We start from the raw sequence: 55,328 nt of genomic DNA, 5'->3' as shown, positions 1-55,328 counted from the left end.
ACCGGTTTCGTCGTCGCCCACGGAATTGAGCTCTCCGCGCGCGGCAAGGCCGGATCGCGCGATGTCCAGCACTTCGGCGGCAATGTCCTGCAGCGTCCCGCCGCCCGGAATCGGCGCCTTCAGCCCCAGTTCCGGCACGGTGTCGCGCAGCAGTTCGCGGCCCGCCATGTCCCAGCCTTTCACCAGATCCCATGCCGCGTCCAGCGCGGACTGATCGTACAGCAGGCCGACCCAAAGCGCGGGAAGTGCGCAGATGCGGTTCCACGGGCCGCCATCGGCACCGCGCATTTCAAGGAAGCTCTTCAGCCGCACTTCGGGGAAGGCGGTCGACAGATGGTCGATCCAGTCGCTTTCCAGTGGAAGCTCGCCGGGAAGCGCGGGCAGTTCGCCCTTCATGAAGTCGCGGAACGACTGGCCCGCTGCATCGATGTACTTCCCGTCGCGGAACACGAAATACATCGGCACGTCGAGCATATAGTCGACATAGCGTTCGTATCCGAAACCATCCTCGAACACGAAAGGCAGCATGCCGGTGCGATCGGGATCGGTGTCGGACCAGATGTGGCTGCGGAAGGAAAGGAACCCGTTGGGCTTGCCCTCGGTAAACGGTGAATTGGCGAACAGTGCGGTCGCCAGCGGCTGCAGCGCAAGGCCGACACGGAACTTCTGCGCCATGTCCGCCTCTGACTGATAGTCGAGGTTTACCTGGATCGTGCAGGTGCGCAGCATCATGTCGAGGCCGAGATTGCCGACCTTGGGCATGTAGCGGCTCATGATGCCGTAGCGCCCCTTGGGCATCATCGGCAGTTCTTCGCGGGTCTTGTCCGGCCACATTCCCGCGCCGATGAAACCGACGCCGAATTTCTCGCCGATCGCCTTCACTTGCGTAAGATGCCGGCCTGTTTCCGCGCAAGTCTGGTGAATGTTGACCAGCGGCGCGCCCGACAGTTCCAGCTGTCCGGCAGGTTCAAGGCTGACGGTGCCGTCCGGCCCCGACATGGCGATGACCTTGCCGTTCTCCTCTACCGGCTGCCAGCCATATTCGGTCAGCGCCATCAGGATGTCGTGGATGCCGCCGGGCTCGTCATAGCTGGGGGCGTGGAAATCGCTTTTGGCGTAAACGAACTTCTCGTGCTCTGTGCCGATGCGCCATTGGCTGACGGGCTTTTCGCCCTTTTGCATCGGCCGGATCAGCTGATCGCGGCTCTCGATCACGGGATCGCTCTTTGACGATTGGGTGCGCGTGCTCATGTCCGGCCCGTTAAGCCGCAACATCGATCGATGCCAGCTATTTCTAATGGCTGTCGCGTCAGGTCCAGTCGCCCATCGCGCCCATCCAGATCGCCATGGCCGCAATTGTCGCAGTCTCCGCGCGCAGGATGCGGGGGCCCAATGAAACCGGGCGCGCCTGCAGGAAGCCGCGCACTTCCTCGCGCTCCGCATCGTCGAAACCGCCTTCGGGGCCGATCAGGATACCGGCGGGCGGCAAGCGTTCGGCAAAGGCGCGGGCAGCGGGCGGAATCGCTTCGTCATCCGCGCCCTGTTCGTCGGCAAACCACATCACGGCATCTTCGGGCCATTGGCGCAATAGCTGTGACAGGCTGACCGGTTCGAAAATTTCCGGCAGCGCAGTTCGCGCGCATTGTTCGGCCGCTTCGGTGACGACCGTTCTTGCCCGTTCCATGTTGAGCGCATCGGCCACGCAGCGCCGCGTGACCACAGGGCGTATTTTCGCAACGCCAAGTTCGGTCGCCTTTTCCAGCACCTGGTCAAAACGCGGTTTCTTAAGAAGCGCGGGGCACAGCGTGAGATCGGGCACGTCCTCGCGCGGGCGCAAGCGTTCGACCAGTTCGACGGTCACGTCGCGCTTTCCGGCAGAAAGGACGCGCGCCGCCCACTCGCCTGTCGCATCGTCGCACAGGATTACCGCATCGCCCTCGCCAATGCGCATCACGCGTGACAGGTAATGCGCTTGCGGCCCGTCCAGCACGCGATGTTCGCCTGCCTCCAGCGCGGGTGTTACGAACAGCCGCGGGGCACTGCGCGGCGGCCATGCGGGGGTTGCACCCATCACGCGGCCTTTATCGCGCGGGTGGCGATGAAGGGGGCGAACAGGCGCGACGCGGCAGTGCCCTCATCGTCCCAGTTATCCTCGAACATGGCCGTCAGGTGCAGCCCTACAGCCATCTGGCCGCCGATCTGTTCGGTCAGCGTGTGGCTGAATTCAACCGTGCGGTTCTGGCGGATCAGTTCGTCCAGCTGCTCTGGCGGCAGGTCGATGTCGCGATAGGGAAGCGGGTTTGTGGCGACCAGTTCGCCGCGGTCCAGCGCCTGCCAGTCGAAGATATATCCCACCGGATTGTTGAAGCCAGCCAGCAATGCGCCGCCGGGGCGAAGCACCCGCGCGCATTCGCGCCAGACAGGCAGAATCTCGGGCGCGAAGCAATTGGACACCGGATGGAAGATCAGATCGAAACTCGCATCCCCGAATGCCGACAGGTCGTGCATGAACCCTTGTACGCAGGTGATCGATAGGCCTTCCCGTTCCGCGACAAGGCAATCCTGCGCCAGTTGCGCGTCGGAAGCATCGAAGCTGGTAACGTTCGCACCGGCAGCGGCCAGCACCGGCATTTGCTGCCCTCCGCCCGAGGCGAGACCGAGAACGTCGCGCCCGTTGATGTCGCCGAACCAGTCGCGCGGCACGGCCTTGGTGGGAGTAAGCACGACGCTCCAGTCCCCCTTGCGCGCACGGGCAATGGTGTCGGTGTCAACCGGCAGCGTCCAGCGGTCGCCATCTGCGACATGCCCGTTCCAGCCACGGCGATTGTGTTCGAGTACATCCATGAAACCGCCCATAGCATGAGTGCTCGCGCCTGCCAGCGGCTGGCGCGATGGGCCTGCGCGGGCTAAGGCAAAGCGATGGACCAGACGATCGTTCCCGATACAGAGCATCGCGGCCTTGTCGCGCGACTTCCGGCGGGCCTGCGCAATTATGCCCTGCTTGCCCGGTTCGACAGGCCGATCGGCTGGTGGCTGTTGTTCTGGCCAGGTGCCTGGGGCGTGTGGCTGGCCGGCGGGATCGAACGGATCGGGCTGGTGTTCTGGCTGCTGCTCGGCTCTGTCGTCATGCGCGGTGCGGGCTGTGTCTACAACGACATTCTCGACCGCGATCTGGATCGGCAGGTTGCGCGCACTGCCGCGCGCCCGCTGGCCAGCGGGGCGGTTTCGCTGAAGGCGGCATGGATCTGGCTACTGCTGCTGTGCCTGATCGGCCTTGTCGTCCTTTTGCAGTTGCGCTGGCAGGCGCAACTGGTCGCGCTGGGCAGCCTGCTTCCTGTTGCCTGCTATCCCTTGATGAAACGCATCACATGGTGGCCGCAGGCATGGCTGGGCTTGGTGTTCAGTTGGTGTGCAATGGTCGGATGGGTGGAGATCGGCGGGCCGAATCTGGCAATTCTGGCTGCGCTGTACGCCGGGTCGATTTGCTGGGTCATCGGCTACGACACGATCTACGCACTGCAGGACATGGAGGACGATGCCCTTGTCGGCGTGCGTTCGAGCGCGCGGGCATTGGGCAACCACGTCCGTTTTGGGGTCAGCGTGTTCTACGTTCTCGCCGTCTCATGCTGGGTGCTGGCATTCTGGCTCCTGCGCGAAGACTGGGTAGCGCTGATTGCCCTTGTTCCAGCGGCACTCCACCTCGCGTGGCAAGTGGCGACGCTGAGAGTGGAGGACGGTGCCAACGCACTCGCCCTGTTCCGCTCCAACCGCACTACGGGCCTGTTGGTGGCTCTGGCCTGCCTCGTCGCCGGAAACGCAGGCGTTTAGCGCCACGCGCGAACTCTACCGGCGAACGAGGATGCCGGTGATTCTCACGCAAGAGGATGCGAAACGCTGGGCGGAAACCAGTGATCGTGGTGAGGCGCTGCCGCCGTGTCGGTAGCGGTCGCACGGACTTTGCGTACCACATACCGACGAAGCCTGGACCAGATATCGTGCACCGGGCCAAGGTGCGGCGCGACGAAGGGCGGACGTTCGCGTATCTCAAGCATAGCTGACGACCTCCCATTCAATTCCGTCCCAGTCGAAGAAATAGAAGCGCCGGCCCGGATCGTAATCGCCGTGGTTGAACGGCTCCAATCCGGCGGCGATGACCGTCTCTTCGGCTTTGCCGATATCATCGACCTCGATCCCGATGTGATTGAGCGGCACCCCTTTCCCGAACCGACCGCCAATTCCCTCCTTCGGAGTGTAGAGCGCAACATACTGGTTCTTCGCGCCGAAATGGATCGTGTGCCCGTCATTCAGCGCCGGCCCCTCCCAGCGGCGATGCCAACCGCACAGCTTTTCGAGCAGGTCGGCCATGCGCGGCGCGTCCGACGTTGTGATATTGACGTGTTCTATGCGGGCGATGCCGGTCATCGGTTGGGTCCTTTCATTCGTTTCGATGCGGTGGGGATCCGCTCGCCGAGGGGGCACTGCGCGAATCACCACTTGCCTTATCCTGCAACCTCAAGTTAACTTGAGGTCAAGCTGTGAATTGCGGTTTGCGAAAGGGCATCGGGGTGGATGGTAACCAGCTGATTTCCATCGGAACATTGTCCGAACGAACCGGTGTTTCCGTGTCTGCGATTCGCTTTTACGAGGATAAGGGACTGCTTCAGTCACTGCGGACAAGCGGCAACCAGCGTCGTTTCATGCGTTCGGACATTCGCCGGATCAGCTTTATCCTGATTGCCCAGAAACTGGGTCTCGGCCTTGCCGAGATCGAGCGCGAGCTGGCCCGCCTGCCGCAGGGGCGCACACCCACGAAGGCGGACTGGGAAAAAGTCAGTCGCTCGATCAGAGAGGAACTGAACGAGCGTATCTCCCTGCTTGAACGCACGCGTGACAAGCTGGACGGGTGTATCGGCTGTGGCTGTTTGTCGCTCAAGAAATGCCGGCTCTACAATCCCGAAGACGAGGCCGGTGCATCCGGGCCCGGTCCGCGCTTCGTGCTCGGCTGACTATTCGGCGGCCAGCAGTTCCTCGGCATCGCCGAGATCGACACTGACAAGGCGGGAGACGCCCTGCTCGACCATGGTGACACCGAACAGGCGGTGCATCCGGCTCATCGTCACGGCGTTGTGCGTCACTATAAGGTAGCGGGTGTCGGTCTGCTTGCTCATGGCGTCCAGCAAGTCGCAGAAACGCTCGATATTGGCATCGTCCAATGGTGCGTCGACTTCGTCCAGCACGCAGATCGGGGCCGGATTGGTCAGGAACAGCGCGAAGATCAGCGCCACTGCCGTCAGCGCCTGCTCGCCGCCTGACAGCAGGGTTAGCGACTGCAGCTTCTTGCCGGGCGGCTGGGCGTAGATTTCCAGCCCCGCCTCCAGCGGATCGTCGCTGTCGATCAGGGCGAGATGCGCCTGACCGCCGCCGAAAAGCGTGGTGAACAGGCTGCGGAAATGGGTGTCGACCGCCTCGAACGCGGCGCGCAGCCTCTCGCGCCCTTCGCGGTTCAGGCTGCCGATCGATCCGCGCAGACGATTGACCGCCTCGGCCAGTTCCTGCTGCTCAGCCATCGATGTGCCATGTTCGGCCTCGGCCTCGGCCAGTTCGTCAGCCGCGACAAGGTTTACCGGTCCCAGCCGCTCGCGCTGGGCGGTGACTTGGTCCAGTTGCTCACCTTCGGCATCGGCATGGCGAACCGAATCCGATGCGAAATCGAGCCGTTCGGGCAGTAGCGGCGGCGGACACTGGAACCGTTCGCCCGACGTACGCGCAAATTCGGTGCGGCGGGCTTCCTCGTTCTCGGCGCGCGCAGTGGCACCGGCGCGCGTCTCGCGCGCATTGGCAAGTGCCTCGTTGGCGGCACTGAAGGCGGCGTCGGCCTGCTTGCCCGCGGTTTCGGCGGCGGCATGGGCGGCTTCGGCCTCGCCCAGTTCACCGGCCAGCCGGTCACGCGCCTTTTCGGCCAGTTCGATCTCGCGCAGCAGCGCTTCGGGGCGGGCGGCAGTGACGGCGCGTTCTTGCTCGATCTCCTCGCGCCGGCGGGTCATGTCGGCAAGCCGCCGTGCCGCATCGCCGGCGCGCGCTTCCCAACCCTTCATGTCGCCCTGCAAGGCTTTCGTCCGCTCCCGCCCGACGGCGAGGCCTTGATCGAGCGAGGCAAGGTCGGCCATGGCCGATTGCAGCGCGGTGCGGGCGCTGTCGTTGCGGGTGCGCGCGGTTTCAAGCGCGGCTCGCTGGGCGGAAGGGTCAGGCAGGGCCTTGCGCTGCTCCTCGGCCTGCATCACCTCGTGCTGGGCTGCGGAAAGGCGGTTGTGCAGGTCCTCCAGCCGTTCGGCCAGTTCCTCTCGCGCTTGGGCCAGCCGGTCGACCGCCGCTTCCGCCTGATCGCGGGCGCGCAGGGCGGCGCGTTCTTCCTCTGACGAGGTGTTGACCGCGCGTTCGGCGGCTATGCGCGCGTCGGTGGCCTCGGACAGTTCGGCATTGACGGCGGCGACATCGCTCTCTGCCCCTGCGACCGCGTCGCGCAAGGCGGGAAGCTGGCCCGCAAGCGCCTCCAGCCGGTTCGCCGCTTCCAGTCGTGCCGCTTCCGCCGCCCCTTCGCCGCGCGCGACGAAGCCGTCCCACCGCCGCAGCGCGCCGGTTTTCGTCACCAGCCACTCACCCGGGGCAAGCGCCTGCCCGTCGTCGCTTTCGCATACCCGGACCATGGCAAGACGCGCCTGCAACTGTTCCGGCGCGGACCGGACATGCTCGGCAAGGCTGCCGGTAATCGCGTCCGGCGCATCGGCCCCCGCCCAGAACCGGCCTTCCTCACCCTGAGCCGGAGTGCCGAGCGGCGCGGCGGCATCGCGGCCCAGTACTGCGGCAAGCGCGCGTTCGTAACCCGGTTCGGCCTTTAGCGCGTCTATCGCGCGGGTGCGGCCCTTGCTGCCTTTATCCGCCTTCTCGCGCGCCTTGCGGTCGCGTTCGAGCGCATCGTACTCACGTTCGATACCTGCCAGTTCGGCCTTTGCCGATGACAGTGCGCTGGATGTTTCGTCCCGCCGAACCGACACGGCCTCGCGGTGGGTGCGGGCAGTTTCCAGTGCCTCCCTTGCCGCCGCGACACCTTTTTCGGCCTTGCCGCAGCGGGCCTGCGCGCTGGTCAGCGCCAGGTCCAGTTCGCGCGGATCACCCAGTGCCTCGCCCTGCGCCTCACGCGTGGCCAGTTCCTGTTCCAGCCGCGCCAGCGCGCCGCGTGCCTGCCCGACAGCGGCTTCGGCCACGCGCCAATCGGCCTCTACCCGTGCCAGTTCCGCCGTGGCCTGCGCCAGCGCCAGTTCGCCCGCGCGCTGGGCGCGTTCGGCATCGTCCTGCCGCGCGATCAGCGACGGGCGGCGCGCCTCGTCATCGGCAAGGCGCTTTTCCGCGTCCTTCACATCGCGTTCCAGCCGGGCCATCGCCTCTGCCGCATCTCGGGTGGTGCGGTTGGCATCGCCTTCGTCAGCGTCCAGCCGTGCGCGCTGCCGGTCCAGATCGGCGAGTTTCTCCTCGGCCGCTTCCAGCTTGCCGGTCAGCACCGCCAGCATGTTCGCCTGCGCGCCCAGATCGTCGCGCCGGTCGGCCATCTCTTCTCGCGCCTTGGCCAGCGCTTCGGCGGCGGCGCGCTGTTCGCCCATCGCAGCATCGGTGCGTGCCTGCATCTGCGCGACGGCATCTTCGGCCTGCTTCGCTTGCGCCCGCGCGGCATTGGCGGCAGCGGCGGCATCGCGCCAGCGGGCATAGAGCACGCGCGCTTCCGCCGTGCGGATCTGTGCCGACAGTTCCTTGTACTTCTCCGCCGCGCGGGCCTGCCGCCGCAGCGAGCCGATCCTGCTGTCGAGCTGCGAGAGCAGGTCTTCCAGCCGCGCCAGGTTCGTTTCCGTCGCGCGCAGCTTCTGTTCGGCATCCCTGCGCCGCACGTGGAGGCCGGCGATTCCTGCCGCTTCTTCCAGCATGGCGCGGCGTTCCGTCGGCTTGGCGGCGATGACGGCGGCGATGCGCCCTTGCGATACGAGCGCGGGGCTGTGTGCGCCGGTCGCCGCATCGGCAAAGACGAGCGCCACGTCCTTTGCCCGCACGTCGCGTCCGTTCAGGCGATAGGCGGAACCGGCGCCGCGTTCGATGCGGCGGGTAACTTCCATTTCCTGTCCGGCGGCGGTTTCGGCGGACAGGACGACTTCGGCAAAGCTGCGTGGCGGGCGGCTGGCGGTACCGGCGAAGATCACGTCTTCCATGCCCGAACCCCGCATGGATTTCGCGCTGGATTCGCCCATGACCCAGCGGATCGCTTCCAGCAGGTTGGACTTGCCGCAACCGTTGGGGCCGACAACGCCGGTCAGCCCCGGTTCGATCAGCAGATCGGCCGGTTCGACAAAGGACTTGAAGCCCGAAAGGCGCAGCCGCCGGAACCGCATCAGGCTTTACCCAAGCCTGCCGTGCCGAGGCGCGCGGACATTACCTGGCGCCGGCCCGCTGCAACCGGGCCTTCATGTCGTTCCAGTCCATCGCTTCCAGCTTTTCGCCGTTGAGCAGGAACGTCGGGGTGCCGGTGATTTCGTACTCGGTCGCTTCGGTGCGCGTCTGTTCGGCCAGTTCCTCCGCCTTCTTGCCATCGGCAAGGCAGGCGTTGGCCTGATCCAGCGCAATCCCGCGCGCGGTGACGAAATCGGTAAGGCCCATCAACTGCGACAGCGCCACGAACCGCTGGTCCAGCGGCATCTTCTCGATCGCGGCCCGCTGGGCATCGGTCGACTGCTGCAACGCCTCGAAGAACTGGTGCTGGTTGCCCCAGATCTGTTCAGCCAAAGCGATAGAGGCCTCCGGCGTGGAGCAAGTCGCGAGCAGAGTGAGCGGCATGTCGAGCGAATTGAGCATGAAATAGCGCAGTTCGTAGCTTACCCGCCCCGAATTGACGTACTCGCCGCGCAGTTCGTCAAAACTGGCGGTGGCAAAGTCGGCGCAGTGCGAACAGGACAGCGCGCCGAATTCGACCAGCTTGATCGGCGCATCGGGGTTGCCCATCAGGTAACCGCCCTTTTCGGTCTTCACGACCGTGTCCGACCACTCGGTTCCAGCCGGCGGCGCGATGTTTTCGATCGGCGCGGCCTGTTCGTTCGTCGCAGCCTCTTCCGTCTTGTCGCAGGCGGCCAGAGCCAGCGGCGCGACGAGGAGCGTGAGTGCGGTGCGGAAATGGGAACGGGTCATGGGAACGGTATTAACTCCTGATTGCGGCAGGCTAACCCAGCCGCAGCGGCGTCGGGGAGGGTATCGGGTACTTTTTACACAGTCGCGACGTTAATGGCCGCAAGCGGATGCGATCACAAACGCAGATCGAGTTGAAATTTCAGGCTTTCCCAGTTGCTGGTGCCGGCCAGCAGGATACCGTCGATGGCGAATGACGGGGTGCCGGAAACGCCCTTGTCCCGCACGTAGCCAGCCGTTTTGTCCGAAAGGGCCTTGGCCATCGATTCGTCGGCAAGGCACCGGTCGATCTGTGCACGGTCGTATCCGCGGCGCTGCATCATGGGGTAGAAACCCGCGTCCTGGGCGATTGCCTGCCTGCGCACGGTGTAGGAACCGGTCGAATAACGGTTCTTCTGCGCCTGCGTGGCCTTGATCAGCTTGCCCAGCCATGTCGCCTGTTCGCCCATGAACATCGCGTGGTTGCGATCGAACCGCGCGGCAGGGCCGCAATTGGCCAGCATTGCCGCCGTCAGGTCGAAGGGGTCACGGACAAGGTGGCGCACTTCCAGCCGGACCTTGCCCGATCTGATATAGAGCAGGCGCAACGGATCGCCCGCCTCCTGCTCGAAATGGGAACAATGCGGGCAGGTGTAGCTGACATATTCGGTTAGCTGGATCTTCGCATCCGTCTTGCCGAACTGGTGGACGCCTGCCTCCGGATTGGCAGCGGCCAGCACGCCTTTCGCGCTGGCGGGGCTCAGGGCCAGCAATCCGCTTGCCAGCAGGACAATCGCGCTCAGGCGGCGCAAGGCGGTCATCAGTCTCGTTCCCCGTTCGCTTTTCCCAGTGACCGCGCCAGCGATTCCAGCACGGTGCGCAGTTCCGGATCGCCGATATCGCGCAGCGAATCGCCCAGTTCCATGGGGATCGGCTTTAGCGAAGGCGGCGCCTTGGGCCTGTCTTCAGCATGAACGGGCTTAACCTGTCCTTGCCGGATCTTCACTTTCGCCACGGCGCTGTACCCGAAAAAGCGGTTCACCCGCTCTATGATTTCGGGAACCACATGCTGGATCAGCGGGGCATGGGCGGGCAGAACGACAAGCTGCATCGTGCCATCGGATTTCTCGCCCGGCGGAAAGCGGATCGATTCGGGGGCGGAGACCTTGGCGTGGTGCGGCCCCACGATTTCCGGCCAGCGGGTCACGACGCTGGATTGCACGAAGCCGAAACGGCGAAACGCGGTGCGCCCGACTTGCGGCATGATATCGGCGATGGCCTTTGCCTCTCCGCCGCGCGGACGCTCGTAAGGCTTGGGCGCGGGGGCCTTACTCTTGCCCTGCGCCGGCTTCTTCCCCGGTATCTTCCCGTCTTCGCTTTTCATGATGTGCGCGGCCATGCCATAGGCACCGGCGTGGTGGCCAGTGGCAAGATCGAACCCGTGGGGAAAAGGCTGCTGGCTTGGTACGATGCCAACGCGCGCCGTTTGCCGTGGCGCATGATGCCGGGCAGCAACGAACGGGCCGATCCCTACCGCGTCTGGCTATCCGAAATCATGCTGCAGCAAACGACGGTGGCCGCTGTCGGCCCCTATTTCGCGGCGTTTACCGAGCGTTGGCCGACGGTCGGCGATCTGGCTGCGGCCGAGGATGCGGACGTCCTCTCGGCATGGGCGGGGCTTGGATACTATGCCCGTGCGCGCAACCTGATCGCCTGTGCCCGCGAAGTGGCACGGCGCGGCAGCGAGTTTCCCGATACGGAGGAGGGCTTGCGCGAGCTGCCCGGCGTGGGTGCCTATACCGCGGCGGCAATCGCGGCGATCGCGTTCGGCCGCCACGCCGTCGTGGTCGACGCCAATGTCGAGCGGGTGGTCGCGCGGCTGTTCGCGATAGAGGAGCCGTTGCCGGCTGCGAAACCGGCGATCAGGGCAGCCATGGCCGAGATTACGCCCGAATACCGTGCCGGCGATTTCGCGCAGGCGATGATGGATCTGGGCGCGACTATCTGCACCCCGCGCCAACCTGGCTGCCTGCTTTGCCCGCTGAGCGCGGATTGCACGGCGCGCGAACGCGGCATCGCAGCCGAACTGCCGAAGAAAACGCCCAGGAAACCGCGCCCCGTTCGCACCGGCACGGCGTTCTGGGCCGAACGGGACGGGCATGTCCTGCTGGTCAAACGACCGGGCAAGGGGATGCTTGCCGGTATGCGCGCACTGCCCGACGATGGCTGGGCCGCGCGCCGCGACGGGGATGGTGAACCGCCCTTCGGCGCTGGCTGGCAGCCGGTCGACGGAGCGGTCAGCCACGGGTTCACGCATTTCCAGCTTGAACTGTCGGTGCGCGAAGCCGAAGTCGGGCATGGTGTCGATGGTGTCGATGGTGTCGATGGTGTCGATGGTGTCGATGGTGTCGGTGGCGGCGAGTGGTGGCCGGTTGACCGGCTTGACGATGCCGGCCTGCCCACGCTGTTCGCCCGCGCCGCGCAATTGGTGCTGAAGAGCCGATAGCGGCGATTGCCTTGGCGCCAAGCGCTCCCTAAGCCTCTGGCAGGAGGACCTGCATTGCCCGAACACACCATGCCCATGATCACCGAACTGGATCGCGCCGATCATATCAGGGCCGATCCCGATGCATTGTCCAGCCTGATGGGGATGCGCGCGCGCGTTCTTCGGCTGACCGGGTTGCTTCCCGTTCAGGGCGACGATGGTGCGCTGACGTGGGGCTCTCTGGCCGAAGTGGACGAGGATGCCGAACTGGTATTCCTGGGGCTGGATGGTGACAGGGGATGTTTCGCAGCCGTCCCGCGCCGCCCGGTATTCGGTGACCGCGCAGGCTTCATCAATGCCATGGGTTCGTTGCACGACCGGCAGTTCGGGATTTATGCCGGTGCGCGCAGTATCGTCGACTGGCACGCGCGGCACAGGTTCTGCGCGCAATGCGGTTCGCATACTGCCATCGCCAAGGGCGGCTGGCAGCGTTCGTGCCTGAACGAGGATTGCGGCGCCCAGCATTTCCCGCGCGTCGATCCGGTGACGATCATGACCATCGAACATCGCGCGGACGACGGTAACCGCAGGGTGCTGCTGGGGCGGGGCCTTGGCTGGGGCGAGGGGCGCTATTCCGCGTTGGCGGGTTTTGTGGAGCCGGGCGAAACGGTGGAGGAAGCCGTTCGCCGTGAAGTGATGGAGGAGGCGGGGCTGCCCGTCGCGCAGGTCCGCTATGTCGCCAGCCAGGCATGGCCGATGCCCTCGCAACTGATGATCGGTTGCACCGGCGTCACGTTCCACGAACGGATCGTGGTGGACAGGACCGAGCTGGCCGACGCGCGCTGGTTTACCGAAGCCGAAGTGCGAGAGGCTATGTCGGGCCGGACCGGTGCGTTCATCCCGCCGCCGCGCTATGCCATTGCGCACCGCTTGCTGCGAATCTGGCTTGAACAGCCTTAAACGAATGGCGGTCTAGACAAGGCCCAGTTTGGAAAGCTTGCCCAGCAGCTTGCCGGGCAGGACATCGCCGGCATCGTCCCCTTCGGCCAGATCGGGCGGGGCGTCTTCGTCCTTCAGGTAACGCCAGCCCTGATGCGCGCGCTTGGGGCGCGAATGGACGCGGATCAGGCGCGGTTCGAGATCGATCGACCAGCGCCCGTTTTCCAGCTGCGCAAACCCGATGATCGGGCTGCGCGCGACGATGGCGTGTTCGTGAATCCAGTAGAGCGATCCGCCTTCCAGCTCCTCGACCCGCTTCGGGCAATAGCGCGTCGTCAGCGATACGCGCGGGCGATTGGCGAACCAGTTCTCGATGTCGGCGTAACTTTTCGCGCCGAAGGCGATCTTGGTCAGGTGAAGCGGCATCGACCCGATATGGGATGTGTGCGCTAACCTACCAGTCCCGATGCCACCGCAAGGCCGAGGAAAGCGAAGAAACCCATCGAATCGGTGATCATCGTGACGAAGACGGAGGATGCGACCGCAGGGTCCTGATCCAGCCGATCGAACAGCACGGGCACGGCAACGCCTGCGAGTCCGGCAGTGATGATGTTGATCACGACCGCCACCGCGATGACCACGCCAAGCAACGGCTGGAAGATAAAGGCCGTCGCGCCGCCGATCAGGGCGGCGACCGTCACGCCGTTCAGCAGGGCGACCCGCATTTCGCGCCACAGCACGCGCACGGTGTTCGACTGGGTCAGCTGGTTCATGGCCAGCGCGCGGACCGAAACGGCCATCGTCTGCGTGCCCGCATTGCCGCCAATGGATGCCACGATGGGCATCAGAACCGCCAGCGCGACCAGTTTCTCGATCGCCGCACCGAACATCGCGATGATGAGCGAGGCGATGAGCGCAGTGCCAAGGTTCGCGATCAGCCAGCGCACGCGTTCGGAATAGGACTGGCGGATCGGCTGGTTGATGTCGCCTTCGCCCGCACCGCTCATCAACAGGGCGTCTTCGCTCGCCTCTTCCTGGATGATGTGCACGATATCGTCGGCCGTGATCTGGCCGATCAACCGGCCCGAACTGTCGACTACGGCGGCGGAGATCAGGGCATATTTCTGGAAGCGAAGGGCAACCTCTTCCTGGTCCATCGTCGCCTGGATCAGGGTCTGGTCGCGCTTCATCACGTCGCCGATGGCGATGTGGCGCGGCGTGCGCAGGATCCACGAAAGCTGGCACGTGCCGACCGGACGGTGGGCAGGGTCGACGACAAAGACTTCCCAGAACTCGGTGGTGAGGTCGCCGTTGTCGCGCAGGTAGTCGATGAGGTCGCCGACGGTGATGTGTTCGGGCACCGCGACCAGGTCGCGCTGCATCAGGCGGCCTGCCGATTCCTCCGGAAACGACAGCGCATCCTCGATCGCGGCGCGGTCTTCGGGGTCGAGTTCGGCAAGGACGGCGCGTTGCTCGTCCTCCTCCAGATCCTCGATCAGCGCGACCGCGTCGTCGGTCTCCATCTGCTCTGCGATCTGGGCAACCGCGTCGGCAGACAGGTCCTCGAACAGTTCGTCGCGAACGTGTTCGTTCAGTTCGGAGATGACCTCGCCGGTCATCAGTTCGGCAATGGCCTTGCCGAGGGCGGGGCGTTCCTCTGCCGGGATCAGCTCGACAAGGTCGGCGATGTCGGCGGGGTGCAGCGGTTCGACCAGATCGAAGACACGGTCGTCGTCACCTTCGTCGACGGCGTCGCGAACCGCCTCGACATATTCGCGGGTCAGGCGATCGTCTTCGTCGAGATGCTCGATCTCGCCCGCCTTCTCATCCTCCGCGCGCGCGGCATCACGCTCTTTCACGCGCAGCACCTCTTCCTCGCCAGCGCGCTCTTTTTCCAGCAGGGAGGGATCGTCGCGGTCCATCTTGCCCTTCGCTTGCGTTGGTGGAGAGGTCGCCGGCGCGGCATGACCTTGCGACTGTAACTAGAATGCTGCGCCGCAAAAGCAACCGCCTAACAAGCCGGTGTTCACCGGAACCATTCATGGTACGGCTGGGGACAGCTTGTGGATAATCCTGTGGGCAGGTCTGGGGAGCGATCGGGGATAGAGCGGGGATGACTTTGCCGGACCAATCCCTATATCCGCGTTCCATAGGGGTGCCCGGACGTGCGATGCGACCGTGTGCCCGTAACCACCTATTCTGGAGCTGACATGGCCGAAACTCTCACCTTTTCCATCGACACCGGCGACGGCGCACCCAAGGACGTTGTCATCAAGCTGCTTCCCGAGATTGCTCCGGGCCATGTCGCGCGCATCAAGGAACTGGCCGGCGAAGGGTTCTATGACGGCGTGAAGTTCCACCGCGTCATCCCCGGCTTCATGGCGCAGGGCGGCTGCCCCAACGGGACCGGCATGGGCGGTTCGGACAAGCCCGACCTGCAGGCCGAGTTCAACGACCACCCGCACGTTCGCGGTGTCTGCTCGATGGCGCGCACCAGCGCACCGCACAGCGCGAACTCGCAGTTCTTCATCTGCTTCGACGACGCCCGTTTCCTCGACCGCCAGTACACCGTCTGGGGCGAAGTGGAGAGTGGCATGGACGTGATCGACGCCCTGCCCAAGGGTGAGCCGCCGGCAAACCCCGGCAAGATCGTCAAGGCGACGGTTGCCTGAACGAAAACGTGACCGGCGCGGGGCGGCAAGCATGAAGCTGCCGGCTCGCGCCATTGCGATAACGCTCCTGCCCGCAGTCTTGCTGCTGGGCGGGTGCACGCACCGGATCACCCGCCTGCCGCACGACTGCGCGGGCGAGGGTGGATGGTGCCCCCGATCGCGCGAAGTCGCTCGCCAGACATGGGGCTATGCGCAGCTCGCCCAGAATGCCTATTGGCAGGAGGCGGAGGAGAGCGACGATTATCTCGACCGCGAATATCTCCTGCCGCCCGATCTGAAAGAGCGGTACGCGACCGTCGATGACCATTACGGCTATGCCTATTCCCTGTTCGACCGGTTTGACGAGAAGGGCGGATTGTCCGAGGTCGTGCTCGTCTATCGCGGAACAGAGGGGCCGAAGGACTGGTGGCACGGCACCTTGCTGGGGCGGCAGGGACCGCGGGGTCTGACGACTTACCGGCAAGTGAGGGCCGGGCTTGACGAGGGCGGGTATGCCTCTGTTCCCGTTGCCCTTGCCGGGCACTCGCTGGGCGGGCGGATCGCCGATCACGTCCTGAAAAAACTGGTCGCCGAAGACGGCGCGTTACCCGCCACGTTGTCCAGCTACCTGTTCAATCCCAATGCCAGCGGCACTGCGTTGGCCCCGGCAGGGGACTGGAAAGCCCCGGTGCACGTCTCCGTTTCGGAATCCGGTGAAGTTGCCGCCTGGGTCAGAGTGCTGACGAATGACAAGGAGTGGGACGGTTATGTCATCGACTGCCAGACGACGATCAATCCTGTCGCCAAGCACTACATGCGCCGCCTGGCGGACTGCCTGACCTGGGTCGCGGCAATCGACGATGCAGGAGCGGCGCTGTCTGTGGAAAGGAATGCCATCGGTCCCCCGCCGGTGAACCGCATTCATCCGGCGGAGTGAGGACGATTAGAGCCCGGCGCTGACCAGCCAGTCGTGGAATATGCGCACCGGGCGGCTTTCCAGCGCGCGCGGCTTGCACACGAACCAGTAGCTGTAGGGGCTTTCGACATTCAGGTCGTATAGTGTGGCCAGACGATTGTCGTTCGATCGTGCGATGTGGTCGCCATGCATGATTGCAATGCCCAGTCCCTGTGCCGCAGCCTCCAGCAGGAGCGGCCCGCTGTCGAAATGGTCCACGGTGGGCAAATACTTGTCGCCCATGCCCGTCGCCTCGCGCCAGACATCGAAGCTTTTCACCATTTCGGAATGGAGCAGGAAGCTTTGTTTCGAAAGCTTTACCGGATCGGGGACGTCGCCCAGTTCCTTTACCAGCTGGCGCGATGCGATGGCATGGACCCGGTTGTGATCGAGACGCACGCAATGCAGCTTCGCATCCGGCTCGTCGGCCAGCGTGATCGCCGCATCCAGCGTATCGCCCAGCTTCGGCACCGGATGGGCCGAGGAATCGAGATCGATGTGCAGCGTGGGATAGAGCCTGCGCAGTTCGGGCAGGCGCGGCATCAGGCGCTGGCCGCCGAAAAGGGGCATGACGCCAAGGCGCAGGCGCATGATCTTGCTGTCGGCCATCTGACGGCCGATCTGTTCGGCAAGCTCGTCAAGGATGGGGGCCACCGCTTCGAACAGCGCTTGGCCATCCTCGGTCAGCGTCATGGCCTGGTGCTTGCGGTTGAACAGCTTCTTGCCGGTAAACTCTTCCAGCGCCGAAAGCCGGCGCGACAGTGCAGAGGGGCTGATGGCAAGCTCGTCCGCCGCCGCCTTGGCCGAACCGAGGCGGGATATGCGCACGAAAGCTTCCAGCGAGCGCAAGGGCGGCAGGCGACGGGACAGCATCACGCCGCCTGGTCTTCCGTGGTTTCGTGTTCGACGACTGGCGGATGCAGGCGAAGCCGTTCGACATGGCGTTCGTTGCCGGCGATCACTTCAAGTTTCCAGCCGCTTTCGTGATCCATGATCTCGCCCACGACCGGCACCTTTTCAGCCAGTACGAAGGCAAGCCCGCCCAGCGTATCGACGGCCTCTTCCACTTCGGCAAGGCGCGGATCGACGCGGCGGGCGACTTCTTCCAGTTCGGTGCGGGCGTCGGCATCCCACATGCCCTCGTCCAGCGGGACCAGCAGATCGACCGGCGCGTCGTCATGCTCGTCCTCGATATCGCCGACGATCTCTTCGACCAGATCCTCGATCGTGATGATCCCGTCCGTTCCCGAATATTCATCGACCACGATGGCAAGGTGGACGCGGCGTGCACGCATGTCGGCAAGCACGTCGAGAGCACCGCGCGCCTGCGGCACGTAAAGTGGCTGGCGCATCAGCTTCGTCCAGTCCGCCGGCGGCGTCTTGTCGCAGGCGAGGTAGGGGAAGACATCCTTGATGTGCATCATGCCGATGACATGGTCGAGTGTTTCGGAATAGACCGGCATGCGCGAATGGCCGTGCTCGGCAAAGGTCGCGACAAGCTCTTCCCAGCTCGATGCCCGGTCGATGGCGATGATTTCTCCGCGCGGGATCGCCACGTCGTCGGCATCGTGTTCGCTGAAATGCAGGAGATTGCGGAGCATCTGGCGCTCGATCGGGGAAAGATCACCCTTTTCCGGCGGAAGCCCGTCGCGCTGCTCTTCCTCTTCATGCTCGTCGATCGCTTCCTCGATCTGGGCACGCAGGGACTGGTCGCCCTCGTTCCCGTCGAAGAAATCGCGGATCCGGTTCCACAGGAATCGCTTCTCGCCCCGTCGCTCAGGCTCCGGGTTGCGCGAATCACCACTGAAGTCGCCGTCCGTCATGGCGGCTGTCTCACTCCTTTACGGGTCAGGCCCTGTCCCCGTAGGGGTCGGGAATGCCCAGTCCGGCGAGGATTCGCGTCTCAAGCGTCTCCATCGCCACGGCTTCTTCAACACTCTCCTCGTGGTCGTAACCGACGAGATGGAGCAGGCCGTGGACAAGCAAATGGGTCGCGTGGTTCGCAAGTGCAACAGATTTTTCGTCCGCCTCTCGCGAACAGACCCCGAACGCCATGATGATATCGCCCAGCATGGCCGGCGCGCCGGGGCATTCGGCGACGCGTAAAAGTTCTTCTCGCGACAGCATGGGAAAGCTCAATACATTGGTAGGCTTGTCTTTTCCGCGCCATTGGCGGTTCAGGCCGTGCACTTCCTCGTCATCGGCCAGCACGACGCTGACAAGGATGTCCTCACTCGCGATTTCAGGGACTTCGGCGGCCACGGCAGCGGCAGTTTCTGCTGCCCAGCCGTCCCAGTCGATCGAATCCCCCCAGATCGGATCGACATCCAGTTCCAGTACAGGGGAAGTCATGGGATCGCGTCGGGGCCCTCGTAAGCGTCGACGATGCGGCCCACGATCGGGTGGCGCACCACGTCTGCCGCAGTAAAGCGCGAAACCGCGATCCCCTCGATCCCTTCCAGCCGCTTTACCGCGTCGGCAAGGCCGGAATAGGAATCGCCGCCGGGGATATCGACCTGCCGCGGGTCTCCGCACACCACCATCCGGCTGTTCTGGCCGAAACGGGTGAGGAACATCTTCATCTGGGCGGGCGTGGTGTTCTGCGCCTCGTCGAGGATGACGAAGGCATCACCCAGCGTGCGGCCGCGCATGAAGGCGATCGGTGCGATCTCGATCTCTCCGCTGGCGATCCGGCGTTCGACCTGTTCGGCCGGCAGGCAATCGTAAAGTGCATCGTAGAGCGGGCGCAGGTAGGGATCGACCTTTTCCTTCATGTCGCCGGGCAGGAAGCCCAGACGCTCGCCCGCTTCCACCGCAGGGCGCGACAAGATCAGGCGCTGGACCGATCCGGTGATGAGCTGCGCAACCGCCTGCGCGACGGCGAGGTAGGTCTTGCCCGTACCTGCCGGGCCGAGCGCGAAGATCACTTCGTTGCTGGTGAGCGCCTGCATGTAGTCGATCTGTGCGGCCGAACGGGGCACGATCGTCTTCTTGCGGGTGCGGATCATGACCGGCGGGCGTTTGTCGTTGCCGGTGATGATCCCTTCCAGCGTCGGCTCGTTCGACATCGCGATCAGCGATTCCACCGCGCCCTGATCCAGTTCGAACCCCTGTTTCAGGCGGGTGTGCATGCCCGACAGGACATCGCGGGCGCGGGCGACGGCTTCTTCCGGTCCCTCGATCTGGATGCGGTTGCCGCGGGCCGAGATATAGACGCCCAGCCGGTTCTCTATATGGACCAGATTGGCATCGAACTGCCCGAACAGCATGCCGAGAACTTCGGGGTTCTCGAACTCCATTTCGGTGCGGGCGCGGCTGTGCGTCGCGGCCATGGGTACAGCGGGGGTGCTTGCAGCGGCTTCGTGGCCGTTGCCGTTGACGGATGCTGGAACGCGCGCTTGCTTGCGGCTCACTCGATATCCTTGTTCGGCGCCGGGCGGGTTGCCGGTTCCCGTCAGGTTCGGGCCCCGCGCGACTCGGTTACCTGTTGAAGATAGGACACCCGCGCGCCGTGACAAGCCGCCACAACCGCCTATGCCCGGTCCTGATCGCCCGTTTCCACATACTCGCAAGGGGACGGATCGGGATGGCACTGGCGCCCGAAGATGACGGTCTCGCCGTCGCTGAGCATCAGTTCGCCATTGGCTCCACGTGCGATGGAGGGGCCGCGAGCCAGAAAATCGCCCAGCGTGCGCATTGCCGTCTGCCGGTGGCTGTCGCACGTTGTCTGCACGGCAACGTCACTGGTCGCCATCCGGCCCTTGCGCACGTTGGCCTGTCCGCGGATCGCGTCGGGGCAGTCCATCCAGACCGCGAAGTCCCCGCCCTTGAATGATAGCACCGGCGGGCGCGCGCCGCCGTCAGCTATCATCAGGCGGAACGGCCCTGCCTCCAGCGGCGGGGCGGGCGTATCGCGATAGGCGCTTTCCATCTGGGAGAGGGTCAGGCTGCCCTTGTCGGATGTCAGCATGATCTTCCCCTCGGCATTGCGGGAGATGAGCGGGCGATTGCCGAGCACTTGCGCCATCGCGCCGTCAGGGCTTCCCTGCGGGCAGGCCACCAGCGTCGCCATGGCGGGGCCGGCGGCGAAGCTGGCCCGCGTTTTCACGTAAAGACCCTCGTGGTGGTTGCAGGCCTGCCAGTAAAGCATCGAATCGGTGAAATGGACGGTGGCGAGATCGGAATAGCGCTCGGCGAGAGGTTCGCCGTCGATGGCGATGACCAGCCAGCTCGATCCGGCAAGATCGAAGGCGATAGGGGCGAACCCGGCGGCGAGTTTGTTGTCTGCCCCGGATGCGACCGGCGAAGGCGCGACCGGATCCGGCGAGGCAGGCACGATGGGTTCATCCTCGGTTTCCACGACAGGCGTGCTGCCGCAGGCGGAAAGTGCGAGCAGCCCGCACGAAAGAAGCCATTTCAGGGAGTTGCCGCGCTCTACCATGTCGGTTGCGCTTTTTCGCCAAACTGTCCTGCCGCGCAAGCGAAATGACAGTGCGGGACCAAGTAATGCTTCCGTCAGACAGTAACGGCGGACAAGGAATTCGGCCCCGCTTCCACCAGTTGGACCGTGACGAGATCACCGACCTTGCATTCGCCGGTGAAGTGCGCGGACTGCAGCCACGGCGTCTTGCCCAGCCACTGCCCATCGCGCCGGCCGGTGCGTTCGACCAGCACGTCGCAAGTGCGCCCGACGCTGGCAGTGTTGAATGCCAGCTGGTCGCGTGTGATGGCGGACTGCAGGCGCTGCAGGCGCTCGTCCATCACTTCGGCCGCGATCTGGTCTTCCATGGTCGCGGCGGGCGTGCCGGGGCGGGGCGAATACTTGAAGCTGAAGGCAGCGGCGTAGCGGACCTGTTCGACAAGGCGCAGCGTCGCTTCGAAGTCTGCGTCGCTCTCGCCGGGGAAGCCGACGATGAAATCGCCGCTGATGGCGATGTCGGGCCGCGCATCGCGCACGCGTTCGATGATGCGGAGGTAGCTGTCTACACTATGGCTGCGGTTCATCGCGGCAAGGATCGGGTCGCTGCCCGCCTGCACCGGCAGGTGGAGGTAGGGCATCAGCTTGCCCACTTCGCCATGCGCGGCGATCAGCGCGTCGGTCATGTCGTTGGGGTGGCTGGTGGTATAGCGGATGCGGGCAAGGTCCGGCATCGCGGCCAGTTCGCGGATCAGCCCGTCCAGGCCAATGGCGCGGCCCTTTGCGTCTTCGCCGGTCCACGCATTCACGTTCTGGCCCAGCAGGGTTATTTCCCGCGCGCCCTGATCGACCAGCAGTTTCGCCTCTTCGACAAGATCGGCAAACGGGCGGGAGATTTCGGCGCCGCGGGTATAGGGCACGACGCAATAAGTGCAGAACTTGTCGCAGCCTTCCTGCACCGTCAGGAAAGCGGATGGCGCACGCTTGCGGCGGGCGGGAAGGGCGCCGAACTTGGCCTCTGCCGGCATGTCGGTATCGGTGACGCGCTCGCCCGCGCTGGCCTTGCCGATCATTTCCGGCAGGCGGTGGTAGGCTTGCGGGCCGACGACCATGCTTACGCCCTTGGCGCGTTTCATGATCTCCTCGCCCTCTGCCTGCGCGACGCATCCGGCAACGGCGATCATCGGGCTGGAGCCATCGTCGCGGCGCCAATCCTTCACGATCCGGCCAATGTCGGAATAGACCTTCTCCGCCGCCTTTTCGCGGATATGGCAGGTGTTCAGCACGACGAGATCGGCGTCCTCGCCCTCGCCTGCCGCTTCCATGCCTTGGGCGCCGAGAAGCTCGGCCATGCGTTCGCCGTCATAGACGTTCATCTGGCAGCCGAAGCTCTTCACGCGAAAACTTTTGGGGGCGGTAACCTTGTTCATGGCCGCGCCCTTACGCGCTTTCGCGCAGGATTTGAAGATCGCGCCGGTGTCGAATGTCAGGCCGGTTCGGCAAATCCGTGTTTGCGCATCCAGCCGGCCTCGTCCTCGAAACGCTCACGGTTCTTTTTCGGTTCGCCGCGCTGCACGACAAAGCTGTCGAAGGGACTGTATCCGAGGAAATCCTCGCAACAGATCTGCATCACGCCGGGCATGCCATCGGCCCAGTTGCCGGTCAGCATTTCCCGCCGGATGCGGATAGCGCGCGCGGGATCGAAACGGACGAGATCGCCCGGAACGGTTGTCAGCGAAGTGAACGCGGTGAATTTCGCCGCAGTCACGTCGATCGCCCAATCGACGTCGCGGTAATAACGGACCATCTCTCCCTGCCACATGTCCGAGAACCGGGGGCCTATCGCAGGTATCTCATAGGGATCGGTACCGAAGCGGAACAGCGTTGTGGTCAGCTTGCCGCGCAAGATGACGTGCCGGAACACGCAGCCGTCCAGCGTGAAATAGCCCGGTCCTGCCTGTCCCATCGTGTCGATCAGGCAATCTTCGACCGCCGTGCCGCTGAGCGCGCAATTGTAGTGTCGGCAGCCGATTGCCTCGCAATCGCGGATGGTGCGCCATTCGCCGGGATGGCGGCTGGCCAGCATCGTGCCCATCACCTCACAATTTTCGAGGCGGTAACCCGAAACGTGGGCCGGATGATCGCGCCCGCTCAGCGTGCGCAGATCCAGCTCCTGTCCGACAATCACTTTCATCGCGCCGCTCCAGCCCTGGTTAGTGCCGACTGCACCGCCGACGCGATGGTCTTGCGCCCGTCGAGTTCGTGGCCGGTCAGAGGCGGCAGGAAATGGAGCGTGACCGGCAATTCGGCAACGCGGCCAAGGATCCTGAAGAAATTGTCGAGCCCGGGTTCATCGCCCGCCCATGCGATTTCTTCGGCCAGATCGCCGAAATCGACAAGCACCGGCTGAACCGCAACGTCGCGGGGCGGGGGATCGATGGCGGACAGCAGCGCACTCTTGAACGGAAGCAGGTCCCTTCCGTTGCCCGTGGTTCCTTCGGGAAACAGGGTGAGGACCGGCGAGCGTTCGAGCGCGCTTCGCACCTGGTCGACCTGTCTGGCCACGGTGGCGCGGCGGGTGCGGGCGATGAACACGGTGTCGTTCATCTCGCACAGCCATTTGAGGAAAACACTGTCGGCAAGCCCGTCATGAGCGACGAATGCCGTGCCGGTGGACGCGGCAAGGATAGGAATGTCCAGCCAGCTTACATGATTGGCCAGCAGGATCGTGCGATCGCCGGCACGTTCGCCGCTGCGAGTGATATTCACGCCTGCGATAAGGCATATCCCACCCAAGAAGATGCGGGGCAGGCGACTTTTGCGGTATATGAGCTGTGACGCGAAATGGGCAGGGATGCAGGCCAGAAGCCAGCCGATCATCGCGGTGATACGGATGCCGATCAGCATGCCGCGCATGCGATCAGTCCCGGTCCAGCCTCACGCCATAAAGCTCCATCCTGTGGTCGACGAGGCGAAAGCCGAGGCGTTCGGCGATCTGCCGTTGCAGCGCCTCAAGCTCTGGATCGACGAATTCGACGACCTTGCCCGTTTCCACATCGATCAGGTGATCGTGATGCGATTCCGGCGATGCTTCGTAACGGGCCCGTCCGTCACCGAAATCGTGACGATCCAGAATGCCCGCTTCCTCGAACAGGCGGACCGTGCGGTAAACCGTGGCGATAGAAATGCGCGGATCGATGGCGACCGCACGTTCGTGCAACCGTTCGACATCGGGATGGTCTTCGCTGTCGGAAAGGACGCGGGCGATCACGCGCCGCTGTTCGGTAATGCGAAGGCCGCGTTCCGCGCACACCGCTTCAATGTCGATACGATTGGTCAAACTTCAGGAACCTTCGAAACGCAGCAGGTTGCCGGGCAGGGCGATAATAGAAGCCCAGCGCCAATCCGCAACCTGCTGCGTATTCGATTTCGACAGTCGCAATAAGGTGCGGTGTCAGGCTTTCTTCGCAGCGGCCTTGCGGCGGCCCGGCTTGCGCCCAAGACCGATCTTCTTAGCCAGTTCGCGGCGCTTATCCGCATAGTTGGGGGCAACCATCGGATAATCTGCCGGCAGGTTCCAGCGCGCGCGGTATTCTTCCGGCGTCATGTTGTAATGGGTCATGAGATGACGCTTGAGCATTTTCAGCTTCTTGCCGTCTTCAAGGCAGACGATGTAGTCGGGCTTGACCGAGGCGCGGATCGATACCGCCGGTTCGGGCGGTGTTTCCGGCTCGCTCGCCTCGCTGCCGAGACCTGCAAGCGCGCTGTAGATGTTGCTGATCAGCGTAGGCACTTCTTCAACCGCGACCGAATTGTTGCTCACATGAGCCGCAACGATGTCCGAAGTTAGCGTAATCAGCGTTTCCTTCATGTCCATGGCGGACTGTTCCATCTCGAAATTACCTTTCTTCTCCGGCCAATTCGATAACGCGCGGGGGTGCGTTGTAGGGGGAGAACATGTTCGATTGGCCGTGGCTGGCTATACGTGGTCATATCGCTCTCAACAAGCGGTTCTTTTGGAGAATAATACATGATGAGTTAGCGATTTTTTGTAATTACGATGTATTTAAATTCATGAATTAATCGTACTTTCTACATAGTTTTCCCAACTGATGCAGAAAGCGTCAGTGCGTTTCGTAAGTTGCCATCGGCGCCGCGATAGTATGCTTTGCGCAATCCGACTTGGTGAAAGCCGAAACTGTCATAGAAATGACGGGCCGGATTATCGTCTCTCATTTCAAGAAACAGCCGAGTAGTTCCGCGATCTGTAGCGGCCGAAAACAAGTGGCGCAGCAGTCGCGAGGCGAGACCAATGCGGCGATATTCCGGTGCCACGGCGATGAGCAACAGCTCTTCTTCGTCGCAAATCTGGCGGGTCAGGTAGAACCCTGCCGTTTCCACTGCCGCGGTGGGCGGCCCGATCACGCCGCTCGCATCGATGATTGCGTAGCGCGTGCCGGGGATCATGAGCGCCGACAGCAATTGCTGTTCGTTCCAAGCCTCTCCGTAGATCGGATCGAACGCAGCCAGCATCACGTCCATCATGCCGGAGAGTTCGGCGCGCGTTGCTGTCACGCCATCCCCCCGCCAGCTGGCTTCGCATCCGGCGCGCGGCCATAGATCGGGCGGATATCGTCCAGCAGCGCAGTTCGGGGAAGCGCGGCAAATGCGCGCGCATCGGGGGAAAGCGGCATCGCTTCACCGTGTTTGCGAAGTTCGATCAAGGCTTCGGCGCGGCTGCCGACAGCTAGAGCAGGCAGCCCGGCTTCGGCCGCCGCCTCAGGTTTCAGCGACCGGACCGGAGCCGTGCTCCGACCTTCGGCGTCGAAGCTTTCCACGAACCATTCGCCATGCCCGCCGGCATTGACGACGGCCAATTCCTGCTCTCCGGCTTCGATCCGGGCCTGCGCGGCAAGCAGGGCGAGTGTAGAATAGCCCACCAGCGGGGCGTGCCACGCAACGCCAAGCGCTTTCGCAGCGGCAAGCCCGACGCGGATGCCGGTAAAGCTGCCGGGGCCGAGTGCCACGGCGATGCGATCCGCGCGGCCCTTGTCCGGAAGTGCAGCGATCATCGGCACCAGCCGTTCGGCATGGCCGCGACCCAGTGCCAGCCATTCGCCGGCAACAAGTCCGGAGCCTTCGAACAGGGCGACGGAACAGGCGTCCGTCGCGCTGTCGATGACAAGCGTTCGGGTCATGTCGGGCTGACGCGGCGGCGGATCAGGCCGCGCGCACCTCGCTCACTTCGGGAACGTAGTGCTTCAACAGCCCTTCGATCCCCTGCTTCAGCGTTGCGGTAGAGGACGGGCAGCCCGCGCACGCGCCCTGCATGGTCAGGTACACGACACCTTCGCGAAAACCGCGATAGATGATGTCCCCGCCGTCGCCTGCCACTGCCGGGCGAACGCGGGTTTCGATCAGTTCCTGGATCTGCGCGACGATATCGGCATCCGCCGGATCATCCTCGAACTCGTCATCCGCCGGAACAGCGATCGCGGCGGCATCGCCGCCGGTGAAGAGCGGGGCTTCCGTTACGAAATGGTCGAGCAGGACCGCCACCACCTGCGGCTTCAACTGTGCCCAATCCGTACCGGGCGCGGCGCTGACCGAAATGAAACTGCTGCCGTAGAACACGTTGGTAACATCGCCGAGCGAGAACAGCGCGGAGGCGAGCGGCGAGATTTCCGCCGCTTCGGGATCGGCGAATTCGCGGGTGCCGTCCGCCATCACCTGCCTGCCGGGCAGGAACTTGAGAGTGCTGGGGTTCGGGGTCGTTTCGGTCTCGATAAACATGGTGCCGATTTAGGCCCCTTCGCGCCGCGTTCAAGCGCTGATTTCAGCCGGTCGGGCGCAATCGCCGCAAAGGAATGACGGTCATGTTCACTGGCGCTTCACGCTTGGCGACCATATATCTCGAATTATGACCTTCCTGCATCGTGTTGCGCCAGCCGGCGTCCTGCTCGCCTCCGTCCTTTCTGCTCCCGCATTTGCCCAGCCGGCTCCGGCTGCGGAAGCGGTGCGCGAATGGCCGCAGGTGGAGATGGAGCGGCCATGGATCTATCGCGGCAGCGACGTGCCGCCCGATCCGGAATGGACGTTCGGTGAATTGTCGAACGGCGTGCGTTACGCGGTGCGTTTCAACGAAGTGCCGCAGGACCAGCTTTCGATCCGCGTGCGCATCGATGCCGGATCGCTGCACGAAACGGAAAGCGAGCGCGGTTTCGCCCACCTGATCGAACATCTGACCTTTCGCGAATCGAAATATCTGAAGCAGGGGCAGACGATCCCCCGCTGGCAGGAACTGGGCGCGACGTTCGGTTCCGACACCAATGCCGAAACAACGCCGACGCACACCGTCTACAAGCTCGATGTGCCGGACATGAACCCGACGAAGCTGGACGAGACGTTCCGCCTGCTTTCCGGCATGGTCGAGGCGCCCACTCTGACCGAGGCGGGTGTGCGTACCGAAGTGCCGATCGTGCTGGCCGAAATGCGGGAGAATGGCGGCGCGGGCAAACGCGTTGGCGATGCTACCCGCGAAACCTTCTTCGCCGGAATGCGTCTTGCCGACCGGTCGCCCATCGGCACGGTAGCAACGCTGGAAGCGGCAAACCAGAAAAGCGTGCGCGCGTTCCATCACCGTTGGTACCGGCCCGAAAACACCGTGATCTCCGTGGCCGGTGATGTCGATCCGGCGGTCATGGTCCAGATGCTGGAGAAGTATTTCGGCGGCTGGAAAGTTTCCGGCAGTGTCGAGGCCGCGCCCGATTTCGGTAAGCCTGCGCCGGGGCCGGATGCAAAGGGTGCAGAAGGCGCGCTGGCGCCGGTCGATCGCCTGTCCGTTCTCGTCGAACCGGACTTGCCCACGAACGTCACCTATGTCGTGATGCGTCCGTGGGAGAAGGTGGCCGACACCATCGTCTACAACCAGGGTCGCCTGACCGACCAGCTGGCCATGGCGATCATCAACCGGCGACTGGAAAGCCGCGCACGCGACGGCGGAACCTACCTTGCCGCGCAAGTGGGGCAGGACGACGTCAGCCGTTCCGCCGACATGACATTCGTTTCCGTCCGTCCGCTGGGCGACGACTGGCGCGGGGCGCTGGCCGACGTGCGCGCGGTGATTGCCGACGCCATCGATTCCCCGCCGAGCGAGGCGGAAATCGCCCGCGAATTCGCCGAGTTCGAGAATGCCTTTGCGATCGGCGTCGAAACGCAGTCGGTGCAGCAGGCGTCGGACCTGTCGAACAATATCATAGAGGCGGTCGACATCCGCGAGACGGTTGCCGCGCCCGATACCGTGCTGAAAGTCCTTGCCGGAATGAAGGGCAAGGTCACTCCGGACCTGATCCTGCAGCACACGCGCGAGCTTTTCTCCGGATCCGTAGTGCGCGGGCTGCTGAATGTGCCCGATGCCACCGATGGCGATGCCGCCGCGTTCCGCGCGGCCATGCTCGCTCCGGTCGAGGCGGACGGTTCGGCGCGGGTCGAGGACAAACAGATTTCCTTTGCCGAACTGCCCTCGCTCGGCACGCCCGGTACGCTGGTGTCGCAGACGCCCACCGGCATCCTCGATGTCGAGACGCTGACCTTGTCGAACGGCGTCAAGGCGCTGGTTTATGCCAGCGATGCCGAACCGGGCCGCGTATCCGTGCGCGTGCGTTTCGGTGAGGGGTACAAGGCGTTCACGGCAGAGGATGCGCCCTATATCGACCTTGGCGAATATGCGCTGATGGGTACGGGCATCGGTACGCTGTCGCAGAATGATCTCGACCAGATTTCCACCGGTCGCAAGATGGGGCTCGACTTCACGATCGGCGATGGCGACTTCATGTTCGGCGCGGAAACCCGCGCGGCCGATCTTGCCGACCAGCTCTACCTCTTCGCCGCCAAGTTGCAGATGCCCCGCTGGGACGAAAACCCGTTCCTGCGTGCCAAGGCGGCGATGCAGTCGAGCTACGACAGTTACGGCACTGCGCCGCAGGGCGTGATGCAGCGCGATCTGGAAAGCCTGCTTCGCGGCGGCGATCCCCGTTTTGCCACGGCGACGCCGCAGGAACTGGAGCGCGCGACCTTCGCCGGTTTCCGCAGGGTTTGGGAACCGATCCTTGCCAGCGGACCGGTGCAGGTCGAGATCTTCGGCGATTTCGACAAGGCGCAGGCGATCGATGCGCTGAACCGCACCTTCGGCGCGCTGCCCCCGCGGGAGGCGGCCAAGCCGCAGCCCGACCTGTCGAACCTGCCCAAACCGTCGGATGTTCCGGTGGTGCTCACCCATCGCGGCGATGCCAATCAGGCGGCTGCAATCATCGGCTGGCCCACGGGTGGCGGGCGTGACCGCGTTCGCGTTTCGCGCCAGCTGGCGATCCTGTCGGAAGTGTTCAACAACCGCCTGTTCGATGCCATGCGTGAACGACTTGGGGCAAGCTATGCGCCCAACGTCGGGTCGCGCTGGCCGCTTGATCGTGACAATGGCGGCATGATCCTCGCCATGGCGCAGCTCCAGCCCAAGGACGTGCCCGCCTTTTACGAGGAAGCTCGTAAGATCGCGGCGGCCCTGTCCACCACCCCGCCGACGGCAGAGGAACTGGCCCGCGTTACAGAACCGCTGCGCCAGATGATCAGCCGCGCATCGAGCGGCAACGGTTTCTGGCTGCGCGAATTGGGCGGTAGTGCCAACGATCCGCGCCGGCTGGACGATATCCGCACGATCATGCCCGACTATTCGGAAACGACGCCGGAGGCGATGCGGATGCTGGCCGGGGCCGCGCTGGACAACACGCGCGCCTTCGAAATCGCGATCGTGCCGGAGGGTATGGAGGCTAGCGCCAAGAAGTAGGGTTTCACTCGCCACGCGGGCATCCTGTCGCCTTGTCCGATCACTGTGATCGGACTATTTGCGGCTGAAACCTTTGCATTGCGCCGGTCTTGGGCGTATTGGCGGGCAATTCCGACAATTCGGACGATATTCAAGCGCCGCCCGACGGGATGGCGGCGACGAAGATACACTGCGAAGATCAAGTCAGGCGGAGCACGTAACGTGGCAAGCAACTGGAGCCCGGAAAGCTGGAAGGCATTCGAAGGAAGGCACCTTCCCGAATATGCCGACAAGTCGGCACTCGCCGATGCAGAGCAGCGCCTTTCGACGTATCCGCCGCTGGTGTTTGCCGGCGAAGCCCGCGCGCTGAAGGACGACCTTGGCGAAGTCGCGAACGGTCGCGGTTTCCTGCTTCAGGGCGGCGACTGCGCGGAAAGCTTTGCCGAATTCCACCCCGACAACATCCGCGACACATTCCGCGTGCTGCTGCAGATGGCCGTCGTGCTGACGTTCGCAAGCAAGCAGCCGGTGGTGAAGGTTGGCCGCATGGCGGGCCAGTTCGCCAAGCCGCGTTCGGCCCCCACCGAAAAGCAGGGCGATGTCGAGCTGCCGAGCTATTTCGGTGACAACATCAACGACATCAATTTCGAGGAAGCGGGCCGCCAGCCCGACCCCGAACGGATGGTCCGCGCCTATAGCCAGGCGGCGGCGACGCTAAACCTGCTGCGCGCATTCGCGACCGGCGGTTATGCAAACTTGCGGCAGGTGCACCAGTGGACGCTGGAACACATCGGCCGCAGCCCGTGGGGCGAACGTTTCGCGCAGATGGCTGACCGCATTGGCGAGGCGCTGGACTTCATGGAAGCGTGCGGCGTGAACCCGGCCGAGGTTCCCCAGCTTCAGGGCACCAGCTTCTATACAAGCCACGAAGCTCTCCTGCTCCCCTATGAGCAGGCGCTGACACGTCGCGATTCGCTGACCGGCGACTGGTACGACACCAGCGCGCATATGCTGTGGATCGGCGATCGCACCCGTTTCGAAGGTTCGGCCCATGTCGAATACTTGCGCGGTGTCGGCAACCCGATCGGCATGAAGTGTGGTCCTTCGCTGGATCCGGATGCGTTGCTGAAGATGCTCGACACGCTGAATCCGGGCCGCGAGGCAGGCCGCATTACGCTGATCAGCCGCTTCGGGCATGAAAAGGTGGAGGCAGGGCTTGCCCCGCTGGTCCGTGCGGTAAAGCGCGAAGGCCACCCCGTCGTCTGGTCTTGCGACCCGATGCACGGCAACGTCATCAAGGCGGCTTCGGGCCTGAAGACCCGCCCGTTCGAGCGCATCTTGTCGGAAGTGAAGGGCTTCTTCGCGGTCCACCGTGCAGAGGGTACGCATGCCGGCGGCATCCACATCGAGATGACCGGTCAGGACGTGACTGAGTGCACCGGCGGCGCCGTTGCCATCACCGACGAGGGGCTGTCGGACCGTTATCGCACGCATTGCGACCCGCGTCTCAACGGTGCGCAGTCGATCGAACTGGCGTTCCTGCTGGCCGAAGAGCTGAATGCCGAGGCCGCGGTGCGCAAGGCGGAAGCCGCCTGATTTTCACGGAAACGCAGGGTTGCGAGGCTTGATCACGGGTTAATTTGCCCCGCCTCGCAACCGTAACGCGTCTGGCGCATTGTAGGGGCATGGAAAATGCCCACCGCAAGGTCGCCCGTGACACCTCAAGGCAGGCGACCCCCACGCTGGCAGAGCGGTTCCGGCGCACCCGTGCGCTGAGCGAGGCGCTTGTCGCGCCGCTGTCCGATGCGGACGCGACGATCCAGTCGATGGAGGATGCCAGCCCCGCGAAGTGGCATCTCGCGCATACGACATGGTTCTTCGAAACATTCCTGCTGCGCGACCATCTCGACGGCTATTCGCGTTTCGACGAGCGTTATCCGTTCCTGTTCAATTCGTATTACGAGGCGGAAGGCTCGCGCATCGGTCGCTTCTCGCGCGGGATGCTGTCGCGGCCTTCGCTGGAGGAAGTCATCGCTTTCCGTCACGCCGTTGACGAGGCGATGGAAGCGTTGCTGGGGCGCGAAGACTGCGCGGACCTGATCGCATTGGGCGTCGCGCACGAGCAGCAGCATCAGGAACTGCTGCTGACGGATATCAAGCACGCCCTGTTCCAGAACCCGCTCGGTCCTGCGATCTACGCAGAGCCTGCACCGGCATTTCAGGAATTGAACGAAGGGTGGATCGAATATCCGGGCGGCATCGCCCAGATCGGCCATAACGGCACCGGCTTCGCCTTCGACAACGAAGGCCCGCGCCACCGCGTCCTCCTCGAACCGTTCGCGCTGTCACGCAGCCTCGTCACCAACGGGCAGTGGGACCAATTCATCGCGGACGGCGGCTACCGTGATCCCGCTCTCTGGCTTTCCGACGGCTGGGCGTGGGTTCAGCGCGAGGGTATCGCAGCACCGCTTTACTGGCACGATGACGAGCAATTCACGCATGCCGGATGGCAGAAGCGCGAGGGCGATGCGCCAGTCACGCACATCTCCTATTTCGAGGCTGATGCCTTCGCCTCCTGGGCGGGCCACCGCCTGCCGACCGAGTTCGAATGGGAAGCGCTGGCAGCCACGCAAGACCCGTCATCGGGCGACCAGCTGGACGAGGCTGGGCCCGTCCTGCCGCGTGCGACTTCTTCGTTGTTCGGCTCTGTCTGGCAATGGACGCGCAGCGGCTATCTTCCCTACCCGCGCTTCAGCCCTGCCGCAGGCGCGGTCGGCGAATACAACGGCAAGTTCATGAGCGGACAGTGCGTTCTGAAAGGCGCGTCCTGCGCCACGGTTCGCGGCCACTCGCGGGCCAGCTACCGCAACTTCTTCTATCCGCACCAGCGCTGGCAGTTCACCGGCCTGCGCCTTGCGAAGGATAGCTAGGGCGAAGGATATCAAGGAGCGCCAATGCCGGTTCAGGAAGCACTTCGCATCATCGACGAGGATGACAGCGGCATCGACCGCGCCTTTCGCAACGACGTTCTGCAGGGCCTGTCGCAGGACCGGAAGGCAATCCCCGCCCGCTGGTTCTATGACGAGCGCGGATCGGAACTGTTCGAGGAAATCACGAAGCTCGACGAATACTATCCGACACGTGCCGAAACGGAGATCCTGAAAGACAACGGCGCGGCGTTTGCCGATGCCATCGGGGCAGGGGCGGCAGTGGTCGAATTCGGTTCGGGCAGTTCGGCAAAGACACCGCTTCTGCTGCAGGCGATCGATCCGGCGGCCTATGTTCCGATCGACATCTCCGGAGATTTCCTGCGCGCGTCGTCAGAACAGCTGGCCGCGAAGTTCCCCTCGATCCCGGTGTGCCCGGTAGAGGCCGATTTCACCAAGAAGGTCACGATGCCCGCCGCGATTGCGGGCATGCCGCGCCTCGGCTTCTTTCCCGGTTCGACCATCGGCAATCTTGTCCCGCGCACGGCGGTCGATCTGCTGCGCGAAATGCGCAACACGCTTTGCGACGGGGCGGAAAAGCCTGCGAAGCTGCTGATCGGCATGGACCGTGTGAAGGATACAGCCGTGCTGGAGGCGGCCTATGACGACGCCCGCGGCGTGACGGGGGCGTTCAACCTAAACGTCCTGCATCGCATCAATCGAGAACTGGATGGTACGCTTCCCGTCGGAGACTTCATTCACCGAGCGATCTGGAACGATGACATTGCCCGGATCGAGATGCATCTGGAAGCCCGCCGCGATCTTGCCTTTTCCGTCTGCGGCCGCCGTTTCACCATGCACAAGGGCGAGACGATCCATACCGAAAACAGCCACAAGTACACCCGCCGCAGCGCCAACGCGCTTCTGCTGGCGGGCGGCTGGACGCCGGTAAGCCACTGGCGCGATGCGCAAGATCGTTTCATGCTGATCCTTGCGGAAGCAAGCCCGCTGCGCATGGCGCCCTGAACGGCGCAATCGTGGCAGTTTCATTGCAGTTGCGAACTTGCGCAGCGGCACTATCGGGGCTAACGGCAGCGCTCCCTTAGCGGCCCCGCAATCGTGCGGGTGTTTCCGCGCGAACATATGCAGCGAGTAGTTGAAATGGGTTACCGGGTAGTCGTCGTCGGTGCGACCGGAAATGTCGGTCGCGAAATGCTCACCATCCTGGCAGAGCGCGCGTTCCCGATTGACGAGATCGCCGCCGTCGCTTCGCCCCGTTCGACCGGCACCGAGATTGAATTCGGCGAAACCGGCAAGATGCTCAAATGCAAGAACATCGAGCATTTCGACTTCTCCGGATGGGACATCGCCCTGTTCGCGGCGGGCTCCGGCCCGACGGCCGAATATGCGCCCAAGGCTGCTGCTGCGGGCTGCGTCGTGATCGACAACTCGTCGCTCTACCGCATGGACCCGGACGTGCCGCTGATCGTGCCGGAAGTGAACCCGGACGCGATCGACGGCTATACGAAGAAGAACATCATCGCGAACCCCAACTGCTCGACCGCGCAGATGGTCGTCGCGCTGAAGCCGCTGCACGAAGCGGCGAAGATCAAGCGCGTCGTCGTCGCCACGTACCAGTCGGTTTCCGGCGCGGGCAAGGCGGGCATGGACGAGCTGTTCGAACAGAGCCGTGCGATCTTCGTGGGCGATCAGGTGGAACCGAAGAAGTTCACCAAGCAGATCGCCTTCAACGTGATCCCGCACATCGACGTCTTCCTCGACGACGGTTCCACCAAGGAAGAGTGGAAGATGGTCGCCGAAACGAAGAAGATCCTCGACCCCAAGGTCAAGGTCCACGCCACTTGCGTGCGCGTGCCGGTCTTCGTCGGCCACTCCGAATCGCTCAACATCGAGTTCGAGGAAGAAATCTCGGCAAAGCAGGCCCAGAACATCCTTCGCGAAGCGCCGGGCGTGATGCTCGTCGACAAGCGTGAGGACGCCGGATACGTGACGCCGGTCGAATGCGTGGGCGACTATGCCACGTTCATCAGCCGCGTCCGCGAAGATCCGACGGTCGACAACGGCCTCGCGCTGTGGTGCGTGTCTGACAACTTGCGCAAGGGCGCGGCCCTCAACGCGGTGCAGATCGCGGAACTGCTGGGCCGCCGCCACCTCAAGAAGGGTTGATGACCGCACCTGCTCTCGAAAACGTCACGGCGGCGGACGGCACGAAGCTTGCCGTCCACCGCACGGGCGCGGGAAAGCCGATCGTGCTGTTGCACGGGTTGTTTTCCAGTGCAGAGGTGAACTGGATCAAGTTCGGCACGGCGCAGATGCTGGCCGATGCCGGGTTCGACGTGATCATGCCGGACTTGCGCGCACATGGCCTGTCGGAGGCTCCGCACGGGGACTATGCGCATAACGTGCTGGTCGACGACCTGCGCGCGGTGATCTCGCACTACCAACTTGGCACTTTCGATCTTGCGGGCTTCTCGCTCGGCGCGCGCACCTCTCTCAATGCCGTGATCGACGGTGTGCGGCCCGAACGGCTGGCGCTGGTCGGCATGGGCTGGGAAGGGCTGGCCGGCTGGGACAAGCGTATCGCCTTCTTCGTGGATGCCATCGACCGGTTCGATGAAATCCGCATGGGCGACGCCGCGTTCTTCGCGAAAAGCTTCATGAAGACGCAGAAAGTGGACCGCGTTGCCGCCCGCGCGCTGCTGACTTCCATGCAGGGCACCGACCTGTCGAACCTTTCCGCCGTGACGATGCCGACGAAGGTCATCAACGGCGACAAGGACAACGACAACGGTTCGGCCCAAACGCTGGTCGAAAAGCTGCCCAACGCGACGTTTGCCGAGATTCCCGGCACGCACATGAGCTGCGTTTCCGAACCCGCGCTGGGGCAGGAACTGGTGCGCTTTTTCGCGGACTGATCCTTAGCGGAACGGCGGCTCGTTGCCCCCGCTGTTCAACGAAACGGCGGTTCGTTGAATGCGCGCAGCTTGCGGCTATGCAGCCGGTCGCCTTCCGCCTTCAGCAATTCGCACGACCGGATGCCGATCTGCAGGTGGCTGGCGATCGCCTGCTCGTAGAAGCGGTTGGCCTGTCCCGGCAGCTTCAGTTCGCCGTGGATCGGCTTGTCCGACACGCAGAGCAGCGTTCCGTAGGGCACGCGGAAGCGATAGCCCTGTGCCGCGATCGTTGCGGATTCCATGTCGATCCCGACCGCGCGTGACAGGGACAGGCGATGTCCGGTCTTGGTCACGCGAAGTTCCCAGTTCCGGTCGTCGGTGGTGACGACCGTGCCCGTACGCATACGCCTCTTCAGGTCTGCACCCGCCGTGCCGCTGATCTCTTCGGCAGCACCGGCCAGTGCCTGCTGAACCTCTGCAATGGCGGGAAGCGGGATTTCGGGCGGCAAGACAGCGTCGAGCACATGATCGTCGCGCAAGTAGGCATGGGCCAACACATAGTCGCCGATCTTCTGGCTGGGCCGCAACCCGCCGCAATGGCCGATCATCAGCCATGCCTCTGGCCTCAGGACCGCGAGGTGGTCGGTAATCGTCTTCGCGTTGGACGGGCCGACGCCGATGTTGACCAGCGTAATGCCCCCGCGGTTGGGCGCGACAAGGTGATAGGCCGGCATCTGGTGACGCCGCCAAGCGGTGTCGGACAGGCGCACCCGCGCGTTCCCGGTCTTTTCGGTCAGCATCATGCCGCCGGCACCTGCCAACGCGGAAAAGCCGCCTTCGCCCAGCTGCCCGCCGGCCCAGTCCACGAATTCGTCGACATAGCGGTGGTAGTTGGTGAAAAGAATAAAACGCTGGAAATGTTCGGGATTGGTCCCTGTGTAATGCTCCAGCCGCGCGAGGCTGAAATCCGTGCGCAGGGCATCGAACAGGGACAGCGGCATCGGGTCGCTCGGCTCGAAAGCGTCGATCCCGTCGGCCAGTTCGTCCCCGATCAGCGACAGTTCGGTGGCGGGAAAATGGCGCGCAAGTTCCAGCGGGCTGACCCCTGCCAGCACGGCGCCTGCCTCTCCATCGACGACGTAAGGGAACGGGATCTCCTGCCGCGACCGGCCGACTTCGATCTCGACGCCGTAATCGGCAATTAGCAATGACAATTGTTCGGCAAGGTAATCGCCGAACAGCCGGGGCCGCGTGACGGTCGTGGCATATGTGCCGGGCCGGGTCAGTCGCCCGAATGCGCGGCTGACCGTGGCGGGGGCATCGCTTTCGCGAAACTTCAGGCGCACTTCGGGATAGGCGTAGGTGCCATCGCTGCGATTGGCCGCATGGGGGCGGGTTCCGTCTCGCGCAAAGGCCAGCAGGTCGGCGCGAAGGCTGTTCTTCGCCGCGTCGTAGATCCGGGTGATCTCGGCAATGATTTCCGAAGTGTTCTTCATGGATGGGATCTAGCGCCGGATGCGTGACAATTCAAAGGCGTGTTGTCGCAATCGGCATCGACATCGAACAGGTGGCGGCAGTTTGATCATTTTGCTTGGCGCTTGCCGTGCGACAGTCTAGCGGGCTGCCACGATGCGAAAAATGCTTCGCCTGCAACGCCCTAGCGCATGGGTCTGGCTGCTGCTGGCAGCTGCCATCTTCATGCGCGCGGTCATGCCCACCGGGTACATGGCGCAGGCGAAGGGCGACGAAATCGTCGTCGGCATCTGCAATTCGGATGCGACATGGCGCATCCCGCTTCCGGCCAAGCACGACAAGGCTAAGGATCACAAGAACCAGGCGCCGTGCGCCTTCGCCGGATTTGCCCAAGCCGCGATTACAACCCCGCCATCGCCGCAATTTGTAGCGCCCGATCCGGTTGTAGAGATCCGCACACCGCACCCGGTTCGTCCGTTCTCTACAGCGCCGCCCCGACTTCTTCCGCCTGCCAGAGGCCCGCCGCTTCCTGTCTGACCCGATTGCCCGCGCATCTTGGCGCAGGGCCGGACCATTTTTCAGACAGGAAATATTGCAATGAAAACGCTTCTTACGAGCGGTGCTGCGGCACTGCTCATCGCTGGCGCACCCTTGGCGCATGGACAAACAGCGGGGCTTTCGTCCTCCGCTGAAAACCCCGAGATCACGGTCACATCCCCGTTGCTCCACCCGAGCGCCGGGCTGATGAATGACCACATGCACGAAGGCGGAGAGGCCATGATCGGCCTTCGCTTCGAGCGTCGCCGCTATTCGGGCGAGAACATCAGCGGCACCGACACGATCGCCGATGCCGATATCCTTGCCGCAGGCTACACCGTGCGCGCCCAGTCCATGGAAATGGACATGGTCATGCTCGACCTGATGTACGCACCTTCGGACAAGGTCACGCTGATGGTGATGCCGCATTACATGTGGCACCGCATGGAGATGGTCGGGATCGACCCCATGGCGGGTGATATGGACATGGGCATGAGCGATGGACATTCTGGCCACGCCATGTCGCTGGGATATGGCCAAACCCATGCGCACGGCACGGAAGGTTTCGGCGATACGCTAGTGTCAGCCTCCTACCGTTTGATGCAGGATCGTCGCGTGCGGGCCCATGCTACGCTGGGGCTGTGGCTGCCGACCGGTTCGACCGAGCGGAAGAATGCCGACGGGACTTATGTGCACTACATGATGCAGCCGGGCGGCGGGACATGGGATCTGGAGCCGTCCGTCACCGTATCCGGTTCGCAAGGCGCGGCAGGCTGGGGCCTCCAAGGGTCCTACCGCTGGCGGACGGCTGCCCGCAATGATGCGGGATTTGCGTTTGGCGACAAGGCGCAAGTGAGCGTGTGGGGCAGCTATTTGCTGGCGCAGGGGCTGGGGGCGACCATTCGGGCCGAATACGAACATGAAGGGTCGATCGGTGGCCATTACGACGGGCCGCACAAGCATTCCTCTCCGGCCGACCGTCAGGAAAACTACGGCGGAGACACCGTGTCGCTAGGCCTTGGTTTCAACTGGCTGCTTCCGGTTGGCACGCGAGCACCGCAACTCTCCACAGAGATCGTGGTGCCCGTGCATCAGGACCGGAACGGCATCCAGATGCCGCAGGACTGGAGGCTGTCAGTGGGCCTAAGCCAGACGTTCTGACGTGAACGGGAAGGCGCAAGGGGACTACCCTTGCGCCTTTTCGGCGACTTTCGCGCGCAGTTCACGGGCAACTTCGCGGCGGCATTGGCGGCGGATGGCGGGCGCTGTCATCGCCGATGTGTCACAGGCCGACATGGCGGCTTGCACGATACGGCGGTCCAGCGCTTCGCGGTGGGACAGTTCGACCTGCGTAAAGCTGAACGTGACAGTGCTGTCTTCCGCCATTGCGGGTTGGGTGATGCCCAGCGCAAGGCTGGTAGCGATTATGATGGTGGTCGTACGTGGCATCGTCCTTCTCCTTTGATGCAGGAGATTTTGGACTTGATGCGATCGCGGCTATAGTTCGCGGGGCATAGCAGGCGGCTATGGAATCCGTAGCGCGAAAGGGGCGGGCGATGGATGCGGAACCTGGAGAGTGCCCGGAACCGGATACGCATTGCCCCGCCAGCAAGGCGGCGGACCTGATCGGCGACAAGTGGGTGCTGCAGATCGTGCGGGCAATGCTGCTCGGTGCGCGCCGTTATTCGGACCTGGCGCAGGCGATCCCGCGCATCTCTCCTGCCGTGCTCAGCGCCCGGCTCAAAACGCTGTGCGAGCAGGGTATCATAGTGCGGCGCGAAGGGGCAGGTGCGACATCCCCGACCTATCGCCTGACCCCTTCGGGGCGGGAACTGCAGCCGATCGTGGAGCAGCTTGCCGTTTGGGGCATGAAGTGGGCGGCCCGCAACGTGCGGGAGGGAGATGTCGATATCGGGGCACTGATGTGGGACCTGCACCGATGCCTGGCAGTATCGGAACTGCCCGATGGCGAAACGGTCATCCGCATCGGGCTGAAGGATGCAGAGCGGTATCCGGCGTGGTGGATCGTTGCCGCAGGGCACTCTGTCGATCTGTGTTGCGACGATCCGGGCAAGGATGTCGATGTCTACCTGACTTGCGGACTTGCCGACCTGATCGCGCTGTGGCGGGGCGAGGTGGAGGTTCGGGCTGCGGTCGAGGAAGGAACGCTGCTGATCGACGGTCCGCGAGATCTGGTCCAGTCGGTCCACCGCTGGTTTCCGCACTCTCCGATGGCGGCAAGCTGACGTGAAAAGGGCGCGGGAAGCGATCTGCTCCCCGCGCCCTTTTTCATGAAGCGCCGATGGCTGGGAAGGCTCAGGCCTCCTCTTCGCCCTCGACCTCTTCCTCGACCGCGATTTCGCCGGGTTCGGCGTTCGGGTCGAAGGCTTCGGTGAAGCCGCCCTTTTCCTGTGCTTCTTCCTCGAACATCGCGGCAAGGACGTCGACGCCTTCGCTCTGCAGCGAGGCTTCGTCATCCGAGCGGGCGACGTTGGTCTTGACCGTGACGCGCACTTCCGGGTGCAGGGCGATAGTCACGTCGAACATGCCGATGGTCTTGATGGGCGAGCCCATGATGACCTGCTTCTTGTCGACGTCGAAGCCCTTGTCCTTCAGCGCGATGGTGATGTCGCGGACGTTGACCGAGCCGTAGAGCTGGCCGGCGTTCGACGAGGCGCGGATCAGGACGATCTCGGTGCCATCGAGCTTTTCGCCGGCCTTTGCAGCGTCGGTGCGGCGTTCGGCGTTTTCAGCCTCCAGCCGTTCGCGGTTCGCTTCGAAGACCTTCTTGTTGGCTTCGTTCGCGCGCAGGGCCTTCTTTTCGGGAAGGAGGTAGTTGCGCGCATAGCCGTCCTTCACGGTGACGACGTCACCGATCGAGCCCAGCTTCTCGATGCGTTCGAGCAGAATGATATCCATGGATCCGCTCCTTACTTAACGATGTAGGGCAGCAGGCCGATCTGGCGTGCGCGCTTGATCGCCTTCGACAGCTCGCGCTGCTTCTTGGCGGAGACGGCGGTGATGCGCGAAGGCACAATCTTGCCACGCTCGGACATGAAGCCCTGCAGCAGGCGCACGTCCTTGTAGTCGATTGCCGGAGCGTTCTTGGCAGAGAACGGGCAGGACTTGCGGCGGCGGAAAAACGGACGGGCCATCTCAGCGATCTCCCCGGCGGCCGCGGCGTTCACGGTCGTTCTTGCGCATCATCACCGAGGGACCTTCCTCGTGCTCTTCGACCTTGATGGTCATGTAGCGGATGACGTCTTCGTTGATACGGGTCTGGCGTTCGAGTTCCGCAACGACACCGGCGGGGGCGTCGATGTTCAGCATCACGTAGTGAGCCTTGCGGTTACGCTCGATCTTGTAGGCGAGGTTCTTCAGGCCCCAGGTCTCCATCTTGGTGACCTTGCCTTCGTTGGCCTCGACGATTTCGGTCGCGGTGTTCGCAAGCGCATCGACCTGAGCCTGGCTCAGGTCCTGGCGCGCCAGGAACACATGCTCGTAAAGCGGCATGCGTCTTGTCCTTGTATCTATGCCGATCGGCTGACCTTTGCACCGGATGTGCAAGGCCCCTCCGGCCTTCTGCTTTCCCCGCTGGACGGCGGAGAAGCCGGGCGCATAGCCGATTCCGGCCAAAAGGCAAGCACAAAGGGCAGCAAGGCATGTCGTGCAGGGTGACAAAGGTGACACCCTGTCACCCGGATCGACCAGCGCGTGAACCGCAGAAAACCGGGGGTTTTGAAGCACAGCGACTGGGTGACAGGGTGTCGGGGAAATCGGGCTGGCCGGGGCGATGAGCATGGTGCGAAGGTGTAGTGCCTGCGCACGATGTAGGAAAATAACGCCGACGACCAGACGGCGTTTGCGGATACTAACCCTCTGCTATCGTTACCAGCCGATTTCGGATGTCACGAAAATTCAGGAAGCTTGGAAGTTCGCTATCGCCCGGCTCCATGGTGTCCAATGCCGCCAGCGCGGCAGCGGCTGTCGGCCCGACGTCGTCACTGCGTTCCGCCCCGATGAGAGATGTTGCAATCAGCACGGCGGGCATTTGTTCGTCCAATGGCAAGGCATGGTGCTCTTCCAGTCGCGTGCGCACCCGATCGTACATATCGGAACGCTTGCTGACCGCAACGAGAAGAGCCTGATCCATGTACGCACCAGTTCGATGCATCGGATGGTTTCGTTCGGTTTCGATTGCGTCTTCCAATGCTGCGATTGCGCCGTCGATGTCGCCCGACGCCGCAAGCGCGGTCCCAAGGTACAATCCCGCTCGTGCATGCTGGTCCGGTGTGTCGAGCGTCAGCACCTTGCGACACAATTCAGCCGCAACCGCGGGATGCGAGGCCAGCAACGTGTAGGCCTGGATATTCAGATACTGGGCCTTGTTGCGCGCCCGTTCCAGGCAGCTGAAGAAGGCTTGCGCGATCTCGTCGTTCCATTCGATCTGGCGATACCAATCAGACATTCGGCGATCCCTCCCGAATCAGCGCACGACGTTGTCCCGAATATCATCAAAGTCCGCTTTGCACTCCCCAATTGCCCTTATCTTTCAATGCCCCCGCGTTGCAGATTTCGCAACCAACCCGACGAAATCATCACGCGCGGCGCTTGCGGCAGATCAATTCGCAGATGCAACATCGCCGGTAATCTCCACCCCATCGCCGGCACTGGCTCCGGCACATGAGGCCGAGGAGACAATCGATGAGCATGATTGCTGCTGAAACAACCGTCGTAACGCGCGATTCCGTACACCTTGCGGTTCGTCCCGCCGAGCCGCGTGACGAAGCGGCGCTCGAAGACTTCTTCGACAACGTGAGCGACGACGACCGCCGCTTCCGCTTCTTCAGCGCGCAAGCGCATGTCGGGCATGACCAGATTGCGCCATTGGTCGAGGTGGATCACTGGCAGACGGAGAATTTCCTTGCCTTTGACACCGCGAACGGGGCGCTCGTCGCAACGGCGATGCTGGCTTGCGACACGCGGATGGAAGTGGGCGAGATCGCGGTATCCGTCCGCGCCGATTACAAGGGGCGCGGGGTCGGGTGGGCCATGCTGGATGTGTTGGGTGGGGCGGCGAAGGAACGCGGGTTGAAGCAGGTGATCGCTATCGAGGACCGCGATAACCACGCCGCCATCGAACTGGAGCGCGAGCGCGGCTTCGAACCCCGGCCGTTCAACGACGACCACGGGTTGGTGGTGCTGACGAAGACGTTCTGACGGCTTAGGCGCCGCCGTGGGGCAGCCGGTCGAGGATGCCCTTGGCGAAAGTGCTGAGGGTATCGTCGCGCGCGCCCATAATGGCGATGCGGTCGCCGGCTTTCGCGATTTCCACGATGCGATCGGCGCAGGCATCGCGTGACGGGATGTGTTCGGCCTGACCACCCGCTTCCGCGATCCATTGCGCCAGTTCCGCGCTGCCCAGTGACTTGTCCACGGTGCCGCCGAAATAGACCGGATCGCACAGGATCACGCGGTCTTCCGGCAGCAGTTCCTCGGCCATGACTTGCGCCAGTTCGCGGCCCATCTGGCGGATCGGGCCGAAACCGTGGGGCTGGAAGAAGGCGATGACGCGGCCGGCATGCATGCGCAGCGTGCGCAGCGTGGCGCGGACCTTGTCGGGGTTGTGTCCGAAATCGTCGATCACCGCGATGCCGGATGCGCTGGTGCCGACCACGTCGAACCGGCGCGCAAGCCCCGTGAACGATCCAAGCGCCGCCACGGCGTCACCGACCGGAACGCCCGCGCAGACCGCCGCCGCGATGGCGGCCAGTGCATTGGACAGGTTGTGGCGGCCCGGCACTTGCAGGACGAGCGGATATTCCGCCCCGTCGTGCCGGTCGATCACCGTTGCGGCCTGCCGGGTCGGCCCGTCGGCGATGGAGCCGGCCACGATGCCGATCTGGGCCTTTTCCTGTTCTATGCCGAACGTCAGCGCGCGTTTCGCACGCGGCAGCAGGGCCAGTGCCTCCGGATCGTCGGCGTTGATCGCGGCAACTTCGCTGGCGGCAAGGAAGTCGCCGAACAGCACACGCAACTCGTCCATCCCCTTGTGGTCCAGCGTCACGTTCAGCAGCACCGCGACCGAAGGGCGGTAGAGCGCGATGGAACCGTCGCTTTCGTCCACTTCGGAAACGAAGACCTTGCCGCGTCCGGCCCGCGCACTGGCGAAAGGTACGTCGGGGGCGACGAAGTTCTTCATCACCGCGCCGTTCATGATCGTGGGATCCGTGCCTGCCTGCGTCATGATCCAGCCGGTCATGCCGGTGACGGTCGATTTCCCGCTGGTGCCGCCGATGGCGATGGAGCTGGGCGCGGCGTTGAACAGGGCGGAGAGCAGTTCGGCGCGGCTGGCGCGCAGGCAGCCCATCGCCTTGGCCCGTGCGACTTCGGGCACGGTATCCTCGATGGCGGCGCTGGCGACCAGCACCTGGTCCGCGCTGGTGATCCCGCTGCCGTCCTGCGGGAACAGGTCGATGCCTTGCGCTTCCAGCCATGCGAACTTTTCGGGCGTGCGGCCCTGTTCGCGGCTGCGGTCCGATCCGGCGATTTTCGCGCCGCGTGCGTTCAGGATGCAGGCCAGCGGCAACATGCCCGATCCGCCGATCCCGCAGAAGAAGAACGGGCGGCCGGAGAGGTCCTGGGCTTCGGAGAAGTGGGTATCGGTCATCGAAGGTGTGGCTATTGCCTCATGCCGCGCTTGGCAATCGGGGGTGGGGGGGATAGCCACCGCATCATGACTATTCGTGTCGGCATCTGCGCCCCTTCGGCAAGCTTCCCGCGCGAACTCGTCGCGCCCGTCATGGCCGTGGCGGAGCGGTTTCCCGATGTCGAGCTGGTGTTCCACGACCAGTGCTTCGCATCGGACGGGCATTTCGCCGGAAATGATGAACAGCGGCTTCACGCCTTGCTGGACGTTGCCAACGATCCTTCCATCGACGCCGTGTGGTTCGCGCGCGGGGGCTATGGCTCCAACCGCATTGCGCAGGCCGCGGTGACATTCCTTTCGCGAGAGGCGGACGACAAGGTGTTTCTCGGTTCCTCCGACGGCGGCTACCTTCTGGGCGCCCTGTACAAGGCGGGCATCGGCCATCCGGTCCACGCGCCGATGCCGCTGGATGTGAAGCGGGAGCGGGGGGAGGAGGCCATCGCCCGCGTGCTCGGCTGGCTGACCGGTGACCCTGCCACGCTGGAACCCACGCTGGGCAACGATCCGACCGTGGCGTTCAACCTGACCACGCTGGCGATGATGGCGGGTACGGAACTGATGCCGGACTTGCGCCACCATGTCGTGATGGTGGAGGAAGTGAGCGAACATCTCTACGCGGTCGACCGGCTGTTCTTCCACCTTGTCCAGACGCTTGGACCCATGCAGATCGATGGATTGCGGCTGGGCCGCGTCAGCGATGTTCCCGAAAACGACCGCCCGTTCGGTTCGACCGCGCTGGAAATCGCGCGCGACTGGTGTTCGCGTGCCACGATCCCGTTTCTGGGCCGCGCCGACATCGGGCATGACTATGCCAACCGCATCGTTCCGTTCGGCAAAGCCGACAGGAAATTGCCGCTGGGGCTTGCCCGCGCCCGCCCGCCTGCCTAACCGGCACGGCCAAGAGGAGATTTGAGCATGAGAGCTTTCGTTTTCCCGGGGCAAGGCAGCCAGAAGGTAGGCATGGGCGTGGACCTTGCCACCGCAAGCGCCGCCGCGCGCGAAGTTTTCGAGGAAGTCAACGACGCGCTGGGGCAGGACCTTGCAAGGATCATGGCCGAGGGACCCGAAGAGGCCCTTACCCTGACCGAGAATGCGCAGCCCGCGATCATGGCCAATGCCATGGCGGTGGTGCGTGTGCTGGGCCGCGAATTCGGCGTTTCGCTTAATGAAAAGGGCGATTTCGTCGCGGGCCACAGCCTTGGCGAATATACCGCGCTATGTGCTGCGCGCTCGTTCTCCGTCGCGGAAACGGCAAAGCTGCTTAAACTGCGCGGACAGGCGATGCAGGCGGCTGTACCGGTGGGCGTGGGCGCGATGTGCGCTCTGCTGGGTGCCGATATCGACAAGGCGAGCGAACTGGCCGCTGCCGCAGCCGAAGGTCAGGTCTGCACTGTCGCCAACGACAACGATCCGACGCAGGTGGTGCTGTCCGGCCATGCCGAAGCGATCGACCGCGCCATCGCGCTGGTGAAGGAATTCGGCATCAAGCGCGGCGTGAAACTGCCGGTTTCCGCGCCGTTTCACTGCCCGCTGATGGGCCCTGCGGCAGAGGCGATGGACGCGGCCCTTGCCGCAACACCGCCCGCCGTGCCGATCCTGCCGGTGTTTGCCAATGTCACCGCGCAGCCGGTTGCCGATCCGGGCGAGATTCATCGCCTTCTGGTCGAACAGGTGACGGGCCGCGTCCGCTGGCGCGAAAGCGCGATCGGCATGGGCGCTGCGGGCGTTACGCATTTCGTGGAACTGGGCGGCAAGGTGCTTGCCCCGATGATCAAGCGGTCCTTCCCCGATGCCGTCGTTACCAGCGTGGTGACGATGGAGGACATGGATGCGCTGGCCAGCGAACTTTGAGGGGCTACTGATGGAAAAGATGTTTTCGCTAGAGGGCATGACCGCGCTCGTCACCGGGGCCAGCGGCGGGATCGGATCGTCGATCGCGGTTGCATTGGCGCGTCAGGGGGCGCGGATCGCGCTGTCCGGTTCGAACGGGGAGAAGCTGCGCGCCTTTCGCGATCAGCTGAACGAAGAGATCGGCGGCGATCATGTCGAGATCACCTGCAACCTGTCCGATACGGTGCAGGTGGAGGAATTGGTCCCCGCGGCGATCGATACGCTGGGCAAGCTGGACATCCTGGTGAACAATGCCGGCATCACCCGTGACGGGCTGATGATGCGGATGAAGGACGAGGACTGGCAGCAGGTCATCGACATCAACCTGTCCGCCGCGTTCCGCCTGATGCGGGCCGCCACGCGCCCGATGATGAAGGCGAAGTTCGGGCGCATGATTTCCATCACAAGCGTCGTCGGCACCACCGGCAATCCCGGCCAGATGAACTATGCCGCGGCCAAGGCGGGCCTGACCGGCCTGACCAAGAGCCTTGCGCAGGAACTGGCCAGCCGCAACGTCACCGTGAACTGTGTCGCCCCCGGCTTCATCCGCACGGCGATGACCGACGTTCTGCCCGACGCGCAGAAGGACGAGCTGAACAAGCGCATCCCCGCCGGCCGCATGGGCGAGGGCGAGGATATCGGCGCGGCAGTCGCCTATCTCGCGTCGAAGGAAGCGGGCTACGTCACCGGCCAGACACTGCACGTCAACGGCGGCATGGCGATGATCTGATGTTATCGTGCGGCGCGCGCCTGTAGTTGCCTGAAAGCTACTCCGCAGGCGCGACCCGCACCATGACATGCCGGTACGGCGTGTCTTTCCACATCACGTAGATCGGGTCCGCCGGATCGGTCGAAACCCCTTCCAGCATCGCCGCATCGGGCAGGATCAGCATCAGGTGCGGGCCTTCGATCACCCAGTCGTTGTCCGGCGTCGGTTCCGGGGCGGCAGGATCGATGTTGCTGACGCCCTTGGCCCCGCGGTCGCCCTGCAGCATGTAGGATATGCCGAACGTCGTCGGCGTGAATGGCTTTCCGGCCATCATCGCGCCCATCATCGCTTCCCATTGGGCATCGTTGCACATCGGGCCGGTGCTGGCCGAAATGGGGTGGCATACGAAACCGTTGCTGCCTTCGTGCAGGACATTGCCCGCGCCATTGACGACGGTGGCTTCCGCGCTGACGGATGGCGGGCCGGCGCTTCGGGCGTTGGCGATCAGGCTCGCGCTGTCCGTTCCGGCGTTGCCGGTTTCTTCGGCAGCGATGGCGGTTGACGGGAATGCGGCGATCAGGGCGCAGCCGAAGGTGGCTACTGCGTGGATGTAGCGCATGTGGCTTCCTCCTTATCGGTCCAGAGGATCGTTGATGCGACCGCCGCCACGATACGCCTGTTGGCACCGATTTTCCACCGGACGGCCCGCCACGCGGCAAGCGGGGATGCCAATCCGGCGAGTTCCGCGCCCTCATCCCCCCTTTTATCCCCAGAATCGACCTGTTCCCTTTCCGTTCGCCTTGTCCGACACTGACCATCCGCTAGGAAAGTTTGACCGTATTTCTGCCCGGTCGGATTCCTTTTTCCCGTCGGGCAAAGGGGGATCTGATTGAAATGAAGGCGACGATCGAACGGGCGACCCTGCTGCACAGCCTTTCCCACGTGCAGTCCGTGGTGGAACGCCGCAACACGATCCCGATCCTGTCCAACGTGCTGATCGAGGCGAAGGCCGACGGCACCGTGCGCGTCATGGCGACCGACCTTGATCTGCAGGTGGTGGAATCTATGCCCGCCGCATCGGTGGAAAGCCCCGGCGCGATCACCGTATCGGCCCACCTGCTGTTCGACATTGCCCGCAAGCTGCCCGATGGCTCGCAGGTCAGCCTTGAAACCGCGGACAACCGCATGGTGGTGAAGGCCGGACGCAGCCGCTTCCAGCTGCCCACCCTGCCGCGTGACGATTTCCCCGTGATCGTGGAAGGCGACCTGCCCACCACGTTCGAGGTTCCTGCCGCCACGCTGGCGCAGCTGATCGATCGCACCCGCTTTGCGATCAGCACCGAGGAAACGCGCTACTACCTCAACGGCATCTTCTTCCACGTGGCCGACGACGGCCCGGGCGGACAGCCGGTGCTGAAGGCCGCGGCGACCGACGGTCACCGCCTTGCCCGTTTCACCATCCCCCGCCCCGAAGGCGCGCAGGGCATGCCCGACGTGATCGTGCCGCGCAAATGCGTCGCCGAACTGCGCAAGCTGCTGGAAGAATCGCTCGACAACAATGTGCAGATCGACCTTTCGGCCAGCAAGATCCGCTTCACACTGGGCGGAGAGGGCGGCATCGTCCTCACCAGCAAGCTGATCGACGGCACGTTCCCCGATTACAGCCGCGTCATCCCGACGGGGAACGACAAGCTGCTGAAGCTGGATCCCAAGTCGTTCTTCTCCGGCGTGGACCGCGTGGCAACGATCGCCACCGAAAAGACCCGCGCGGTGAAGATGGCGGTCGACAACGACCGCGTGACGCTGTCGGTCACTTCGCCCGACAACGGCACCGCGGCAGAGGAAATCGCCGCGGCCTACGGCAGCGAGGGGATGGAGATCGGCTTCAACGCCAATTACCTCAAGGACATCCTTGCCCAGATCGAGGGCGACAATGTCGAGCTGCACCTGGCCGATTCCGGTTCGCCCACGCTGATCCGGCAGAATGATCAAAGCCCTGCCTTGTATGTTTTGATGCCGATGCGGGTTTGATTGCCCGATACTCGGCTGTAAATGGCGCCCGCTTGCGCTTCCGGTGCTCACGACCATTAAGGTCGCTGCGCTCCGGGTCGCAATCGAACACCATTTTCGCTGTCGTCTCGACCAATCAGGTAGTCCGGTAGAGAGCTGGAATTCGGGGCACCGCAGGTGACTCCCGCAAGGCCGACCGGCCGCCGCCGCTTATTGCGGCGTAGCCAAGGGGCGCGGATGCGCCCCGCCCGGCGCTTGAGGGGCCTTCAATAGACTGCGATCATCTCTCCTTCAGCTTGGGGTAAGGTCGGTCCGTCCAATGCCCCGCGCGAGGCGGTTGCCGTGGCTTGCCGGTGCAGGCTAGGGCAACGCCGGAAAACTGGAGTAGCTTATGATCCGCAACATCGCCTTTGCATCCGCCGCTGTCGCGCTCGGCCTGTCGGCATTGCCTGTCGCCGCTGCCGCGCAGGGAACCACGGACCCGGACTTGCGCTGCGCGACATGGGCGCTTGTCGCCAGTTCGCAGGAACAGGACGAGAGCAAGAAGCGCGGGCTTGGCTTCATGATGAGCTATTTCATGGGCCGCTACGAAGGCCGGACCGGTGAGGAAATCGAGACCCACATCAAGCCTGACACGGTGATGACGATCCTCGGCAATGTCGAGGAAGCCAATTCAACCTGCGCGCCGCTGGCACAGGCCTTCGGCCAGCGTCTCGACATGACGATCAAGGGATTGCAGCCGGCACCTGCCGCGAACCCTGCTGCGGGCGACGGGCGCTGATCGGCTGATGCCGTTTCCGGGTGGTTATTTCACCGCCCGGATCATCGCTTCGATATCGGCAAATTTCTCGCGCGGGGAACCGTCGCGGGCGGCGGCGGCTTCGGCTTCCTCGATCTTCTTCCAGTCACGGAAGGTCACGATGTCGAGGCACCGGCCTTGTGCCAGTTCGTCGAAGCCCGCGCGGCCTTTCTTGCCGCCCCTGCCAAGCAGGCCGGCGTCCATGTCCTCGACTATCTTTTCGATGATGGCAAAGCCGTCCGGCTTGTTGGTGCCGATCGTGCCGGTTGGCCCGCGCCGCGCCCAGCCCACGCAATAGAGGCCGTTCAGGATGCGCCCCTCGTCATTGGCGAAGCGGCCCAAGCGCTCATCGAACGGGACCCCTGGTATATTGGCGCTGTGATAACCGATGCAGCTGACCACCAGACCGCAGGGGATCGTATAGGTTTCGCCGGTGCCGACGGCGCGCCCCGCCTTTACCTCCGTGCGTTCGACTTCGATCCCCTCCACCTTTCCGTTGCCAAGGATCGACACGGGGCTGGCGAAGAAGTCGAAGTCCACCTCGATCGGTTTGTCGGCGTGGATATGCTCGGGAATGGCGGCGAAGCTGCGCAAGTGGTTGACCGATTTGCGCAGGCCCGGCTCCAGCATGGCATCGTCGCCCTCTTCGGGAAGGTCCGCCGCATCGACGCGCGGGCTGGCTCGTTCCAGCCTTGCCAGTTCGCCCAGCTCCTTGGGTGTCATCATGATCTGGTGCGGTCCGCGCCGGCCCAGCAGCACGATGCGCTTCAGCTTCGATTGCATCAGGATGTCCAGCGCGTGGGCTGCGATGTCCGATCCCTGAAACTCCTCATCGGTTTTTGAAAGGATCCGCGCCACGTCCAGCGCGACGTTGCCCATGCCGATGACGACCGCCGTTTCGCCCAATAGATCGGGGTCCAGATTGCGGAACTGCGGGTGGGAATTGTACCAGCCGACGAATGCGGCGCTGCCGTAGACGCCGCGAAGGTCCTCTCCCCCGATGCCCAGCTTGCGATCGTGCGGCGCGCCGGTGGCGATCACGACGGCGTCGTAAAGCTCCTGCAACTCTTCGATCGAGATGTCTGATCCGATGGTGATATTGCCGACAAAGCGGACATTTTCGGTAAGCGCCGTCTTTTCATACCGGCCCGAAACCGCCTTGATCGTCTGGTGATCGGGGGCGACGCCGGTGCGGATAAGGCCGTAGGGAACGGGAAGCCGGTCGAACACGTCGACCCTGATATCCTCCCCCCAATGCTTCAGCGCCGCTTCCGCCGTGTAGTAGCCCGCCGGACCCGAGCCGATCACCGCAATGTGCCGCAACGCCATTCCCCTTTCGTGAAGGTCATCCCATTGTTCGAAAGCTATCGCCTGCGCGGGAAAAGGGAAGGGGGGCGGCCCGTCAGGCTGTGGTCAACACGCTCTTTTCAGCGAAGAACGCGGCCAGTTGCGGCCCGATCTTCTCCGGCACGGCCAGCGGCAGCAGGTGATTGCCCTGCCGGATTTCAAGCGTGGCCGCCTGCGGGATGAGGCAGGCAAGGGCCCGCTGGTGCGCGATGGGGACGATGATATCCTCAACCATGCCCGCCAGAAGCACCGGCATGCGCAGAAACGGCAGCAATGGCGCAGCGGTCCAGCCCGCCAGCGCGCCCACCTGAATACCCACGCCATTTGGCGTTGGCGCCATGAACCGGCGCAGCAATCCCGCGCTTGCGCCGCCTTCGTGCAGCAGCGCATGGAAATTCTCTGTCAGCTTGGCAGGCTGGATATATTCGGTGGGGTCGAGCAGCCGTCGCAGCACTTCCGGATTGGCGACCGGTAGCGGCAGTCCCGAAGTCGTGGCCACGAGCGCAAGCCGCTGCATCTTGCGCGGCGCGGTTACCGCGATCTGTTGTGCGACCGCGCCGCCCCACGAAAAGCCGAGCACGTCGAAAGGACGGTCCGGCAGCTCGCGATCCATCAGCGTCACCATCGCGCGGGCCATGCGCGGGATCGTGTAGGGCAGCACCGGATCGGGCGACTGGCCGCAACCGGGCATGTCGGCGCAGATGATCGGCCGGCCGGGAAACTGGCGCGAAAGCGGCTCCATCAGTTCGGCGTTGAAGCCGATACCGTTCAGCATCAGCAGCGGCACCGAATCGTGCGCTGCCCCGGCGCCCCTGCGCCCTACCCGGAGAGTCAGTCCCTCGACGGTGACCTTGCGAAACGTGAATGCCATGAGGGATCGGGCGCTAGCAGCTTATTGCGCGTGCGGACAGCGGACTCTGGATCAATTGCGCAAATTGCATGATGGAACGGTGCGCGACGTTCCCTGCTGACATATAACCCGCCAACCGCTAATGGCGCGCGCATGACCGAACTCGCGCAGATCCGCAATTTTTCCATCATCGCCCATATCGACCATGGCAAGTCGACGCTGGCTGACAGGCTGATCCAGTTCACCGGCGGCCTGACAGAGCGTGAGATGAGTGCACAAGTCCTTGATAACATGGACATTGAGAAAGAGCGCGGCATCACCATCAAGGCGCAGACCGTGCGCCTGAACTACACCGCGAAGGACGGGCAGACCTACGAGCTCAACCTCATGGACACGCCCGGCCACGTCGACTTCGCTTACGAGGTGTCCCGCTCCCTCGCCGCGTGCGAAGGCGCGCTGCTGGTGGTCGACGCGGCACAGGGGGTGGAGGCGCAGACCCTTGCCAACGTCTACCAGTCGATCGAGCATGACCACGAGATCGTCCCCGTCATCAACAAGATCGACCTTCCCGCCGCAGAGCCGGAGAAGGTGAAGACCGAGATCGAGGACATCATCGGCATCGATGCGTCCGAAGCCGTGCTGGCCAGCGCCAAGTCCGGCATCGGGATCGAGGAGATCCTTGAACAGGTCGTCGCCAAGATCCCCGCCCCGTCGGGCGACCGCGCCGCCCCGTTAAAGGCGATGCTGGTCGATTCGTGGTACGACCCCTACCTCGGCGTCGTCATCCTTGTCCGCGTGATGGACGGGGTCATCAAGAAGGGCCTGAACGTCAAGTTCATGCAGGGCGGGACGGAACACCTGATCGACCGCGTCGGCTGCTTCACGCCCAAGCGTACCGACCTGCCCGAACTCGGCCCCGGCGAAATCGGCTTCATCACCGCGCAGATCAAGGAAGTCGAACAGGCCAAGGTCGGCGACACCATCACCACGGTGAAGAACGGCGCGACGAAGGCGCTGGCCGGATACAAGGAAGTGCAACCGGTCGTCTTCTGCGGCCTGTTCCCCGTCGATGCCGCCGATTTCGACAAGCTGCGCGAATCCATCGCGAAGCTGCGCCTCAACGACGCCAGCTTTTCGTTCGAAATGGAATCCAGCGCCGCGCTGGGCTTCGGCTTCCGCTGCGGCTTCCTCGGCCTCCTCCACCTCGAAATCATCCAGGAACGCCTGAGCCGCGAATACGATCTGGACCTGATCACCACGGCGCCGTCCGTCGTCTACCGCATCGAACTGCGCGCCAGCCGGACGGAAGACGCGGGCGAGATCTACCTGCACAACCCCGCCGACTATCCCGATCCCAGCCGGATCGAGACGATCGAGGAACCGTGGATCAAGGCCACGATCTACACCCCCGACGAATACCTCGGCTCCATCCTGAAACTGTGTCAGGACCGTCGCGGCATCCAGCGCGACCTCACCTATGTCGGCGGCCGCGCGCAAGTAACCTACGAACTGCCGCTGAACGAAGTGGTGTTCGATTTCTACGACCGCCTGAAATCGATCAGCCGCGGCTATGCCAGCTTCGACTACGAACAGATCGGCCTTCGCGAAGGCGACCTTGTGAAGATGACCATCATGGTCAACGGCGATCCGGTCGACGCACTATCCATGATCGTCCACCGCGGCGTTGCCGAAGATCGTGGGCGCGGCATGTGCGAACGCCTGAAAGACCTGATCCCGCGCCACCTGTTCAAGATCCCGATCCAGGCCGCGATCGGCGGCAAGGTCATCGCCCGCGAAACGATCTCTGCCATGCGCAAGGACGTTACCGCGAAGTGCTATGGCGGCGATATCACGCGTAAGAAGAAGCTGCTGGAGAAGCAGAAAAAGGGCAAGGCGCGTATGCGGGAGTATGGCAACGTCAGCATCCCGCAGGAGGCGTTTATTGCGGCGCTGCGGATGGGGGAGGAATAATGAAGCCCCGCATATAAGGGGCCGATTGCGCAGCAATCGGAACCTTAGATGCGAGAGGCTGTAATTACGGCCGGGGGCCGGGCGGGCCTAAGCCCGCGCCGTGCCCTTCGACGTCAAGCCGCGGCTTTGCCGTGGCTGGGTTTTTCTTGTTCCTTTAAACGTATGAGTGGATGCTTGTCATTTGATTATTCCGGGTCATGCAGTGACTAGTTGGTTGTGGCCCTCTTGACGTTCCCTTTGTTGTCGGGTCTCAATCACGAGGCAACCTCGTGTCGCGACTAGCGGCACTGTGGGGGTGCCTGAGTTAGCAAACCTTTTTGCTGGACTTAAATTGTTAAGGTCTGGCGTAATGCAATCGTCTCATCTAAGCCCCTGCCTAGAGGTGACGATATGACGACGATTTTAAGCATCTTCAACAATAAGGGCGGGGTCGGTAAGACCACATACATGTACCACGTTGCGCATATATTGGCGGAACGAGGTAACACTGTATTAATGGTTGACTGTGATAGCCAGTGCAACTTGACAGCATATAGCCTTTCTGACGCCGAAATCCGCAGATCATGGTCGATCGAAGGTAATAGCATCTTTCGAAATATCGAGCCTGTATATCGTACAACTGGCGATATACGTGCGCGTGCACCTTCTCGCGCCTTACATTCCCGGGGCGATCTCTTTATTGTACCGGGTGACCTACGCCTCAGCGATTTCGAAGATAGACTGGGCGATACTTGGAACTCGGCAAAGGGTGGTAGCGAGCCAGATATAAGAGCGCAATCAGCTATTCATCGTTATATTCATTCGGCCGCTGACAAGGTAGATGCAGATCTCGTATTAATAGATTTGGGTCCGAACCTCGGAGCGCTTAACAGGGCAGTATTAGCGACATCAGATTACTTTATAACTCCGGTCGCACCTGATCTTTTTTCTATTCAGGGTACTGAAAATTTAGGAAACAAGCTTCTTTCTTGGAGAAAGGATTGGGACCAGGTCAACTCGTCTTGGTCAAATTCTAATCTATCTATTCCTTCAGGTAGTCCCGCATATTTGGGGTACGTTATCCAGCAGCACAATATTCGATCAAATCCTTCTGGCATGACTCGCGGGTGGCAGATTTATGGCGATGAGTTGGTTCCGGCTATAAAGAAAAACATCGTCGAAAAATTGGAAAAGATAAATCAAGTCGTTACATGGGAGGGGGCTGACTACAAGCTCGGGCAAATCCCCAACCTGCATAGTCTGATACCGTATTCTATGGATGCCAAAAAGCCGATATTCTATTGTAATAGCGGTGACGGGCTGAATGGTGCGCACATTACGAAGGCTAAGGATAGCAGGGACCATTTCAGCGATATAGTTGAGACTTTGGAGGCTGTTATCGACCCTGAATTTTAAAACATCGTTCTCGCTCCCCCCCCATCCTGTTCATCAACGCCAACGTCGCGTTCGGATCGACATCCACCATCGCCCCAGCCCCGCGAGGGCTGATCGGACGAACGCCGGTGCCGCTCCAATCGCGCCGCGGTACCCTTAGCTTGGCAGCGAACTTGGTCGGTGTGAGCTGCGACTAGCCTCGCCTGCGGCTCGGCAAGTCTCGCTCAACTCCCGCTTGCGGGAGGGGGTGGGGGTGGGTGAGGCTGGCGTTGTCGTTCGATTGGCTGTCTGCCATGTCGCAAGCGTAGCCGATGGCGTCGGTCAGTCCGTTCGCGATCTTGTCGAATGCTTTGG

57 protein-coding genes (2 of these 57 running past the window's edge) are annotated in these 55,328 nt (G+C 63.4%); 23 read left to right on the top strand and 34 right to left on the bottom strand.

The window, feature by feature from the left end:
* The 3 genes in view from A7A77_RS04260 to A7A77_RS04250 are tightly spaced (at most 58 nt apart) and all read right to left on the bottom strand, a layout consistent with a single transcriptional unit that may run on beyond the window.
* A protein-coding gene (locus A7A77_RS04260) for a glutamate--cysteine ligase (protein ID WP_066554086.1) crosses the window boundary here: on the bottom strand, positions 1-1,251 show its 5' portion. The gene continues 123 nt to the left of window position 1, outside the view; 1,251 of the gene's 1,374 nt are visible here — the first part of the coding sequence; its start codon is at positions 1,249-1,251; its stop codon lies beyond the left edge, outside the window.
* A 58-nt stretch (positions 1,252-1,309) separates the two neighbouring features.
* Positions 1,310-2,071, bottom strand: a complete 762-nt coding sequence (locus A7A77_RS04255; protein WP_066554083.1) for a 16S rRNA (uracil(1498)-N(3))-methyltransferase — start codon at positions 2,069-2,071, stop codon at positions 1,310-1,312.
* Entirely contained in the window at positions 2,071-2,844 is a 774-nt protein-coding gene (locus A7A77_RS04250) for a class I SAM-dependent methyltransferase (RefSeq protein WP_066554499.1), read from the bottom strand. The genes A7A77_RS04255 and A7A77_RS04250 overlap by 1 nt, the downstream gene beginning before the upstream one ends.
* A 75-nt stretch (positions 2,845-2,919) precedes the next feature.
* On the opposite strand from A7A77_RS04250, the gene ubiA reads away from it, so the two are divergent.
* Positions 2,920-3,828, top strand: coding sequence for a 4-hydroxybenzoate octaprenyltransferase (gene ubiA / locus A7A77_RS04245; protein WP_066554080.1), 909 nt, complete (start codon positions 2,920-2,922; stop codon positions 3,826-3,828).
* 216 nt (positions 3,829-4,044) lie between these two features.
* Here the strand turns inward: ubiA and A7A77_RS04240 are convergent, their stop codons facing one another.
* Positions 4,045-4,422 carry a VOC family protein gene (locus tag A7A77_RS04240; RefSeq protein ID WP_066554079.1) on the bottom strand — a complete coding sequence of 126 codons (378 nt, stop codon included), beginning with the start codon at positions 4,420-4,422 and terminating at the stop codon, positions 4,045-4,047.
* A gap of 143 nt (positions 4,423-4,565) precedes the next feature.
* On the opposite strand from A7A77_RS04240, the gene soxR reads away from it, so the two are divergent.
* Positions 4,566-5,006 carry a redox-sensitive transcriptional activator SoxR gene (gene soxR, locus A7A77_RS04235; protein WP_066554496.1) on the top strand — a complete coding sequence of 147 codons (441 nt, stop codon included), beginning with the start codon at positions 4,566-4,568 and terminating at the stop codon, positions 5,004-5,006.
* On the opposite strand, the gene smc is transcribed toward soxR, so the two are convergent.
* The 4 genes from smc to A7A77_RS04215 all read right to left on the bottom strand — a co-directional run bounded on the left by smc (position 5,007) and on the right by A7A77_RS04215 (position 10,582).
* Complete coding sequence (gene smc / locus A7A77_RS04230) at positions 5,007-8,432, bottom strand: chromosome segregation protein SMC (protein ID WP_066554078.1); 3,426 nt, start codon at positions 8,430-8,432, stop codon at positions 5,007-5,009.
* Between the two features lie 40 nt (positions 8,433-8,472).
* The gene (locus tag A7A77_RS04225; protein WP_066554076.1) at positions 8,473-9,222 is read right to left on the bottom strand and encodes a thioredoxin domain-containing protein; all 750 of its coding nucleotides are present in this window, start codon (positions 9,220-9,222) and stop codon (positions 8,473-8,475) included.
* A gap of 113 nt (positions 9,223-9,335) precedes the next feature.
* A complete protein-coding gene (locus A7A77_RS04220; protein ID WP_066554073.1) occupies positions 9,336-10,019 on the bottom strand; it encodes a DsbA family protein in 684 nt (227 codons plus the stop codon).
* Positions 10,019-10,582: a DUF721 domain-containing protein gene (locus A7A77_RS04215; RefSeq protein WP_066554068.1), complete on the bottom strand. Its 564-nt coding sequence runs from the start codon at positions 10,580-10,582 to the stop codon at positions 10,019-10,021. The genes A7A77_RS04220 and A7A77_RS04215 overlap by 1 nt, the downstream gene beginning before the upstream one ends.
* Before the next feature lie 33 nt (positions 10,583-10,615).
* On the opposite strand from A7A77_RS04215, the gene A7A77_RS04210 reads away from it, so the two are divergent.
* Together A7A77_RS04210 and nudC are read left to right on the top strand one after the other, a co-directional pair.
* Positions 10,616-11,704 carry an A/G-specific adenine glycosylase gene (locus A7A77_RS04210; RefSeq protein WP_245638387.1) on the top strand — a complete coding sequence of 363 codons (1,089 nt, stop codon included), beginning with the start codon at positions 10,616-10,618 and terminating at the stop codon, positions 11,702-11,704.
* A gap of 54 nt (positions 11,705-11,758) precedes the next feature.
* Positions 11,759-12,643 carry an NAD(+) diphosphatase gene (gene nudC / locus A7A77_RS04205; protein WP_342668618.1) on the top strand — a complete coding sequence of 295 codons (885 nt, stop codon included), beginning with the start codon at positions 11,759-11,761 and terminating at the stop codon, positions 12,641-12,643.
* A gap of 12 nt (positions 12,644-12,655) precedes the next feature.
* Here the strand turns inward: nudC and A7A77_RS04200 are convergent, their stop codons facing one another.
* Together A7A77_RS04200 and mgtE are read right to left on the bottom strand one after the other, a co-directional pair.
* On the bottom strand, positions 12,656-13,048 hold the full coding sequence (locus A7A77_RS04200; protein WP_066554063.1) for a DUF1489 family protein: 393 nt from the start codon (positions 13,046-13,048) through the stop codon (positions 12,656-12,658).
* 23 nt (positions 13,049-13,071) lie between these two features.
* Complete coding sequence (mgtE, locus tag A7A77_RS04195) at positions 13,072-14,544, bottom strand: magnesium transporter (protein WP_082835887.1); 1,473 nt, start codon at positions 14,542-14,544, stop codon at positions 13,072-13,074.
* A gap of 288 nt (positions 14,545-14,832) precedes the next feature.
* Between mgtE and A7A77_RS04190 the strand changes: the two genes are divergently transcribed.
* Together A7A77_RS04190 and A7A77_RS04185 are read left to right on the top strand one after the other, a co-directional pair.
* Positions 14,833-15,294 carry a peptidylprolyl isomerase gene (locus A7A77_RS04190; RefSeq protein WP_066554062.1) on the top strand — a complete coding sequence of 154 codons (462 nt, stop codon included), beginning with the start codon at positions 14,833-14,835 and terminating at the stop codon, positions 15,292-15,294.
* 31 nt (positions 15,295-15,325) lie between these two features.
* Entirely contained in the window at positions 15,326-16,210 is an 885-nt protein-coding gene (locus tag A7A77_RS04185) for an alpha/beta hydrolase family protein (RefSeq protein WP_066554059.1), read from the top strand.
* Positions 16,211-16,216: 6 nt separating this feature from the next.
* On the opposite strand, the gene A7A77_RS04180 is transcribed toward A7A77_RS04185, so the two are convergent.
* The 13 genes from A7A77_RS04180 to A7A77_RS04120 all read right to left on the bottom strand — a co-directional run bounded on the left by A7A77_RS04180 (position 16,217) and on the right by A7A77_RS04120 (position 26,438).
* The gene (locus A7A77_RS04180; protein ID WP_172799837.1) at positions 16,217-17,101 is read right to left on the bottom strand and encodes a LysR substrate-binding domain-containing protein; all 885 of its coding nucleotides are present in this window, start codon (positions 17,099-17,101) and stop codon (positions 16,217-16,219) included.
* Positions 17,101-18,051 carry a hemolysin family protein gene (locus tag A7A77_RS04175; protein WP_082835886.1) on the bottom strand — a complete coding sequence of 317 codons (951 nt, stop codon included), beginning with the start codon at positions 18,049-18,051 and terminating at the stop codon, positions 17,101-17,103. The genes A7A77_RS04180 and A7A77_RS04175 overlap by 1 nt, the downstream gene beginning before the upstream one ends.
* A 25-nt stretch (positions 18,052-18,076) precedes the next feature.
* Positions 18,077-18,580: an rRNA maturation RNase YbeY gene (gene ybeY / locus A7A77_RS04170; protein WP_066554057.1), complete on the bottom strand. Its 504-nt coding sequence runs from the start codon at positions 18,578-18,580 to the stop codon at positions 18,077-18,079.
* Positions 18,577-19,560, bottom strand: coding sequence for a PhoH family protein (locus A7A77_RS04165; protein ID WP_066554055.1), 984 nt, complete (start codon positions 19,558-19,560; stop codon positions 18,577-18,579). Before A7A77_RS04165 ends, ybeY begins: the two co-directional genes overlap by 4 nt.
* Before the next feature lie 200 nt (positions 19,561-19,760).
* The gene (locus A7A77_RS04160; RefSeq protein WP_066554052.1) at positions 19,761-20,669 is read right to left on the bottom strand and encodes an META domain-containing protein; all 909 of its coding nucleotides are present in this window, start codon (positions 20,667-20,669) and stop codon (positions 19,761-19,763) included.
* A gap of 74 nt (positions 20,670-20,743) precedes the next feature.
* Positions 20,744-22,075: a tRNA (N6-isopentenyl adenosine(37)-C2)-methylthiotransferase MiaB gene (miaB, locus tag A7A77_RS04155; protein WP_066554050.1), complete on the bottom strand. Its 1,332-nt coding sequence runs from the start codon at positions 22,073-22,075 to the stop codon at positions 20,744-20,746.
* A gap of 56 nt (positions 22,076-22,131) precedes the next feature.
* Entirely contained in the window at positions 22,132-22,839 is a 708-nt protein-coding gene (locus A7A77_RS04150; RefSeq protein WP_066554048.1) for a hypothetical protein, read from the bottom strand.
* Complete coding sequence (locus A7A77_RS04145; RefSeq protein WP_066554046.1) at positions 22,836-23,561, bottom strand: lysophospholipid acyltransferase family protein; 726 nt, start codon at positions 23,559-23,561, stop codon at positions 22,836-22,838. Before A7A77_RS04145 ends, A7A77_RS04150 begins: the two co-directional genes overlap by 4 nt.
* A gap of 4 nt (positions 23,562-23,565) precedes the next feature.
* Positions 23,566-23,985, bottom strand: coding sequence for a Fur family transcriptional regulator (locus A7A77_RS04140; protein WP_066554044.1), 420 nt, complete (start codon positions 23,983-23,985; stop codon positions 23,566-23,568).
* Positions 23,986-24,099: 114 nt separating this feature from the next.
* Positions 24,100-24,537, bottom strand: a complete 438-nt coding sequence (locus tag A7A77_RS04135) for a Ros/MucR family transcriptional regulator (protein ID WP_066554043.1) — start codon at positions 24,535-24,537, stop codon at positions 24,100-24,102.
* Between the two features lie 200 nt (positions 24,538-24,737).
* Positions 24,738-25,190: a GNAT family N-acetyltransferase gene (locus A7A77_RS04130; RefSeq protein WP_066554479.1), complete on the bottom strand. Its 453-nt coding sequence runs from the start codon at positions 25,188-25,190 to the stop codon at positions 24,738-24,740.
* 26 nt (positions 25,191-25,216) lie between these two features.
* Positions 25,217-25,843, bottom strand: a complete 627-nt coding sequence (gene tsaB, locus A7A77_RS04125) for a tRNA (adenosine(37)-N6)-threonylcarbamoyltransferase complex dimerization subunit type 1 TsaB (RefSeq protein ID WP_066554041.1) — start codon at positions 25,841-25,843, stop codon at positions 25,217-25,219.
* 22 nt (positions 25,844-25,865) lie between these two features.
* Entirely contained in the window at positions 25,866-26,438 is a 573-nt protein-coding gene (locus A7A77_RS04120; protein ID WP_066554038.1) for a NifU family protein, read from the bottom strand.
* 127 nt (positions 26,439-26,565) lie between these two features.
* Between A7A77_RS04120 and A7A77_RS04115 the strand changes: the two genes are divergently transcribed.
* The 6 genes from A7A77_RS04115 to A7A77_RS04090 all read left to right on the top strand — a co-directional run bounded on the left by A7A77_RS04115 (position 26,566) and on the right by A7A77_RS04090 (position 35,326).
* Positions 26,566-29,484 (top strand): M16 family metallopeptidase, encoded by a 2,919-nt coding sequence (locus A7A77_RS04115; protein ID WP_245638386.1) that lies wholly within the window; start codon positions 26,566-26,568, stop codon positions 29,482-29,484.
* A 201-nt stretch (positions 29,485-29,685) separates the two neighbouring features.
* On the top strand, positions 29,686-31,059 hold the full coding sequence (locus A7A77_RS04110) for a class II 3-deoxy-7-phosphoheptulonate synthase (protein ID WP_066554032.1): 1,374 nt from the start codon (positions 29,686-29,688) through the stop codon (positions 31,057-31,059).
* An 89-nt stretch (positions 31,060-31,148) separates the two neighbouring features.
* Complete coding sequence (gene egtB, locus A7A77_RS04105) at positions 31,149-32,393, top strand: ergothioneine biosynthesis protein EgtB (RefSeq protein WP_066554029.1); 1,245 nt, start codon at positions 31,149-31,151, stop codon at positions 32,391-32,393.
* Positions 32,394-32,417: 24 nt separating this feature from the next.
* Positions 32,418-33,416, top strand: coding sequence for an L-histidine N(alpha)-methyltransferase (egtD, locus tag A7A77_RS04100; RefSeq protein WP_066554027.1), 999 nt, complete (start codon positions 32,418-32,420; stop codon positions 33,414-33,416).
* Between the two features lie 135 nt (positions 33,417-33,551).
* Positions 33,552-34,577 (top strand): aspartate-semialdehyde dehydrogenase, encoded by a 1,026-nt coding sequence (locus A7A77_RS04095; RefSeq protein ID WP_066554024.1) that lies wholly within the window; start codon positions 33,552-33,554, stop codon positions 34,575-34,577.
* Positions 34,577-35,326, top strand: a complete 750-nt coding sequence (locus tag A7A77_RS04090; RefSeq protein WP_066554021.1) for an alpha/beta fold hydrolase — start codon at positions 34,577-34,579, stop codon at positions 35,324-35,326. Before A7A77_RS04095 ends, A7A77_RS04090 begins: the two co-directional genes overlap by 1 nt.
* 35 nt (positions 35,327-35,361) lie before the next feature.
* On the opposite strand, the gene A7A77_RS04085 is transcribed toward A7A77_RS04090, so the two are convergent.
* Positions 35,362-36,801: an AMP nucleosidase gene (locus A7A77_RS04085; RefSeq protein ID WP_066554018.1), complete on the bottom strand. Its 1,440-nt coding sequence runs from the start codon at positions 36,799-36,801 to the stop codon at positions 35,362-35,364.
* A gap of 133 nt (positions 36,802-36,934) precedes the next feature.
* Between A7A77_RS04085 and A7A77_RS04080 the strand changes: the two genes are divergently transcribed.
* The gene (locus tag A7A77_RS04080; RefSeq protein WP_066554015.1) at positions 36,935-37,315 is read left to right on the top strand and encodes a DUF2946 family protein; all 381 of its coding nucleotides are present in this window, start codon (positions 36,935-36,937) and stop codon (positions 37,313-37,315) included.
* A gap of 60 nt (positions 37,316-37,375) precedes the next feature.
* On the top strand, positions 37,376-38,476 hold the full coding sequence (locus A7A77_RS04075; protein ID WP_066554008.1) for a transporter family protein: 1,101 nt from the start codon (positions 37,376-37,378) through the stop codon (positions 38,474-38,476).
* A 24-nt stretch (positions 38,477-38,500) separates the two neighbouring features.
* Here A7A77_RS04075 and A7A77_RS04070 read toward each other — a convergent pair whose 3' ends face one another.
* Positions 38,501-38,764, bottom strand: coding sequence for a UrcA family protein (locus A7A77_RS04070; protein WP_082835884.1), 264 nt, complete (start codon positions 38,762-38,764; stop codon positions 38,501-38,503).
* A gap of 107 nt (positions 38,765-38,871) precedes the next feature.
* Between A7A77_RS04070 and A7A77_RS04065 the strand changes: the two genes are divergently transcribed.
* Positions 38,872-39,561, top strand: coding sequence for a winged helix-turn-helix transcriptional regulator (locus A7A77_RS04065; RefSeq protein WP_066554004.1), 690 nt, complete (start codon positions 38,872-38,874; stop codon positions 39,559-39,561).
* A 70-nt stretch (positions 39,562-39,631) separates the two neighbouring features.
* Here A7A77_RS04065 and rplI read toward each other — a convergent pair whose 3' ends face one another.
* From rplI to A7A77_RS04045, 4 genes are all read right to left on the bottom strand, one after another.
* Positions 39,632-40,234 carry a 50S ribosomal protein L9 gene (gene rplI, locus A7A77_RS04060; protein WP_066554002.1) on the bottom strand — a complete coding sequence of 201 codons (603 nt, stop codon included), beginning with the start codon at positions 40,232-40,234 and terminating at the stop codon, positions 39,632-39,634.
* Between the two features lie 11 nt (positions 40,235-40,245).
* Entirely contained in the window at positions 40,246-40,470 is a 225-nt protein-coding gene (gene rpsR, locus A7A77_RS04055; protein WP_066554477.1) for a 30S ribosomal protein S18, read from the bottom strand.
* Between the two features lies 1 nt (position 40,471).
* Positions 40,472-40,828, bottom strand: coding sequence for a 30S ribosomal protein S6 (gene rpsF / locus A7A77_RS04050; protein ID WP_066554478.1), 357 nt, complete (start codon positions 40,826-40,828; stop codon positions 40,472-40,474).
* 358 nt (positions 40,829-41,186) lie between these two features.
* Positions 41,187-41,783, bottom strand: a complete 597-nt coding sequence (locus A7A77_RS04045) for a tetratricopeptide repeat protein (RefSeq protein WP_066554000.1) — start codon at positions 41,781-41,783, stop codon at positions 41,187-41,189.
* 236 nt (positions 41,784-42,019) lie between these two features.
* Here A7A77_RS04045 and A7A77_RS04040 point away from each other — a divergent pair, with 236 nt between their 5' ends.
* Positions 42,020-42,535: a GNAT family N-acetyltransferase gene (locus tag A7A77_RS04040; RefSeq protein ID WP_066553997.1), complete on the top strand. Its 516-nt coding sequence runs from the start codon at positions 42,020-42,022 to the stop codon at positions 42,533-42,535.
* A 4-nt stretch (positions 42,536-42,539) separates the two neighbouring features.
* On the opposite strand, the gene A7A77_RS04035 is transcribed toward A7A77_RS04040, so the two are convergent.
* Entirely contained in the window at positions 42,540-43,985 is a 1,446-nt protein-coding gene (locus A7A77_RS04035; RefSeq protein WP_066553994.1) for a glutamate ligase domain-containing protein, read from the bottom strand.
* Between the two features lie 66 nt (positions 43,986-44,051).
* Between A7A77_RS04035 and A7A77_RS04030 the strand changes: the two genes are divergently transcribed.
* The 3 genes from A7A77_RS04030 to fabG are packed head-to-tail and all read left to right on the top strand — an operon-like array spanning position 44,052 to position 46,644.
* A complete protein-coding gene (locus A7A77_RS04030; protein WP_066554472.1) occupies positions 44,052-44,912 on the top strand; it encodes an LD-carboxypeptidase in 861 nt (286 codons plus the stop codon).
* Positions 44,913-44,939: 27 nt separating this feature from the next.
* Positions 44,940-45,875 (top strand): ACP S-malonyltransferase, encoded by a 936-nt coding sequence (gene fabD / locus A7A77_RS04025; RefSeq protein ID WP_066553989.1) that lies wholly within the window; start codon positions 44,940-44,942, stop codon positions 45,873-45,875.
* A gap of 19 nt (positions 45,876-45,894) precedes the next feature.
* Entirely contained in the window at positions 45,895-46,644 is a 750-nt protein-coding gene (fabG, locus tag A7A77_RS04020) for a 3-oxoacyl-[acyl-carrier-protein] reductase (protein ID WP_066554468.1), read from the top strand.
* Positions 46,645-46,681: 37 nt separating this feature from the next.
* On the opposite strand, the gene A7A77_RS04015 is transcribed toward fabG, so the two are convergent.
* Positions 46,682-47,242 (bottom strand): hypothetical protein, encoded by a 561-nt coding sequence (locus A7A77_RS04015; protein ID WP_066553986.1) that lies wholly within the window; start codon positions 47,240-47,242, stop codon positions 46,682-46,684.
* 275 nt (positions 47,243-47,517) lie between these two features.
* Between A7A77_RS04015 and dnaN the strand changes: the two genes are divergently transcribed.
* Together dnaN and A7A77_RS04005 are read left to right on the top strand one after the other, a co-directional pair.
* The gene (gene dnaN, locus A7A77_RS04010) at positions 47,518-48,654 is read left to right on the top strand and encodes a DNA polymerase III subunit beta (RefSeq protein ID WP_066553983.1); all 1,137 of its coding nucleotides are present in this window, start codon (positions 47,518-47,520) and stop codon (positions 48,652-48,654) included.
* A 370-nt stretch (positions 48,655-49,024) separates the two neighbouring features.
* Entirely contained in the window at positions 49,025-49,414 is a 390-nt protein-coding gene (locus A7A77_RS04005) for a hypothetical protein (protein ID WP_066553977.1), read from the top strand.
* 24 nt (positions 49,415-49,438) lie between these two features.
* Here the strand turns inward: A7A77_RS04005 and A7A77_RS04000 are convergent, their stop codons facing one another.
* Together A7A77_RS04000 and A7A77_RS03995 are read right to left on the bottom strand one after the other, a co-directional pair.
* Positions 49,439-50,755 (bottom strand): FAD-dependent oxidoreductase, encoded by a 1,317-nt coding sequence (locus A7A77_RS04000; RefSeq protein WP_066554465.1) that lies wholly within the window; start codon positions 50,753-50,755, stop codon positions 49,439-49,441.
* 79 nt (positions 50,756-50,834) lie between these two features.
* Complete coding sequence (locus A7A77_RS03995; RefSeq protein ID WP_066553973.1) at positions 50,835-51,650, bottom strand: alpha/beta fold hydrolase; 816 nt, start codon at positions 51,648-51,650, stop codon at positions 50,835-50,837.
* 132 nt (positions 51,651-51,782) lie between these two features.
* Between A7A77_RS03995 and lepA the strand changes: the two genes are divergently transcribed.
* Positions 51,783-53,600: a translation elongation factor 4 gene (gene lepA / locus A7A77_RS03990; RefSeq protein WP_066553970.1), complete on the top strand. Its 1,818-nt coding sequence runs from the start codon at positions 51,783-51,785 to the stop codon at positions 53,598-53,600.
* Positions 53,601-53,990: 390 nt separating this feature from the next.
* The gene (locus A7A77_RS03985; protein ID WP_066553968.1) at positions 53,991-54,995 is read left to right on the top strand and encodes a ParA family protein; all 1,005 of its coding nucleotides are present in this window, start codon (positions 53,991-53,993) and stop codon (positions 54,993-54,995) included.
* Between the two features lie 172 nt (positions 54,996-55,167).
* On the opposite strand, the gene A7A77_RS17755 is transcribed toward A7A77_RS03985, so the two are convergent.
* Positions 55,168-55,328 carry the 3' portion of a hypothetical protein gene (locus tag A7A77_RS17755; RefSeq protein WP_156500399.1) on the bottom strand. 4 nt of this gene lie beyond the right edge of the window, so 161 of the gene's 165 nt are visible here — the last part of the coding sequence; its start codon lies off the right edge, out of view — the gene reads right to left on this strand; the stop codon is at positions 55,168-55,170.

It is taken from the genome of Croceicoccus bisphenolivorans, assembly GCF_001634625.1.
Taxonomy (GTDB): Bacteria; Pseudomonadota; Alphaproteobacteria; order Sphingomonadales; family Sphingomonadaceae; genus Croceicoccus; species Croceicoccus bisphenolivorans.
The sequence above is the reverse complement of the archived record's forward strand: the minus strand, read 5'-3'. Positions and strand labels throughout refer to the sequence as shown.

Coding starts and splice junctions, on each gene's coding strand:
- tsaB (WP_066554041.1), bottom strand. CDS start 25,843: ATGACCCGAACGCTTGTCATCGACAGCGCGACGGACGCCTGTTCCGTC.
- rplI (WP_066554002.1), bottom strand. CDS start 40,234: ATGGATATCATTCTGCTCGAACGCATCGAGAAGCTGGGCTCGATCGGT.
- A7A77_RS04240 (WP_066554079.1), bottom strand. CDS start 4,422: ATGACCGGCATCGCCCGCATAGAACACGTCAATATCACAACGTCGGAC.
- A7A77_RS04015 (WP_066553986.1), bottom strand. CDS start 47,242: ATGCGCTACATCCACGCAGTAGCCACCTTCGGCTGCGCCCTGATCGCC.
- A7A77_RS04190 (WP_066554062.1), top strand. CDS start 14,833: ATGGCCGAAACTCTCACCTTTTCCATCGACACCGGCGACGGCGCACCC.
- A7A77_RS04225 (WP_066554076.1), bottom strand. CDS start 9,222: ATGACCCGTTCCCATTTCCGCACCGCACTCACGCTCCTCGTCGCGCCG.
- A7A77_RS04090 (WP_066554021.1), top strand. CDS start 34,577: ATGACCGCACCTGCTCTCGAAAACGTCACGGCGGCGGACGGCACGAAG.
- A7A77_RS04145 (WP_066554046.1), bottom strand. CDS start 23,561: ATGCGCGGCATGCTGATCGGCATCCGTATCACCGCGATGATCGGCTGG.
- A7A77_RS04160 (WP_066554052.1), bottom strand. CDS start 20,669: ATGGTAGAGCGCGGCAACTCCCTGAAATGGCTTCTTTCGTGCGGGCTG.
- A7A77_RS04150 (WP_066554048.1), bottom strand. CDS start 22,839: ATGAAAGTGATTGTCGGACAGGAGCTGGATCTGCGCACGCTGAGCGGG.
- A7A77_RS03985 (WP_066553968.1), top strand. CDS start 53,991: ATGACGACGATTTTAAGCATCTTCAACAATAAGGGCGGGGTCGGTAAG.
- egtB (WP_066554029.1), top strand. CDS start 31,149: ATGGAAAATGCCCACCGCAAGGTCGCCCGTGACACCTCAAGGCAGGCG.
- A7A77_RS04070 (WP_082835884.1), bottom strand. CDS start 38,764: ATGCCACGTACGACCACCATCATAATCGCTACCAGCCTTGCGCTGGGC.
- A7A77_RS04130 (WP_066554479.1), bottom strand. CDS start 25,190: ATGATGGACGTGATGCTGGCTGCGTTCGATCCGATCTACGGAGAGGCT.
- miaB (WP_066554050.1), bottom strand. CDS start 22,075: ATGAACAAGGTTACCGCCCCCAAAAGTTTTCGCGTGAAGAGCTTCGGC.
- rpsR (WP_066554477.1), bottom strand. CDS start 40,470: ATGGCCCGTCCGTTTTTCCGCCGCCGCAAGTCCTGCCCGTTCTCTGCC.
- A7A77_RS04080 (WP_066554015.1), top strand. CDS start 36,935: ATGCGAAAAATGCTTCGCCTGCAACGCCCTAGCGCATGGGTCTGGCTG.
- fabD (WP_066553989.1), top strand. CDS start 44,940: ATGAGAGCTTTCGTTTTCCCGGGGCAAGGCAGCCAGAAGGTAGGCATG.
- A7A77_RS04035 (WP_066553994.1), bottom strand. CDS start 43,985: ATGACCGATACCCACTTCTCCGAAGCCCAGGACCTCTCCGGCCGCCCG.
- A7A77_RS04030 (WP_066554472.1), top strand. CDS start 44,052: ATGACTATTCGTGTCGGCATCTGCGCCCCTTCGGCAAGCTTCCCGCGC.
- A7A77_RS04165 (WP_066554055.1), bottom strand. CDS start 19,560: ATGGCCGCGACGCACAGCCGCGCCCGCACCGAAATGGAGTTCGAGAAC.
- A7A77_RS04005 (WP_066553977.1), top strand. CDS start 49,025: ATGATCCGCAACATCGCCTTTGCATCCGCCGCTGTCGCGCTCGGCCTG.
- A7A77_RS04175 (WP_082835886.1), bottom strand. CDS start 18,051: ATGACGGACGGCGACTTCAGTGGTGATTCGCGCAACCCGGAGCCTGAG.
- A7A77_RS04115 (WP_245638386.1), top strand. CDS start 26,566: ATGACCTTCCTGCATCGTGTTGCGCCAGCCGGCGTCCTGCTCGCCTCC.
- A7A77_RS04065 (WP_066554004.1), top strand. CDS start 38,872: ATGGATGCGGAACCTGGAGAGTGCCCGGAACCGGATACGCATTGCCCC.
- A7A77_RS04200 (WP_066554063.1), bottom strand. CDS start 13,048: ATGCCGCTTCACCTGACCAAGATCGCCTTCGGCGCGAAAAGTTACGCC.
- A7A77_RS04185 (WP_066554059.1), top strand. CDS start 15,326: ATGAAGCTGCCGGCTCGCGCCATTGCGATAACGCTCCTGCCCGCAGTC.
- ubiA (WP_066554080.1), top strand. CDS start 2,920: ATGGACCAGACGATCGTTCCCGATACAGAGCATCGCGGCCTTGTCGCG.
- A7A77_RS04135 (WP_066554043.1), bottom strand. CDS start 24,537: ATGGAACAGTCCGCCATGGACATGAAGGAAACGCTGATTACGCTAACT.
- A7A77_RS04095 (WP_066554024.1), top strand. CDS start 33,552: ATGGGTTACCGGGTAGTCGTCGTCGGTGCGACCGGAAATGTCGGTCGC.
- egtD (WP_066554027.1), top strand. CDS start 32,418: ATGCCGGTTCAGGAAGCACTTCGCATCATCGACGAGGATGACAGCGGC.
- fabG (WP_066554468.1), top strand. CDS start 45,895: ATGTTTTCGCTAGAGGGCATGACCGCGCTCGTCACCGGGGCCAGCGGC.
- ybeY (WP_066554057.1), bottom strand. CDS start 18,580: ATGACTTCCCCTGTACTGGAACTGGATGTCGATCCGATCTGGGGGGAT.
- A7A77_RS04220 (WP_066554073.1), bottom strand. CDS start 10,019: ATGACCGCCTTGCGCCGCCTGAGCGCGATTGTCCTGCTGGCAAGCGGA.
- lepA (WP_066553970.1), top strand. CDS start 51,783: ATGACCGAACTCGCGCAGATCCGCAATTTTTCCATCATCGCCCATATC.
- A7A77_RS04180 (WP_172799837.1), bottom strand. CDS start 17,101: ATGCTGTCCCGTCGCCTGCCGCCCTTGCGCTCGCTGGAAGCTTTCGTG.
- A7A77_RS04045 (WP_066554000.1), bottom strand. CDS start 41,783: ATGTCTGATTGGTATCGCCAGATCGAATGGAACGACGAGATCGCGCAA.
- A7A77_RS04040 (WP_066553997.1), top strand. CDS start 42,020: ATGAGCATGATTGCTGCTGAAACAACCGTCGTAACGCGCGATTCCGTA.
- A7A77_RS04075 (WP_066554008.1), top strand. CDS start 37,376: ATGAAAACGCTTCTTACGAGCGGTGCTGCGGCACTGCTCATCGCTGGC.
- A7A77_RS04215 (WP_066554068.1), bottom strand. CDS start 10,582: ATGAAAAGCGAAGACGGGAAGATACCGGGGAAGAAGCCGGCGCAGGGC.
- A7A77_RS04255 (WP_066554083.1), bottom strand. CDS start 2,071: ATGGGTGCAACCCCCGCATGGCCGCCGCGCAGTGCCCCGCGGCTGTTC.
- A7A77_RS04120 (WP_066554038.1), bottom strand. CDS start 26,438: ATGTTTATCGAGACCGAAACGACCCCGAACCCCAGCACTCTCAAGTTC.
- dnaN (WP_066553983.1), top strand. CDS start 47,518: ATGAAGGCGACGATCGAACGGGCGACCCTGCTGCACAGCCTTTCCCAC.
- A7A77_RS03995 (WP_066553973.1), bottom strand. CDS start 51,650: ATGGCATTCACGTTTCGCAAGGTCACCGTCGAGGGACTGACTCTCCGG.
- A7A77_RS04250 (WP_066554499.1), bottom strand. CDS start 2,844: ATGGATGTACTCGAACACAATCGCCGTGGCTGGAACGGGCATGTCGCA.
- rpsF (WP_066554478.1), bottom strand. CDS start 40,828: ATGCCGCTTTACGAGCATGTGTTCCTGGCGCGCCAGGACCTGAGCCAG.
- mgtE (WP_082835887.1), bottom strand. CDS start 14,544: ATGGACCGCGACGATCCCTCCCTGCTGGAAAAAGAGCGCGCTGGCGAG.
- A7A77_RS04085 (WP_066554018.1), bottom strand. CDS start 36,801: ATGAAGAACACTTCGGAAATCATTGCCGAGATCACCCGGATCTACGAC.
- smc (WP_066554078.1), bottom strand. CDS start 8,432: ATGCGGTTCCGGCGGCTGCGCCTTTCGGGCTTCAAGTCCTTTGTCGAA.